The organism is Thalassobaculum sp. (genome assembly GCF_040219215.1).
Lineage (GTDB): Bacteria > Pseudomonadota > Alphaproteobacteria > Thalassobaculales > Thalassobaculaceae > Thalassobaculum_A.
Genome location: NZ_JAVJSX010000015.1, coordinates 1 through 56540, shown reverse-complemented (window position 1 = coordinate 56540; position 56540 = coordinate 1). Strand labels below are relative to the sequence as shown.

53 protein-coding genes and 1 pseudogene (1 of these 54 running past the window's edge) are annotated in these 56540 nt (G+C 67.4%); 31 read left to right on the top strand and 23 right to left on the bottom strand.

What is annotated here, in order from left to right; genetic code table 11:
* Positions 1-1520 carry the 3' portion of a glycosyltransferase gene (locus tag RIC54_RS12815; protein ID WP_350092236.1) on the top strand. 412 nt of this gene lie to the left of the window's left edge, so the window shows 1520 of its 1932 coding nt (coding positions 413-1932); its start codon lies beyond the left edge, outside the window; the stop codon is at positions 1518-1520.
* A gap of 24 nt (positions 1521-1544) precedes the next feature.
* Here the strand turns inward: RIC54_RS12815 and RIC54_RS12810 are convergent, their stop codons facing one another.
* A complete protein-coding gene (locus tag RIC54_RS12810) occupies positions 1545-2429 on the bottom strand; it encodes a glycosyltransferase family 2 protein (RefSeq protein WP_502989681.1) in 885 nt (294 codons plus the stop codon).
* Between the two features lie 374 nt (positions 2430-2803).
* Between RIC54_RS12810 and rfbC the strand changes: the two genes are divergently transcribed.
* The 8 genes from rfbC (at position 2804) to RIC54_RS12770 (ending at position 10633) form a co-directional block, all read left to right on the top strand.
* The gene (gene rfbC / locus RIC54_RS12805) at positions 2804-3361 is read left to right on the top strand and encodes a dTDP-4-dehydrorhamnose 3,5-epimerase (RefSeq protein ID WP_350092234.1); all 558 of its coding nucleotides are present in this window, start codon (positions 2804-2806) and stop codon (positions 3359-3361) included.
* Positions 3362-3372: 11 nt separating this feature from the next.
* Positions 3373-4452 (top strand): dTDP-glucose 4,6-dehydratase, encoded by a 1080-nt coding sequence (gene rfbB, locus RIC54_RS12800; RefSeq protein ID WP_350092231.1) that lies wholly within the window; start codon positions 3373-3375, stop codon positions 4450-4452.
* 3 nt (positions 4453-4455) lie between these two features.
* Positions 4456-5364 (top strand): dTDP-4-dehydrorhamnose reductase, encoded by a 909-nt coding sequence (gene rfbD / locus RIC54_RS12795; protein ID WP_350092228.1) that lies wholly within the window; start codon positions 4456-4458, stop codon positions 5362-5364.
* Positions 5361-6224, top strand: coding sequence for a glucose-1-phosphate thymidylyltransferase RfbA (gene rfbA / locus RIC54_RS12790; protein WP_350092225.1), 864 nt, complete (start codon positions 5361-5363; stop codon positions 6222-6224). The genes rfbD and rfbA overlap by 4 nt, the downstream gene beginning before the upstream one ends.
* A gap of 4 nt (positions 6225-6228) precedes the next feature.
* Complete coding sequence (locus RIC54_RS12785; RefSeq protein WP_350092222.1) at positions 6229-7494, top strand: M23 family metallopeptidase; 1266 nt, start codon at positions 6229-6231, stop codon at positions 7492-7494.
* 138 nt (positions 7495-7632) lie between these two features.
* Positions 7633-9405 (top strand): aspartate--tRNA ligase, encoded by a 1773-nt coding sequence (gene aspS / locus RIC54_RS12780; RefSeq protein WP_350092348.1) that lies wholly within the window; start codon positions 7633-7635, stop codon positions 9403-9405.
* Positions 9406-9425: 20 nt separating this feature from the next.
* Complete coding sequence (locus RIC54_RS12775) at positions 9426-9848, top strand: MarR family winged helix-turn-helix transcriptional regulator (RefSeq protein ID WP_350092219.1); 423 nt, start codon at positions 9426-9428, stop codon at positions 9846-9848.
* 53 nt (positions 9849-9901) lie between these two features.
* Complete coding sequence (locus tag RIC54_RS12770; protein WP_350092216.1) at positions 9902-10633, top strand: hypothetical protein; 732 nt, start codon at positions 9902-9904, stop codon at positions 10631-10633.
* A gap of 64 nt (positions 10634-10697) precedes the next feature.
* Here the strand turns inward: RIC54_RS12770 and RIC54_RS12765 are convergent, their stop codons facing one another.
* Both RIC54_RS12765 and RIC54_RS12760 read right to left on the bottom strand, forming a co-directional pair.
* Positions 10698-12401, bottom strand: a complete 1704-nt coding sequence (locus RIC54_RS12765) for a S8/S53 family peptidase (RefSeq protein ID WP_350092213.1) — start codon at positions 12399-12401, stop codon at positions 10698-10700.
* A 203-nt stretch (positions 12402-12604) separates the two neighbouring features.
* A complete protein-coding gene (locus tag RIC54_RS12760; protein ID WP_350092210.1) occupies positions 12605-12928 on the bottom strand; it encodes an NIPSNAP family protein in 324 nt (107 codons plus the stop codon).
* A gap of 97 nt (positions 12929-13025) precedes the next feature.
* On the opposite strand from RIC54_RS12760, the gene RIC54_RS12755 reads away from it, so the two are divergent.
* Entirely contained in the window at positions 13026-13919 is an 894-nt protein-coding gene (locus tag RIC54_RS12755) for a LysR substrate-binding domain-containing protein (protein WP_350092207.1), read from the top strand.
* An 80-nt stretch (positions 13920-13999) separates the two neighbouring features.
* On the opposite strand, the gene RIC54_RS12750 is transcribed toward RIC54_RS12755, so the two are convergent.
* The 9 genes from RIC54_RS12750 to rplU form a co-directional block, all read right to left on the bottom strand.
* The gene (locus RIC54_RS12750; RefSeq protein WP_350092204.1) at positions 14000-14752 is read right to left on the bottom strand and encodes an SDR family oxidoreductase; all 753 of its coding nucleotides are present in this window, start codon (positions 14750-14752) and stop codon (positions 14000-14002) included.
* A 130-nt stretch (positions 14753-14882) separates the two neighbouring features.
* Entirely contained in the window at positions 14883-15341 is a 459-nt protein-coding gene (gene rlmH / locus RIC54_RS12745; RefSeq protein ID WP_350092201.1) for a 23S rRNA (pseudouridine(1915)-N(3))-methyltransferase RlmH, read from the bottom strand.
* Between the two features lie 6 nt (positions 15342-15347).
* Positions 15348-15758 carry a ribosome silencing factor gene (gene rsfS / locus RIC54_RS12740; protein WP_502989683.1) on the bottom strand — a complete coding sequence of 137 codons (411 nt, stop codon included), beginning with the start codon at positions 15756-15758 and terminating at the stop codon, positions 15348-15350.
* Between the two features lie 72 nt (positions 15759-15830).
* Positions 15831-16556, bottom strand: coding sequence for a nicotinate-nucleotide adenylyltransferase (locus RIC54_RS12735; protein WP_350092198.1), 726 nt, complete (start codon positions 16554-16556; stop codon positions 15831-15833).
* Complete coding sequence (locus RIC54_RS12730) at positions 16553-17836, bottom strand: glutamate-5-semialdehyde dehydrogenase (RefSeq protein WP_502989682.1); 1284 nt, start codon at positions 17834-17836, stop codon at positions 16553-16555. The genes RIC54_RS12735 and RIC54_RS12730 overlap by 4 nt, the downstream gene beginning before the upstream one ends.
* A gap of 14 nt (positions 17837-17850) precedes the next feature.
* Entirely contained in the window at positions 17851-19035 is a 1185-nt protein-coding gene (gene proB, locus RIC54_RS12725; RefSeq protein ID WP_350092192.1) for a glutamate 5-kinase, read from the bottom strand.
* Positions 19023-20078 carry a GTPase ObgE gene (obgE, locus tag RIC54_RS12720; RefSeq protein ID WP_350092189.1) on the bottom strand — a complete coding sequence of 352 codons (1056 nt, stop codon included), beginning with the start codon at positions 20076-20078 and terminating at the stop codon, positions 19023-19025. The genes proB and obgE overlap by 13 nt, the downstream gene beginning before the upstream one ends.
* A gap of 115 nt (positions 20079-20193) precedes the next feature.
* A complete protein-coding gene (gene rpmA, locus RIC54_RS12715) occupies positions 20194-20466 on the bottom strand; it encodes a 50S ribosomal protein L27 (RefSeq protein ID WP_007671481.1) in 273 nt (90 codons plus the stop codon).
* Positions 20467-20493: 27 nt separating this feature from the next.
* Entirely contained in the window at positions 20494-20811 is a 318-nt protein-coding gene (gene rplU / locus RIC54_RS12710; RefSeq protein WP_350092185.1) for a 50S ribosomal protein L21, read from the bottom strand.
* A 414-nt stretch (positions 20812-21225) separates the two neighbouring features.
* On the opposite strand from rplU, the gene RIC54_RS12705 reads away from it, so the two are divergent.
* The 5 genes from RIC54_RS12705 (at position 21226) to RIC54_RS12685 (ending at position 25555) form a co-directional block, all read left to right on the top strand.
* Complete coding sequence (locus RIC54_RS12705; RefSeq protein ID WP_350092182.1) at positions 21226-21738, top strand: PAS domain-containing protein; 513 nt, start codon at positions 21226-21228, stop codon at positions 21736-21738.
* A 127-nt stretch (positions 21739-21865) separates the two neighbouring features.
* On the top strand, positions 21866-22717 hold the full coding sequence (locus RIC54_RS12700; protein WP_350092179.1) for a chromate resistance protein ChrB domain-containing protein: 852 nt from the start codon (positions 21866-21868) through the stop codon (positions 22715-22717).
* The gene (gene chrA / locus RIC54_RS12695) at positions 22714-24060 is read left to right on the top strand and encodes a chromate efflux transporter (RefSeq protein ID WP_350092176.1); all 1347 of its coding nucleotides are present in this window, start codon (positions 22714-22716) and stop codon (positions 24058-24060) included. Before RIC54_RS12700 ends, chrA begins: the two co-directional genes overlap by 4 nt.
* A 161-nt stretch (positions 24061-24221) precedes the next feature.
* Positions 24222-25250 (top strand): NAD(P)/FAD-dependent oxidoreductase, encoded by a 1029-nt coding sequence (locus RIC54_RS12690; RefSeq protein WP_350092173.1) that lies wholly within the window; start codon positions 24222-24224, stop codon positions 25248-25250.
* Positions 25247-25555: a 2Fe-2S iron-sulfur cluster-binding protein gene (locus RIC54_RS12685; RefSeq protein ID WP_350092170.1), complete on the top strand. Its 309-nt coding sequence runs from the start codon at positions 25247-25249 to the stop codon at positions 25553-25555. The genes RIC54_RS12690 and RIC54_RS12685 overlap by 4 nt, the downstream gene beginning before the upstream one ends.
* A 135-nt stretch (positions 25556-25690) precedes the next feature.
* On the opposite strand, the gene RIC54_RS12680 is transcribed toward RIC54_RS12685, so the two are convergent.
* Positions 25691-25954 carry a Usg family protein gene (locus RIC54_RS12680; RefSeq protein ID WP_350092167.1) on the bottom strand — a complete coding sequence of 88 codons (264 nt, stop codon included), beginning with the start codon at positions 25952-25954 and terminating at the stop codon, positions 25691-25693.
* Positions 25955-26306: 352 nt separating this feature from the next.
* Here RIC54_RS12680 and RIC54_RS12675 point away from each other — a divergent pair, with 352 nt between their 5' ends.
* The 5 genes from RIC54_RS12675 (at position 26307) to RIC54_RS12655 (ending at position 30207) form a co-directional block, all read left to right on the top strand.
* The gene (locus tag RIC54_RS12675) at positions 26307-26624 is read left to right on the top strand and encodes a co-chaperone GroES (protein ID WP_350092164.1); all 318 of its coding nucleotides are present in this window, start codon (positions 26307-26309) and stop codon (positions 26622-26624) included.
* Between the two features lie 62 nt (positions 26625-26686).
* A complete protein-coding gene (groL, locus tag RIC54_RS12670; protein ID WP_350092161.1) occupies positions 26687-28333 on the top strand; it encodes a chaperonin GroEL in 1647 nt (548 codons plus the stop codon).
* 181 nt (positions 28334-28514) lie between these two features.
* Complete coding sequence (locus RIC54_RS12665) at positions 28515-29087, top strand: PAS domain-containing protein (RefSeq protein WP_350092158.1); 573 nt, start codon at positions 28515-28517, stop codon at positions 29085-29087.
* 51 nt (positions 29088-29138) lie between these two features.
* Entirely contained in the window at positions 29139-29606 is a 468-nt protein-coding gene (locus tag RIC54_RS12660) for a bleomycin resistance protein (RefSeq protein ID WP_350092155.1), read from the top strand.
* A gap of 85 nt (positions 29607-29691) precedes the next feature.
* The gene (locus RIC54_RS12655; protein WP_350092152.1) at positions 29692-30207 is read left to right on the top strand and encodes a DUF2867 domain-containing protein; all 516 of its coding nucleotides are present in this window, start codon (positions 29692-29694) and stop codon (positions 30205-30207) included.
* A gap of 19 nt (positions 30208-30226) precedes the next feature.
* On the opposite strand, the gene RIC54_RS12650 is transcribed toward RIC54_RS12655, so the two are convergent.
* From RIC54_RS12650 to RIC54_RS12640, 3 genes are read right to left on the bottom strand one after another with little or no spacing between them, the layout of a single operon-like run.
* Complete coding sequence (locus tag RIC54_RS12650; RefSeq protein ID WP_350092149.1) at positions 30227-30865, bottom strand: HAD family hydrolase; 639 nt, start codon at positions 30863-30865, stop codon at positions 30227-30229.
* Complete coding sequence (locus RIC54_RS12645; protein WP_350092146.1) at positions 30858-31799, bottom strand: NAD(P)-dependent oxidoreductase; 942 nt, start codon at positions 31797-31799, stop codon at positions 30858-30860. Before RIC54_RS12645 ends, RIC54_RS12650 begins: the two co-directional genes overlap by 8 nt.
* 7 nt (positions 31800-31806) lie before the next feature.
* Complete coding sequence (locus RIC54_RS12640; RefSeq protein WP_350092143.1) at positions 31807-32211, bottom strand: tellurite resistance TerB family protein; 405 nt, start codon at positions 32209-32211, stop codon at positions 31807-31809.
* 113 nt (positions 32212-32324) lie between these two features.
* On the opposite strand from RIC54_RS12640, the gene RIC54_RS12635 reads away from it, so the two are divergent.
* From RIC54_RS12635 to RIC54_RS12605, 7 genes are all read left to right on the top strand, one after another.
* On the top strand, positions 32325-33263 hold the full coding sequence (locus tag RIC54_RS12635) for an AEC family transporter (RefSeq protein WP_350092140.1): 939 nt from the start codon (positions 32325-32327) through the stop codon (positions 33261-33263).
* 28 nt (positions 33264-33291) lie between these two features.
* Complete coding sequence (locus RIC54_RS12630) at positions 33292-34173, top strand: NAD(P)-dependent oxidoreductase (protein ID WP_350092137.1); 882 nt, start codon at positions 33292-33294, stop codon at positions 34171-34173.
* A 186-nt stretch (positions 34174-34359) separates the two neighbouring features.
* On the top strand, positions 34360-35745 hold the full coding sequence (locus tag RIC54_RS12625; protein ID WP_350151070.1) for an amidase: 1386 nt from the start codon (positions 34360-34362) through the stop codon (positions 35743-35745).
* Positions 35746-35829: 84 nt separating this feature from the next.
* Positions 35830-36861: a histone deacetylase family protein gene (locus tag RIC54_RS12620; protein ID WP_350092131.1), complete on the top strand. Its 1032-nt coding sequence runs from the start codon at positions 35830-35832 to the stop codon at positions 36859-36861.
* Positions 36862-36925: 64 nt separating this feature from the next.
* Positions 36926-37927, top strand: coding sequence for a DUF2157 domain-containing protein (locus tag RIC54_RS12615; protein ID WP_350092128.1), 1002 nt, complete (start codon positions 36926-36928; stop codon positions 37925-37927).
* Complete coding sequence (locus tag RIC54_RS12610) at positions 37920-38942, top strand: DUF4401 domain-containing protein (RefSeq protein ID WP_350092125.1); 1023 nt, start codon at positions 37920-37922, stop codon at positions 38940-38942. Before RIC54_RS12615 ends, RIC54_RS12610 begins: the two co-directional genes overlap by 8 nt.
* Entirely contained in the window at positions 38935-39456 is a 522-nt protein-coding gene (locus RIC54_RS12605) for a GDYXXLXY domain-containing protein (RefSeq protein ID WP_350092122.1), read from the top strand. The genes RIC54_RS12610 and RIC54_RS12605 overlap by 8 nt, the downstream gene beginning before the upstream one ends.
* A 3-nt stretch (positions 39457-39459) precedes the next feature.
* Here RIC54_RS12605 and acs read toward each other — a convergent pair whose 3' ends face one another.
* Positions 39460-41397, bottom strand: a complete 1938-nt coding sequence (acs, locus tag RIC54_RS12600) for an acetate--CoA ligase (RefSeq protein WP_350151068.1) — start codon at positions 41395-41397, stop codon at positions 39460-39462.
* Between the two features lie 146 nt (positions 41398-41543).
* A complete protein-coding gene (locus tag RIC54_RS12595) occupies positions 41544-42488 on the bottom strand; it encodes an NmrA family NAD(P)-binding protein (RefSeq protein WP_350066364.1) in 945 nt (314 codons plus the stop codon).
* Between the two features lie 98 nt (positions 42489-42586).
* Between RIC54_RS12595 and RIC54_RS12590 the strand changes: the two are divergent.
* Positions 42587-43399: pseudogene (locus tag RIC54_RS12590) on the top strand (LysR family transcriptional regulator); the annotation flags it as partial.
* A 35-nt stretch (positions 43400-43434) separates the two neighbouring features.
* On the opposite strand, the gene RIC54_RS12585 reads toward RIC54_RS12590, so the two are convergent.
* Together RIC54_RS12585 and RIC54_RS12580 are read right to left on the bottom strand one after the other, a co-directional pair.
* Positions 43435-44667, bottom strand: coding sequence for an MFS transporter (locus RIC54_RS12585; RefSeq protein ID WP_350066366.1), 1233 nt, complete (start codon positions 44665-44667; stop codon positions 43435-43437).
* An 89-nt stretch (positions 44668-44756) separates the two neighbouring features.
* Positions 44757-45641: an amidohydrolase family protein gene (locus RIC54_RS12580; protein WP_350066368.1), complete on the bottom strand. Its 885-nt coding sequence runs from the start codon at positions 45639-45641 to the stop codon at positions 44757-44759.
* A gap of 112 nt (positions 45642-45753) precedes the next feature.
* Here RIC54_RS12580 and pyc point away from each other — a divergent pair, with 112 nt between their 5' ends.
* Complete coding sequence (gene pyc / locus RIC54_RS12575) at positions 45754-49218, top strand: pyruvate carboxylase (protein WP_350066370.1); 3465 nt, start codon at positions 45754-45756, stop codon at positions 49216-49218.
* Between the two features lie 48 nt (positions 49219-49266).
* A complete protein-coding gene (locus tag RIC54_RS12570; RefSeq protein WP_502990178.1) occupies positions 49267-49560 on the top strand; it encodes a FitA-like ribbon-helix-helix domain-containing protein in 294 nt (97 codons plus the stop codon).
* Positions 49561-50065: 505 nt separating this feature from the next.
* On the opposite strand, the gene RIC54_RS12565 is transcribed toward RIC54_RS12570, so the two are convergent.
* The 3 genes from RIC54_RS12565 to RIC54_RS12555 are packed head-to-tail and all read right to left on the bottom strand — an operon-like array spanning position 50066 to position 55652.
* The gene (locus RIC54_RS12565; protein WP_350084507.1) at positions 50066-53374 is read right to left on the bottom strand and encodes an error-prone DNA polymerase; all 3309 of its coding nucleotides are present in this window, start codon (positions 53372-53374) and stop codon (positions 50066-50068) included.
* A 3-nt stretch (positions 53375-53377) separates the two neighbouring features.
* On the bottom strand, positions 53378-54931 hold the full coding sequence (locus tag RIC54_RS12560) for a Y-family DNA polymerase (RefSeq protein ID WP_350071678.1): 1554 nt from the start codon (positions 54929-54931) through the stop codon (positions 53378-53380).
* Positions 54840-55652: an ImuA family protein gene (locus RIC54_RS12555; RefSeq protein ID WP_350151064.1), complete on the bottom strand. Its 813-nt coding sequence runs from the start codon at positions 55650-55652 to the stop codon at positions 54840-54842. The genes RIC54_RS12560 and RIC54_RS12555 overlap by 92 nt, the downstream gene beginning before the upstream one ends.
* A gap of 87 nt (positions 55653-55739) precedes the next feature.
* Here RIC54_RS12555 and RIC54_RS12550 point away from each other — a divergent pair, with 87 nt between their 5' ends.
* Entirely contained in the window at positions 55740-55952 is a 213-nt protein-coding gene (locus RIC54_RS12550; protein ID WP_350071672.1) for a DUF3622 domain-containing protein, read from the top strand.
* The last annotated feature ends 588 nt before the right edge of the window (positions 55953-56540 follow it).

Genomic DNA, 56540 nt, shown 5'->3' with positions numbered 1-56540 from the left:
TGGGCGATCCGCTGAACGCCGTCGGCGCCGCGTGGCGTGGCGGTCGCCTGCGCCCCGCACACCCGATCAGCGAAAGCGCGGTATTCGGTGTCTGCGCCGCCGCGGCGCTGTACCGGCGCGAAGCGTTCGAGGCGGCAGGCGGGTTCTGCGAGCGGTTCTTCTGCTTCTACGAGGATGTCGACCTTGGGATGCGGCTGCGACTGGCCGGTTGGACTGCCGTCGTTACCCCGGGTGCGGTGGTTCGGCATGTCGGTTCCGCCTCGGCTCCGTCCGCCTTCGTTCTGCGCTACGCCACCCGCAACCGGGTTTGGGCCTTTCTGCGTGGTATGCCGGGGCCGGTTCTGGCGGCGGGCGCGGTTCCCGCGGCGCTGATCCTGGCGGCGGGCGCGCTGGCCGATACCTTGACCGGCCGGGGAACTGCCCGCTGGTCCGCGCTGCGCGAGGCGCTCGCCGGGCTTCCCCAGACCCTGGCCGAGCGGCAGATGATCCAGGACAAACGGCGCGTGACCACTTGTGAGTTCGCCCGCGCCCTGACCTGGTCGCCCTTCGCGTATTTTCGGCGTGGGATCGACCTGCGACCGTTGCCCGATCTGCCGGCGCGTGTTGCGGCACCGCCGGAATCCGCCCCTCGGATCGTCGCCGTTGTCGTCAGCTACCAGCCTGACGAAGCGCTCGACCGTGTGCTCGACGCCGCGTTGGCGCAGGCCGACCGGGTGGTGCTGGTCGAGAACGGCTCCGCTCCGGACATCCAGGAACGGCTGGCGAAGCGCGCGGCCGGCAGCGGCGGTCGGCTGACGCTGATCGCCAACCCGACTAACGTCGGGCTGGCGACCGCGCAGAATCAGGGACTGGCGGCGGCAACAGCCGATGGCGCTGACTGGATCCTGTTGCAGGACGACGACAGCGTGCCGGGCGACGGCATGGTGGCGACCATGATCGACACCTGGCAAGGGCTGGCGGACCGCGGGCGCGTCGGGCTCCTCACACCGCGTCTCACCGATCCGGAAGGCACGCTGCGGCCCCGGCTGCTGACCGCCCGTGGGCGTTTCGACCTGGCCCGCACGCCCCTGCAGCCCGGAACCATCGCCCGCAACGGCCTGTTCGCGATCGCCTCCGGCAGCCTGATCCGAGCGCCGGTGCTGGAGGTCGTCGGTCGGATGGATGACCGATTCTTCATCGACTACATCGATGTCGAGTTCAGCCTGCGCCTGCGCCGGGCCGGATTCGAGATCGTCGGAGTCGGGGACGCGACGCTTCACCACCGCCTCGGCGAGGTGAAGACCGCGCGCCTTCTCGGTCGGACCAAGACCATGAGCACCCATGAGGCGTGGCGGCGTCGGACCATCCACCGCAACCGGGTCAGGGTCTGGCGACGTCACGGAACGGTCAGCTTCGGCTGGTTGGCGTTTGACGTGCTGGCTGCGCTGTACGACGTGTGGAAAGCAATCGCCTACGAGGACGACAAGATCGCGAAGCTCAAGGCCATCGGATCGGGCTTTCTGGAAGGCTGGCGCGATTGACGCTGCCGGGTCGGCAGCGGCCGATCAGCGCTTCGTCGGTGCCGGTGCCGCGCCGAAGCGTTCGGCAAGCCAGGAGAACGTGAGGGGCACAGCCCGCACCGCCAGCCGCAGGAAGATCGCGAGACTGATCAGCCGCAGTGCCAGATCCGGGTATTGCGGCCGGAAGTGCTTGTTGAAGTACTTCGAGACGCTGACCGACTTGTGCCACTCCACCACCAGCGGGAACACCCGGCTGGTACCCTTCACATGAGTGACCGACACGTCGGGAACGAACAGGATCGACCCGCCGGTCTCCTGGATCCGGAAGCACAGATCCACATCCTCGACATGGAGGAAGTAGTCCTCGTCCATGCCACCAACCCGGTCGTAGACGGCGCGCGGCATCAGCATGAACGCCCCGGAGATGCACTCGACCGGCGTGATTTCGGTCAGCGGCTCGGTCTCGTTCAGGTTCAGCCGCTGAAAATGCGGATGGTTGGGCATCAGGCGATCAAGCCGGAACTGCTCGACCAGGCATGTCCAGGGCGTCATCAGGTTCCGCCGTCCGCCACGCTGCTCGGTGCCGTCGGTGTTCTCGATCCGAACCGTCAGCGCCGACGCTTCCGCGTTGCCTGCCAGGACCTGCAAGCCACGAGTGACCACACCCGGCCGCAACACGCAGTCCGGATTGAGCAACAGGATGTGGCTGCCGGTGCCGGCCTTGACCCCGATGTTGCAACCGCGCGCGAAGCCGACATTGCCATGCCCGCGGATGACCTTCAGACGGCCGTCCGCAGCGGCGAGCGTATCGATGGCCCGTCGCGTTTCGGCGGCATTGCCGTTGTCGACCAATACGACCGTATCGACGGCTTCCTGATCCAGCGCCGCGCGCAGGCTGTCAATCAGCACCGGACCCGTCCGGTACGACACGATGACAACCGAACACGTACCAATCGGTCCAGGCCGATCGGCGGACTGTGACGTCCGAGTCGATACCGCAGCCTTCGTCCGATAGGGGACGAGCTGTGCGTGTTCAGAGTTGGGCAGTGGTTGAATATTCAAAGCCATGCCAATCGTTTCGCGAGGCACTCCACGTTGACCAGTGACCAAGACACCCGCCAACCTATTCCGGCACGCGTCTCGAACCGGGAAAGACTCTAGCACATGCCCGTCAAGGCAGGAAACGCGCAACCGGTCCTGTTCTATCCCTTCCGGCAGCTGTTTGCATGGCGGCACTGCTTGTGGCGGCTTCGAGCCGCGTGCTATAGCCCGCCGCATTTCATGCTCATTCCGGAGGCTGAAGCGTGCAGGTCGATTCGCTCGCGATTCCCGAAGTAAAGATCGTCAAGCCCAGGAAGTTCGGGGACAATCGCGGCTTCTTCTCCGAAACCTACAGCAAGCCCGCGTTCGAAGCTGCCGGTCTAGCCCTGGATTTTGTCCAGGACAATCACTCGCTGTCGGCAGCCCCGGGTGTGCTGCGCGGCCTGCATTTCCAGCTTCCGCCTTTCGCTCAGGACAAGCTGCTCCGGGTTGTGCGCGGCCGGATCTTCGACGTCGCCGTCGACATCCGCCACGGCTCGCCGACATTCGGTCAGTGGGTGAGCGCCGAAATATCGGCGGCTGACTGGAACCAGATCCTGGTGCCGATCGGATTCGCGCACGGTTTCGTCACCCTCGAACCGGACACCGAGGTCATCTATAAGGTGACCGCACCCTACGCTCCCGAGCACGACCGCGGCATCGCTTGGGACGATCCCGATATCGGCATTGCATGGCCGCTCGACGGGATCGAGCCGACGCTGTCGGAGAAGGACACCCGACATCCCCGATTGGCCGACCTGCCGGTTCATTTCTCCATCTGAGGATTTCGTCCATGCCGCAGCCGAAGACCATCCTGGTGACCGGTGGAGCCGGATTCATCGGTTCCGCCGTTGTCCGGCTGCTGATTGCCGAAACCGACGTCTCGGTCGTGAACCTGGACGCCATGACCTATGCCGCCAGTGGTACCGCGCTGGCATCGGTCGAGGGCAGCCCGAGGTACGTGTTCGAACAGGCCGACATCCGCGATGCCGATGCGCTGGCCGACGTGTTCGCCCGGCGTCGGCCGGATGCCGTGATGCATCTGGCCGCGGAGTCGCATGTCGACCGGTCGATCGACGGCCCTGAAGACTTCATCATGACCAACGTGGTCGGCACCTTCAGGCTGCTGCAGGCGGCGCGAGCCCACTGGGAGACACTCGGCGGTGCGGCCAAGGCCGACTTCCGGTTCCATCACATCTCGACCGACGAGGTGTTCGGCTCGCTCGGCGACGACGGTTATTTCACCGAGGAGACGGCCTACGATCCCCGCTCGCCCTACTCGGCTTCCAAGGCGTCGTCGGATCATCTGGTGCGTGCCTGGGGCGAGACCTATGGCCTGCCGATCCTGCTGTCGAACTGTTCCAACAACTACGGCCCCTACCATTTTCCCGAGAAGCTGATCCCGCTGATGATCCTGAAGGGTCTGCGCGGCGACCCGCTGCCGGTCTATGGCGACGGTTCCAACGTCCGCGACTGGCTGTATGTCGAGGATCACGCCCGCGCGCTGTGGACGGTCCTGAGCAAGGGTGTCCCCGGCGAAAGCTACAACGTCGGCGGGCACAACGAGAAGACCAACCTGGATGTCGTCCACACCATCTGCGACCTGCTGGACACGCATTCCCCGCGCGGCGACGGGGTTTCGCGGCGCAGTCAGATCAGTTTCGTGACCGACCGGCCGGGTCACGACTTCCGCTACGCCATCGATCCCGGGAAGATCGACCGCGAACTTGGGTGGACCCCCCGCGAGACGTTCGAGAGTGGCATCGAGAAGACCGTGCGCTGGTACCTCGACAATGCCGCCTGGTGGCAGCCGATCGTCCAACGCCAGGATGCCCTGTCGCGAGTCGGAACCACAAAGCGCAAGGCGGGCTGAGGCATGCGGGTCCTTGTTACCGGCATCACCGGCCAGGTCGGCGGCGCGCTGGTCGCGCGACCGGCGCCTGACGGGATGAATTGGATCCCCGCCGGTCGCGACCGCGTGGACCTGTCGGCACCGGCTTCGATCGCCGCCGCGATCGAGGCGCTCGCCCCGGATGCCGTCGTCAATCCGGCCGCCTATACCGCGGTCGACGCCGCCGAGACCGACCGGGAGACCGCGTTCCGGGTCAACCGGGACGGTCCGGCCGCGCTGGCTGCCGCCTGCGCCACGCGCGGCATCCCGTTGCTCCAGGTGTCCACGGACTACGTGTTCGACGGCACCGGCTCACGTCCCTATCGACCCAGCGACCCGGTTGCACCTCTCGGGGTCTATGGGGCCTCCAAGCAGGAGGGCGAAGAGGCGGTCCGCTCGACTCTCGCCCACCATGTCATCCTGCGCACCGCCTGGGTGTACGCCGCCGCCGGCAAGAACTTCGTGAACACCATGCTGCGAGTCGGCGCCGAGCGCGACGAGCTTCGGGTGGTCGCAGACCAGCGCGGCACCCCGACACCGGCCGACGACATCGCAGGCGTCCTGCTGACCGTGCTGAGGGCGTGGCAGGCCGGAGTGGCCGTTCGCGGCACGCACCACTTCACCTGCAGCGGCGACACGACCTGGCACGGCCTAGCGGATGCGGTGTTCCGCCGCGCCGAACGGCACTGGGGACGTCGGCCTGTTGTGCATCCGATCGGCACCGCCGACTATCCTACCCCGGCGGCCCGTCCGGCCTATTCGGTACTCGACAACGCAACGCTTGATGCGGCACTCACCGGGTTCTCGGCCGTGCCGCGGCAATCCTGGGAGGCGGCGCTCGGCGCCGTGCTCGACACGCGGCTTGGTCCGCTGACGGAGAATACCGCACGATGAAGGGCATAATCCTGGCCGGCGGTTCCGGTACGCGGCTGTATCCGCTGACGCTGGTGGCGAGCAAGCAGCTGCTGCCGGTGTACGACAAGCCGATGATCTACTACCCGCTGACCACGCTGATGCTCGCCGGCATCCGCGAGATCCTGGTGATCACCACGCCGCAGGACCAGCCGGCGTTCCGCCACCTGCTGGGCGACGGCAGCCAGTGGGGGCTGGAGCTCAGCTACGCCGTCCAGGACGCGCCGAACGGGCTGGCCGAGGCCTTCATCATCGGCCGCGAGTTCATCGGTTCCGACCCGGCCGCCCTGGTACTGGGCGACAACATCTTCTACGGCCACGGCCTGACCGAGGTGCTGCAGAACGCCGCCGCGCGCACCGGCGGCGCCACGGTGTTCGGCTATTACGTCAGCGACCCGGAACGCTATGGCGTGGTCAGCTTCGGACCCGACGGCCGGGCGACCGAGATCGTCGAGAAGCCCGCCAGCCCCAAGTCCAACTGGGCGGTGACGGGCCTGTACTTCTACGACAACGACGTGGTCGACGTCGCGCGCGAGATCAAGCCGTCGCCGCGCGGCGAACTGGAGATCACCGACGTCAACCGGGTCTACCTGGAGCGCGGCAGCCTGTCGGTCGAGAAGCTCGGCCGCGGCTATGCCTGGCTCGACACCGGGACCCACGACTCGCTGCTGCAGGCGTCGGAGTTCGTGCGCACCGTCGAGGCGCGCCAGGGCCTGAAGGTCGCCTGCGTCGAAGAGATCGCCTACTTCATGCACTACATCGACGCCGAGCAGGTCTTGCGCCTCGCAGACCCGCTCGCCAAGTCGGGATATGGTGAGTACCTGCGACGTCTCGTGAGATAGCCGCATGCGGATTGTCATCGCTGCTCTGATACTGATGGCGGGCCTGTCGTTTGGCGGCGCGTTCTGGATGGTTTTCAAGGGCAGGGATGCCGACGACCGACGGCCAAGCGCGGCCGAGCAGCAGGCGGCGGCACGCGACAAGGCGAAGACCAAGCCGCCCTCCGAGCAAGGTCCGCCGGCAGATCCGAAGCCCGTTGCGTCGGCCAAGAGTCCGGCCGCCGCGCCGCCGGCAGCCACACTGCCGTCCGACAAGCCGGCACCCGTGCAGACAGTGCCGTCCAGGCCCACGCCCTCGCCTGCTGCGCAGATCACCGCAACGCCGGAACCGGCCGCGCAGCCGTCGCCGTTCCCCCTGGCTCTGCCGATTGACTGCTCGCCCGGCGAGACCTGTTGGGTGATCAACCACGTCGACCTGGACCCCGGGCCGGGTCGCCGCGACTACCGCTGCGGCCAGATGAGCTATGACGGCCACAAGGGCACCGACATCGCGCTGCGGAACCTTGCCCACCTCAACGACAACGTGCCGGTCCTCGCGGCAGCGCCGGGCAAGGTGGTCGGCGTGCGCGACGGCATGGCCGACGTCAGCATCGCGGTCGCCGGCCGCGAATCCGTCAGGGACAAGGAATGCGGCAACGGCGTGCGCGTCCAGCACGAGGGTGGCTGGATTACCCAGTACTGCCACATGAAGCGCGGCAGCATGGCCGTACAGACTGGGCAGACGGTTGCGACCGGCCAACGTCTGGGCGCCGTCGGGCTGTCCGGCATGACCGAGTTCCCCCACGTCCACATGACCGTCGAGAAGGACGGCAAGGTGATCGACCCGTTCCGTGGAACCGACGGCGGGCCGGAGTGCGGGCGGGGAACCGCCCCGCTGTGGAACGCGGAAGCGCTGTCCAGGCTGGTCGACCACGCGCCGATCCTGCTGGACGCCGGATTCGGCACCGGTCCGGTTGAGAAAGCCGACGCCGAGGCCGGGACCGCCGGACGCGACACCGCGCCCGGCAACGCCGACGCCCTGGTGATCTGGACCCGGGCTGCCGGCCTGGAGCCGGGAGACACCCTCACGACCACCATCACCAGCCCGGACGGCTCCAGGCTGTTCTCCGAGCGCTGGCGCTCGGACCAGACGCGGATCGTGCAGTTCCGGTTCGTCGGCAAGAAGCGGCCCCCGGGCGGATGGCAGACCGGCACCTACACCGGGCGCGTCGTCCTGGAGCGCGACGGGCGTCCGCCGAAAGAGCAGACACTGTTCATCCGGGTCGGTGGTTAGCCCCGGTTCAGTCCCGATTCACCGACGCATGCCTTGACGCGGGTTCGCCCGCGTGTCACTTGGCACCGCCCCGTGCCGACGCCGCGTTTTCCGGTGCAGCACGCCCGATTCGCCCGATTGACCGAACGAAACGACGCCATGCACCGCTACCGCTCCCACACCTGCTCCGCCCTGCGCGACACCCATGTCGGCGAGACTGTCCGGATATCCGGATGGATCCACCGCCGCCGCGATCACGGCCAATTGGTCTTCATCGACCTGCGCGACCACTACGGCATCACGCAGTGCGTGACCGACGTGGAGGATCCGGCGTTCAAGGAGGTCGAGAAGGTTCGCCTGGAGTCGGTGGTGTGCGTGACGGGCCGGGTGGTCAAGCGGTCCGACGAGACGGTCAACGCGAAGCTGCCGACCGGACAGGTCGAGGTGCGCATCGATTCGTTCGAAGTGCTGTCCGCCGCCGACCAGGTGCCGTTGCAGGTCAACTCCGAGGAGGACGCCGGCGAGGACATCCGCCTGCGCTACCGCTATCTCGACCTGCGCCGGGAGAAGGTGCACAAGAACATCATGCTGCGCTCGGCGATCATCGCCTCGATCCGCCGCCGCATGGTCGAGCAGGGCTTCACCGAGTTCCAGACCCCGATCCTGACGGCGTCGTCGCCGGAAGGAGCGCGCGACTTCCTGGTGCCGTCCCGCCTGCATCCAGGCAAGTTCTACGCGCTGCCGCAGGCGCCGCAGCAGTTCAAGCAGCTGCTGATGGTGTCCGGCTTCGACCGCTATTTCCAGATCGCCCCCTGCTTCCGCGACGAGGACAGCCGCGCCGACCGCAGCCCCGGCGAGTTCTACCAGCTCGACCTGGAGATGAGCTTCGTCGAGCAGGAAGACGTGTTTGCCGCGGTCGAGCCGGTGCTGGCCGGGGTGTTCAACGAGTTCTCCCAATGGCAGGTGCCTGGGCCGTTCCCGCGCATCCCGTACCGGGAGTCGATACTGAAGTACGGTTCCGACAAGCCGGACCTGCGCATCCCGATCGAGATCGCCGACGTCTCCGAGCTGTTCCGCGAGTCCGACTTCGCGATCTTCGCCAAGATCGTCGGCGGCGGTGGCGTGGTCCGCGCCGTTCCAGGCCCGAAGTGCGGCAGCAGGGCGATCTGCGACCGCATGAACTCGTGGGCCCAGGACCAGGGTGCACCGGGCCTCGGCTACATGATCTTCGCCGAAGGCGAGGCGCGCGGCCCGATCGCCAGCCGTCTGCCGGCCGAGAAGATTGCCGCGATCAAGGCGGCGACCGGCATGGGCGACGGGGACGCCGTGTTCTTCTCCGCCGGCAAGGAAGGCGACGCCGCCAAGCTGGCCGGGCAGGCCCGCGTCAAGCTTGGCAACGACCTCGGCCTGATCGAGAAGGACGTCTACCGGCTGTGCTGGATCGTCGACTTCCCCATGTACGAACTGGATGAGAAGACCGGCAAGATCGAGTTCAGCCACAACCCGTTCTCGATGCCGCAGGGCGGCATGGAGGCGCTGGAGAGCCAGGATCCGCTGGACATCCTGGCCTACCAGTACGACGTGGTGTGCAACGGCATCGAGCTGTCGTCGGGAGCGATCCGGAACCACCGCCCCGAGATCATGTACAAGGCCTTCGAGATCGCCGGCTACGGGCCGGAAGTGGTCGATGACAAGTTCGCCGGCATGATCAACGCATTCAAGTTCGGGGCCCCGCCGCACGGCGGCATCGCACCCGGCATCGACCGCATCGTGATGCTGCTGGCCGATGTGCAGAATCTGCGCGAGGTCATCCTGTTCCCGATGAACCAGCGCGCCGAAGACCTGATGATGAACGCCCCGAACGAGGTCCGCCCCGAACAGCTGCGCGAGCTGTCGATCAAGCTGGCCCTGCCGCCCAAAGCGGCGGGCTGAGCGGTCCGGGCCGGAGAACCATGGCCGGACGGCGCTACCAGCTCGAAGAGCAGGTCGGGCACCTTCTGCGCCGCGCGCACCAGCGGGCGACGCAGATCTTCATCGAGACCTTCGCGAACGCCGGGCTGACCCCGACCCAGTGGGCGGCGTTGGCCCGCCTCGCCGAGGAGGGTGGCGCCAGCCAGAACCATCTCGGCCGACTGACCGCGATGGACCCGGCCACCGTGCAGGGTGTGATCCAGCGTCTGGAGAAGCGCGGCCTGATCGACCGCGAGCCGGACCCCGACGACCGCCGCCGAACCCGCCTCAAGCTGACACCGGAAGGCCTGGATCTGGTGGCCCGGCACTCGGCGACCGGCGCCCAGGTCTCGGCGGCAACCCTGGCACCGCTGTCCGACACGGAGGCTGCGACGTTCCTGGAGCTGCTCAGGAAGCTGGCGTAGCCGATCCGTCAAAGTGCTTGTCATACCCGCTCAATGGCTTGAAAATTTCGCCGGTGGGGAAAACAACCAGAAAGTGCTGGCCGGACCTGGGCCGACGCAGTGTGCTTGGCGGGCTGGCGGCCACGGTCCTGACAGGCTGCGCGTCCGGCGGCGATGATCCCGGTCTCGCAACCGTCGTGATCGGGCTGCGGATCGAGGACACGCCCGCCCTGCACTCGGCGCGCGACGGTCACCGCTGGTTCGCGCCGGCGATCTCCTTCCTTCCCAACGATCCGATCGCCAGCCTGACCTTCGGGCTGGTCGACCCCGTCTCCGGGGCGATCGACCTGCCGATGTTCGCCGGATGGCAGGGCGTCAAGGCGAAGGCCGAGACGAGCGGCTATCGGACATCGTTCGAAGCCGTGCGCCTGGTCCCCGGCCGCTACGCGACGATGCAGGCCCATTTCAATGAACGACCGGACAGCAACCGGCAGATCATCCGCGTGCTGCAATTCAGCGGTGGCGGCTCGCGTTCAGCCGACGCCGACGAGGTCAACGGGTACGGATTCACCCTGGCTGCGGGCGAAACCGTCTACGTCGGGACCATGGTGCTGTCGCTGACCCGACGGCCGACCGGCAAGATCAGCTACGCGCCTCCTCGCATCGAGGACGAGTTCTCGGCGGCGTCGGCCGTTCACCCGGCGCTTGCCGGGCTGGGGGCGGCACGCGGCACCCGGCTGATGGCGCCGCTTTTCCCCTCGCCGTTCGCTCCGGCCCGGCCAATGTTCGTCCCAAGGGTGGGATGACCGGTCCTCGATCGCACCGGCCAACGGCCCATCGGGGCCGGTCTTTTTCTGGACCCCCGCAACGCTACATGAGGCCGTCCACCGAACTCGAATAGGGTTTGCTCCAATCGGGCTCCGGCGCCGGCGCGCTGAGGTCTGCAAATCTCTCCTGACCGGCGTCCCCGTAGCTCGCAAGCGCCGATACCGCTGCTCCGTTCTGCGATGCAACGGAGAGCGTGTATGTCCCTCGGTAGCTGCTGTATCCATCAACCTCCAGGTAGTAGGTGCCGGATGTCGACGGCGTATAGCGCAAATAGGCATCGTAGCCCGCGCCGCTATCCAAGTTGTAGGCCACGAAGCGGCCGCTCGAATTGTAAACCAGAAGCTCCGGATCATAGAGCGTTCCGCCGCCGCTGGCCGAACCCCGGGCCTCGATGATGACCGTCTGGCCGGCGGTAAGCTCAGTGCGGAACCAGTCGCGGTCATAGAGACTGATCGTGCCGGTCACGCTCTGTCCGACCCCGACATAACCCGAGGTCGAAGAGTTCGCCGGCAGATCGGTCGCCCCTTCCGAGACGGCGGGCGTGCCGGTGTCCGTGCCACCACCACTACCGCCTCCACCACCACCTCCGGTCGGCGAACGTCCTTCGGCATAACCGCTGGAGATGTAGTGCCGGGTGGCCGCCGCGACATTGTTGCCGAACACCCCCCGAAGATCCGCATACGCCGCCAAATAGCTTTCGCCGTCAAAGGTCGTGCTCCGGCCTTCGTATCGTCCGCTGTTCATATAGTGCGTCGCTGCGGCGGCCCGGTCGGTTCCCAGGGCCGTCATCAAGTCGCTGTGCGAGGCGACGTATTCCAGCCCGTCGAAAGTAACCTCCCGGCCCTCATACGCTCCGGAGTTGATCAGGTGCGACCGTGCCCCCGCTGGATTTCCGGCAAAGGCACTCTCGATGTCGCCGTATGACGCCATGTACTCATAGCCGCTGAACTCCGGGTCGAGATACCTCCCGAGAAAGTAGTTGAGGGACCCTTCCTGGTTGAAGAGATAGTAACGGCTGGTGCCGTTCGCGGGATCCGGGTTGGAGAGGGTCGCGCCGCCGCCCTGTTGCAGAACGTCAACCGTCTCGCCGAACGACAGGCGCCGCTCCAGCGCGGAATCGGCAAGGGCCTGAACGGTCGCCACACCGGCCGCGACCTGTGGAGCAGCAAAGCTGGTTCCATTGTGCCCTGTCGGATAGTTCTCGCCGTCGGCCAGCACGTGGACGTAGCTCGGGTGATTCTGCGAGAACCTCGTCGGGTTGCCGGCGCCGTCATGGCTGCCGACCGAGATCACGTTGCTCAACGCCGCCGGGTAGGTCGGATACTCCAAGCCGGAGTGGCTGCCGCCGTTGCCGCTGGCCGCCACGGCAAATACCCCGCGCGCCGCCAGGGCGTTGATTTCGGGCACGTAGGTGGAGTTGTAGTACAGACTGCCCCAGCTCAGATTGATGGACCCGATGTGCCAACCCTGATCGTGAAGACTGATCAGCTGGTTGAACGCCGCGTCAGCAGCCGACGAACTGACACTCGAACCGCTGTTCGACGATATCTGGAGGTCGATCCGCTCCAGGCTGCTGTTGGTCTGTTCAATGGCCAGCGCAACCGTTGAGCCGTGGCTGGTCGTCCGGCCACCGTCGGTGTCCGCGTTGTTGTAGTAGAAATCCCATTGGTAGAGGCTCGCCCCATAGGTCGCCTCAAACTCGTCCACCACCCCGCTGTCGACGATCGCCACTGTCCAGACGCCCATTTATGCGGTCTTTCTTATAATAAATACTCGCTTTCATGGTAGGTGAATCCAGGAACCCTACCAAGGGTATATTGGATGAAGTCTTCAGAATCAGGACTTCCTGTACTTCCTTAAGGATACCATGGAGGCGGAGCGAAGGCGCCCGCGATGCACACTGGCGTCTCCGGTCGGCAATCGTCGCGCTGATTGCGTCACGAACGCCGTCAGATCGTCGGTGAATAATCGACGAGCCACAGCACCCGGTCCTCGATCGCACCGACCAACGGCCGATCGGCGCCGGTCTCCTCCTTGATCCGGTTCCACTCCTCGTCGGCCATGAAGTCGGCCCAGCGCGCCGTCATGGCCGCCTCGTCCGGCCACTCCAGCAGGTAGACGAACTCGGTGCGACCCTCCGTCGCGGTCTCCCACATGGCCCTGATGGAGAAGCCATGCTGGCGCATCAACCGCGCGGCATGGTCGCGGAACCGGACATGGAACGCCGCCTTGCTGCTCTCGAAAATCTCATAGATCCGAAGCTGGTGGATCATCGCTTGCTCCCGTGTTGGTGACGCTCGGGAACATGGTGCGACCGCCGGAGTTCGTCCAATATCAATGATATCGGCAATTGATACTCTAGGAATATCGATGATCGACCTGCGGCAGCTCCGGCAATTCGTGGCGGTGGCGGAGGAATTGCATTTTCGCCGCGCCGCCGAGCGCCTGCACATGGCGCAGCCGCCGTTGAGCACGGCGATCCGTCGGCTGGAGGAGGAGATCGGCGCCCCACTGCTGGTCCGCAGCAGCCGCCAGGTCGCGCTGACCGCGGCCGGAACGGTGTTCCTGGACGAGGCGCGACGGGTGCTGGCCACCCTGGACACCGGCATCAGCCGCACCCGCCTCGCGGCTTCCGGTCGGGTCGGCACCCTGGATCTCACCTTCCTGTCGAACTGCGCGATCCTGCCGGCGGCGCTGCGCGGTTTTCGCGCTGCGTGCCCGGAAGTCGACATCCGGTTGCACGAAGCGTCAACCGCCGACCAGATCGACCGGCTGGTCGACGGCACCGCCGATGTCGGGCTGCTGCGTCCGCCTGGCACACCGGCGCCGGAACTGACCTACGAGCGCGTGCTGCGCCAGCCGCTTCGCATGGCATTGCCGGTAGACCACCCGCTAGCCGCGCGGCAGACGATCGAACTGGAGGCGATGGCCGGAGCGGACTTCGTCGCCACGCCGCGCGACAAGGGCGTGGGCTTCCATGACGGCGTGCTGGACCTGTGCCGGCTCGCGGGCTTCACCCCGCGGATCGTCCAGCGCGCCCGCCAGATGCATACGGTCAAGGCGCTGGTTGCCAGCGGCATTGGAGTTGCGTTCGTGCCGGAGAATCCGTTGGAGCAGGCACCGGCGGGCGTGGTGCAGAAACCGTTCACGATCGCCGGCGGCACCGACGGGATCTTCGTCGACCTGCTGATGGCCTGGAACCCGCACCGGGACTCACCGACGCGGGACCGGTTTCTTGAAGTGGTCCGAGGGATAGCATGGTGATCAGGCCGCGACGCGACGGCCGAGGGATGGCTCCCGGGTCGCCGCAAGCGGCGCCCGGTATCTCCATCTGATGGACCGGGTCAGCCCCGGCCGACGAACGGCATCTTGGTGGCCATTACGGTCATGAACTGGACGTTGGCCTCGATCGGCAGGCTGGCCATGTGGACGATGGCGTTGGCGACGTGCTGGACGTCCATCAGCGGCTCGACCGCGATCTCGCCGTTGGCCTGCATCACGCCCTTGGCCATGCGGGCCGCCATCTCGGTCTCGGCGTTGCCGATGTCGAGCTGGCAGACCGCGATGTCGTACTTGCGGCCGTCGAGGGAGCCCGACTTGGTCAGGCCAGTGATGGCGTGCTTGGTGGCGGTGTAGGGCGAGGAGTTCGGCCGCGGCGCGTGCGCCGAAATCGAGCCGTTGTTGATGATCCGGCCGCCGCGCGGGCTCTGGTCCTTCATCACCCGGAACGCCTCGGCGAGGCACAGGAACGAGCCGGTCAGGTTGACGTCGACCACCGCCTTCCACTGCTCGACCGTCAGTTCCTCCAGCGGGATGCCCGGTGCGTTCATGCCGGCGTTGTTGAACACCATGTCGACCCGGCCGAACTTGGCTTTGGTCGCGTCGAACAGCGCCTTGACCGAGGCCGCGTCGGCAACGTCGGTCGGGACCGCCAGGCCGTTCTTCCCCGAGTCGCCGGCCTTGGCGATGGTCTCCTTCAGCGCATCCTCGCGGCGGCCGGCGAGACCGACCGACCAACCGGCCTTCAGCAGCGCAATGGCGGATGCCCGGCCGATGCCCGAACCCGCTCCGGTAACGATGGCGACCTTTCCGGTCATCGCGATTCCTCCCTGAGATGCCGACAACTCTCCCCGACCGGATGGCCGGACGGCGGGAGTTTAGCGGCGTTCGCCGGGTGGTGCGACGGTCGGTTGCGGTCCGGTTCGCGACGGGTGTCGCGCCGACCCGTCACTCCCGATGGTATGGATGCCCGGCCAGGATGCGCTCGGCGCGATAGACCTGCTCCAGCAGCATCACCCGGACCATCATGTGCGGCCAGGTCTGCGGCCCGAACGCCAGCACCAGATCGGCCCTGTCGCGCAGACCCGCAGCCAGCCCGTCGGCACCGCCGATCAGAAAGCAGACGGAATCGCGTCCGGTGTCCTGCCAGTTTCGGAAGATTTCGGCGAAGGTCAGGCTGGACTGCGCCTTGCCGCGCTCGTCCAGCGCCACCACGACCGCTCCGTCCGGAATCCGGGCGGAGAGCAGATCCGCTTCGTGTGCCTTCAGCGCCTCGCCCTGCAACCGCTTCTTCGGCTCGACCTCGACGATCTCAACCGTCCACGGCAGCCGGCCGGCGTAGTCCCGGCACAACTCCTCGACCGGGCCGCGCCGCGCGCGGCCGACCGCGACCAAGGTGATCTTCACGCCCGATCAGGCGTGCGCGAAGGCGCGCTCGGTAACCATGTCCTCGCCGAGCGTGACCGTCTGCGTCGGCGGCGGTTGCGCGCCCCACATCTTCTCCAGGCCGTAGAAGTCACGGACCTCAGGACGGAACAGATGCACGATCACGTCGCCGGCATCGATCAAGGCCCAGTCGCCCTGCCGCAGCCCTTCGACCGAGACGTGCTTCACGCCCTTGTCCTTCAGCTTGGATACGAGGTGGTCGGCCATCGCCGCGACCTGCCGGGCCGAACGGCCCGTGGCGATCACCATGTGGTCGCCGATGGAGGACTTGTTCGCCAAGTCAATGGCGACGATGTCCTCGGCCTTGTCATCATCCAGCGACTTGGTCACCAGATCGAGAAGGCTCTCTCCCTCGGAGGGAGTTTCAAGGTGAGATATGATGCGCTCCTTTCGCGTCAGTCCTATCGGCTGCGACCTCGCCGCAACCGTCGTCTCCGTTCGTTGGGCTCTTCACAATCCGGCCCCGGCAGCCTCCCTGATCTGGGTGGCGGAAGCCGGATGCCGGCGGGTGTGAAGAAACACCCAAGCCGGGAGACGCCTATAGGCCAGGGTCCGGGCCGCCTTCGACGGGATCCGGAACCGACCGAATCGGTGTGCTGCCCGACTCGCCAACGCCCTTAAAGAATAGGAAGGACGGTCGAAAACCGCAACGGCGACGCTGTGAAAGATCAGTGACCATCGCTCCCACCGGTGAAAGCCGATCAGGTTGTCGGCTCCCATAATCCACACGAAGCGGATGCGCGGACAGCGGCGGCGCAGCTCCACCAGGGTGTCAGCGGTGAAATGGGTGCCGAGCCGCATCTCGACGTCGCGCACCCGGATGCGCGGGTGCCGCGCCATCCGGCGTGCCGATTCCATCCGCACCGGGAACGGCGCCATGCCGTCCCGCGACTTCAGCGGATTCTGCGGGCTGACCAGCCACCAGACCTCGTCGACACCCAGGGTGCGGAACGCCATCTCCGCGACGTGAAGGTGCCCGGCATGGGCCGGGTTGAACGATCCGCCCATCAGGCCGACGGTGACCTGGCGCCGGTCGGCGCCGTTGGCCGGAACCGCCGGCGCGTCGCTGGCCGGCATGCGCAGGGCGTGCGGGCGCACTTTGGCGAACAGCGGAGACCGACTGTCGGCGGGAAGCGGGGTACCGGAAGCCGGGCGAAGGGGCACGAACAGGGTCACGGGCGGATCTGGCCGTCCCCGCGCACCACGTACTTGAAGCTGGTGAGCTGCTCGGCCCCGACCGGGCCGCGGGCGTGCATGCGGCCGGTAGAGATGCCGATCTCCGCCCCCATCCCGAACTCGCCGCCATCGGCAAACTGGGTCGAGGCGTTGTGCAGCACGATGGCGCTGTCGACCTCGTTCAGGAAGCGTTCGGCCGCACCGGTGTCCTCGGTCACAATCGAATCGGTATGGTGCGAGCCCCAGCGGTTGATATGGGCCACCGCACCGCCGACCCCGTCGACAACCGCGACCGACAGCACCGCGTCCAGGTACTCGGTCGACCAGTCGGCCTCGGTTGCGGGTTCCATCGACGCGACCAACTCGCGGGCCACGGCGTCGCCACGCAGCGCGCAGCCGGCATCCTGCAGGGCTGCCGCCAGACGCGGTAACAGGTCAGGTGCCACCACCCGGTCGACCAGCAGGGTCTCGGCCGCCCCGCACACGCTGGTGCGGCGCATCTTGGCGTTGACGGCGATCGCGACCGCCTTCTCGGGGTCTGCGGCGCCGTCGACATAGACATGACACAGCCCTTCCAGGTGGGCGAACACCGGAACCCGGCTCTCGGCCTGCACCCGCTCGATCAGCGACCGGCCGCCGCGCGGCACGATCACGTCGACATGCTCCGCCATCCGCAGCAGGTGCCCGACGGCCGCTCGGTCGCGGGTCGGCACCAGTTGGATCGCATCGACGCTCAAGCCGGCGTCCTGCAACCCGGCATGCATCGCCGCGACCAGCGCGCCCGACGAATGGAAGCTCTCCGACCCGCCGCGCAGGATCGCCGCGTTGCCCGATTTCAGGCACAGCCCGCCGGCATCCGCGGTTACGTTCGGCCGCGATTCGTAGATGATGCCGATCACTCCCAGCGGGACCCGGCGCCGCTCGAACCGCAGGCCGTTCGGCCGGGTCCATTCCGCCATGACCGCCCCGACCGGATCCGGCAACTCGGCGATCGCTTCCAGACCGGTTGCGATGCCGTCGATCCGCTTGGGGTCGAGCACCAGCCGGTCGATCATCGACTCGCGCTGGCCCTTGGCGCGCGCCGCCGCCACATCCTCGGCATTGGCCGCCAGAATGCGGTCGACGTCCCGGCGCATCGCCGCCGCGGCACTGCGCAGGGCAGCGTTCTTCGCGGCGGTCGGCGCCAGGGCCAGTCCGGCCGATGCCGCTCGCGCCTGCTTGCCGATGGCCAGCATGGCCGCCGCCACGTCGTCGGGTTCGGTCGTTGCCGTCGTGCTGATGGCCTCGGCGAGCGTCATGGCTCGTCTCCCGCCGCTCCGGTGAGAACCAGATCGTCGCGGTGGACGATCTCGTCGCGACCACGGTAGCCGAGGACCGACTCGATTTCACGGGATTTCCGGCCGACGATCCGGCCGGCGTCGTCGGCTCCGTAGGCCACAAGGCCGCGTCCCAGTTCGATCCCGTCGGGACCGTGCAAAGTGACCAGGTCGCCGCGTTCGAACCCGCCGTCGACCGCCGTTACGCCGGCCGGCAGCAGGCTCTTGGAGGCCAGCAACGCGCGGGCGGCGCCGGCGTCCAGGGTCAACCGGCCCTTCGGCGCCAGGCTGCCGGCGATCCAGCGCTTGCGCGCGGTCAGCGGGCTGGCCGGCGCGGCAAACCAGGTGCAGCGGGCGCCGGCTTCCAAACGCGCGATCGGGTTGGTCTCGCGGCCGCTGGCGATCGCCATGCGGCACCCGGCGGATGCGGCGATCTTGGCGGCGGCCAGCTTGGTGACCATGCCGCCGGATGCGTAGCCGGTACCGGCGGCACCGGCCATCGCCTCGACCTCCGGCGTCACCCCTTCCACCAGCGGCAGATGGGTCGCGGCCGGATCGCGGCGCGGGTCGGCGGTGTACAGCCCGTCGATGTCGGACAGCAGGATCAGGGTGTCGGCGCTGGCCATCTGGGCAACCCGGGCGCCCAGCCGATCGTTGTCGCCGAACCGGATCTCGGCGGTCGCCACCGTATCGTTCTCGTTGATCACCGGGACGGCGCCGAGTGCCAGCAGGGTGGCGATCGTCGCCCGCGCGTTCAGGTGGCGGCGACGCTGCTCGGTGTCGTCCGGCGACAGCAGGATCTGGGCAACCGTCAGGCCATGCCGGGCGAGGGATTCCTGATAGGCGTGGGCCAGGATGATCTGCCCGACCGCGGCGGCGGCCTGCTTCTCCTCCAGCTTCGGGCGGGACTGCCCGATGCCGAGATGGCGGCGCCCCAGTGCAATGGCCCCCGAGGAGACGATCAGCACCTCGATCCCGCGCTGGCGCAGGCCGGCGACGTCGTCCATCAGCGCGTCCAGCCACTCCCGTCGGATGCTGCCGCTTCGATCGTCGACCAGCAGGGCCGAGCCGATCTTCACGACCAGGCGGCGGGCATCGGTCAGGGGGGAGACGGCCGCCGGCGACCCGATGGTCGCCGACCGCGCGTCGGTCAGGGCGTCCATTCCGGCGCTCCGGCCGCGATGACCGGCTCCTCGCCGGGTGCCGGCTGGCCGGTGCGGGCCGCCTGCACATGGGTCATGATCCGCCGCAGCACCGCGCGGGTGCCAGCACCCGAGGCACCGGAGACCGCCATCGGCTCAATTCCGATCTCCTCGACGAACAGGTCCTTCAGCGCCTGCACGTCCTCGTCGCGCATGGCGTCGGTCTTGCTGATCGCCAGGATCTCGGTTTTCTCGGCCAACCCGCCCTCATAGGCTTCCAGCTCGGCTCGCACCGTGCGCCAGGCCCCGATCGGATCCTCGCCGGTGCCGTCGACCAGATGCAGGATGGCGGCGCAGCGCTCGACATGCCCCAGGAACCGGTCGCCCAGGCCGGCACCCTCGTGTGCCCCCTCGATCAGGCCCGGAATGTCGGCCAGAACCAGTTCATCATTGTCGATCCGCACGACCCCGAGGCCGGGATGTAGGGTGGTGAACGGATAGTCGGCGATCTTCGGCTTGGCGGCGGTCACCGCAGCCAGGAACGTCGACTTGCCGGCATTCGGCAGCCCGACAAGTCCGGAATCGGCGATCAGCTTGAGCCGCAGCCAGATCCAGAACTCGGTACCGGGCCAGCCCGGCAAGGTCTTGCGCGGCGCCTGGTTGGTCGAGGACTTGAAGCGGGCGTTGCCGTAGCCGCCGTCGCCACCCTTGGCCAGCACCACGCGCTGGCCGGGCACGGTCATGTCGAGCAGCAGGGTCTCGTAGTTCTCGTCCCAGATCTGGGTGCCGATCGGCACGCGCACCACAATGTCCTGGCCGCCGGCGCCGCTCATGTTGCGGCCCATGCCGGGACGGCCACTCTGGGCCTTGAAGTGCTGCTGGTAGCGGAAATCGATGAGGGTGTTGAGCGCGGCGACGCACTCGACGATGACGTCACCGCCGCGACCGCCGTCACCGCCGTCCGGCCCGCCGAACTCGACGAACGCCTCGCGGCGAAAACTCAGGCAGCCGCGACCGCCGTCACCGCTTTTAATGAACACCTTGGCTTGGTCGAGAAACTTCATCGGGGGACCTCCTTCCCCGCGGGCGTCACCCTATCGGTGATACCCGGTCCGCAGGCACGAAAAAAGGGAACGGAAGTCCGTTCCCTTTCCGTGCCGTCCCGCACTCGGGGACGGCTTACTCGGCCGGCGCCTCGGCAGCAGCCGCAACCACCCCGACATAGGTGCGGTCGCGGGTCTTGCGGAACTCCACCCGGCCCTCGGCGGTGGCGAAGATCGTGTGATCCCGGCCGATCCCGACGTTGACGCCCGGATGCACCTTGGTGCCGCGCTGGCGAATGATGATGTTGCCCGGAATGACGGACTCGCCACCGAACTTCTTCACGCCGAGGCGGCGGCCCTCGGAATCGCGCCCGTTGCGGGAGCTACCACCGGCTTTCTTATGCGCCATCGATCGATCTCCTTAAACCGCGGCCGCTCAGGCGCCCGCAGTGATTCCAGTCACGCGCAGCACGGTAAGCTGCTGGCGGTGGCCACGGGTGCGCCGCGAGTTCTTGCGGCGACGCTTCTTGAAGGTGATGACCTTCGGGCCCTTGGCCTGCTCGAGAACCTCGGCAGCCACCTTGGCGCCGGCAACGATCGGCACGCCGACCGTCACCTTGGTCTCGTCGCCAACCATCAGCACCTGGTCGAGCTCGATGGTAGCGCCGGCGTCGGCTTCAAGCTTTTCGACCTTGATCACGTCGCCCGAGGCGACCTTGTATTGCTTGCCGCCGGTTTTCACGACTGCGTACATCGGCTCAGTCCTGGCAAATAAGGATCGCACGCGCCGCCCACCGGCCCGCTGCGGAGGCGGCACTATACGCAGGCGCGATTGCGTGTCAACCGACGTGAGTCGGGGCCGCACGCCCAATGCCGACCCCAAGGCCGGTCGCACGGGGCACCATCAATCCAGCGGACTATATGGAGTGCCGACCGCGTCTCACCATAGGATATCTGGGGCTAGTGCGGGAATGCCGGTGGGCACGCAGTTCACACATTCAACACAAACACCGGGACTGCGTGGTCCGGGATGAACTGACGTCCAACCGATACCCCGACAATCCAGTTTGCGGTACGTGGATTCCGACGGTTGTCCGGTGACGCATCGGGGCGCCTTATCGGTCATTGCGGCAAAGTCCGCCGTTCCGACACTCGGAAAGCAGCCTGCATGTACCTTCTGCGGGAGAGCGAGAACGCTCGATCCTTCATGGACACCATCGCCCTGACGGTCGATCCGGACCTGCGCGTCGAAAGCCCGATCGTGGGATTGGCGATGGATGCCTGGGACCGCCTCCGCGGCACCCGCGCCATGCCGGCTCCGGCGGATATCGATGCCGTCAAGCTGCCGGTTCGGCTGTTGCCGCACCTGCTGTTGATGGATCTGGAGTACCAGCCGGCCTTCCGGCTGCGCTGGCGGCTGATCGGAACCCACATCACCAGCGTCGTCGATCGGGACATGACCGGCCGCTACTGGGATGAGATCTACGACGCCCGCGCCTTCGAGGCGCTGACCGTCGGCCCGCTGTGGGTGATCGAACACCGGCGGCCGGTGCGGATCCTGGGCACCGCGCACTACGCATCCAAGGACTACATCCGATCCGAAAGCGTCGACATGCCGCTGTCGAGCGATGGCCTGACCATCGACCGGATCATGACCGTCACGGTCTACGACGCACCCTGATTCGATCCACTTGCAAAGCCGGTCGCCGGGACGTATCTGTATCGGCGTCGGGGTGATGCGGTCTCCCGGCTGATCCCAAGGCGTATGCCCAAGAACCGCTCGACACTTCCGGAAGGGAGGTTGAGCAATGGGCTCGTCCGGACTGTCCATCACATCTGATGATCTTCTCCCCCTGATCGGCGGCGCGCACGCTCCGGTGATCGTAGACGTGCGCCGTCGACCGGTATTCGACGCCGACGACCGCGTGTTGCCGACCGCGATCTGGCGCGACCATCTGGCGGTCGATGCCTGGATCGGCGACCTGCCGGCGGGCGTTCCGGTGGTGGCGTATTGCGTCCACGGCCACCAGGTTGGCCAGAGTGCCGCCAGCCGGCTGCGCCTGGCCGGTGTCGATGCCCGCTATCTGGCGGGCGGCATCGAGAGCTGGAAGGCTGCCGGCGGGCCGGTGGTCGCAAAGCGGCCGGACTGGTGCGATCCGGCCGCCAGCGGTCCCAGCCGATGGGTCACCCGAGAGCGGCCGAAGATCGACCGGATCGCCTGCCCCTGGTTCGTCAGGCGGTTCGTCGACCGCCGCGCCGAGATCCACTATGTCGAGGCCGAGTGGGTGCGCGACGCCGCCGTGGAACTGGGGGCGGTGCCGTTCGACATTCCCGATGTCGAACTCACTCACATCGGCGCCACCTGCAGCTTCGACACCCTGATCGCCGCCTACGGCGTGACCGATCCGGCGCTGCTGCGGCTGGCCACCATCATCCGCGGCGCCGACACCGCCCGGCCCGACCTGGCGCCGGAAGCGGCCGGGCTGCTCGCCCTGTCGCTCGGCATCTCGGCATCGACCGTCGATGACCAGGAGGCACTGCGTCTCGGGTCCGTGCTGTACGACGCCCTGTACGCCTGGGCGCGGTTCGCCGCGGCCGAGATCCACAACTGGCCGGCGGCAGCCGGCGCGCCGAGCGTTGTCGCGGGGGCGGCACGATGACCGCTCTCGACACCACGGCACCGACGGTCGGGTTCAGCGAGGCAACCCGGACCTGGCTGCGGATCGGCCTGCTGAGCTTCGGCGGGCCGGCCGGCCAGATCGCCCTGATGCACCGCACCCTGGTCGAGGAGAAGCGGTGGATCGACGAGAGCCGGTTCCTGCACGCCCTGAACTACTGCATGCTCCTGCCGGGACCCGAGGCCCAGCAACTCGCCACCTATGTCGGGTGGCTGCTGCACGGGGTGCGCGGCGGGGTGGTCGCCGGGGTGCTGTTCATCCTGCCCGGCGCGCTGGTCATGCTGGCGCTGGCCACACTGTACGCCGGGTACGCCGATCTGGCCCTGGTCGGGGCGGCGTTCTTCGGCATCAAGGCGGCCGTTCTGGTGGTGGTGGTCGAGGCGGTGCTGCGGATCGGCAGGCGGGCGCTCAAGTCGCAGGCGGCGGTGGCGATCGCCATCCTGGCGTTCGTTGCGATCTTCTTTCTGGCGGTGCCGTTCCCGATCATCGTGCTGAGCGCGGCGGCGATCGGGACGCTGGTCCACCGGCTGCAGCCCGGCCTGCTGGCCGGCGGCTCCAGCCACGGCCCGGCCGGGACGGCGGTGACGAACACCCTGCCGCCGACCAGCGCATCCGGCGCTTTCACGGCGGCCGGGGTCTGCCTCGTGCTGTGGGTGGCACCGCTGGTCCTGCTGTTCGCCGTCCTCGGTCCCGACGACGTGTTCGTCCGGATCGGGCTGTTCTTCAGCAAGATGGCGGTGGTTACCTTCGGCGGCGCCTATGCGGTGCTGGGCTACATCGCCCAGGAGGCGGTCGAGGGCTACGGCTGGCTGGCGCCGGGCGAGATGCTGGACGGCCTGGGCCTGGCCGAGACCACGCCCGGGCCGCTGATCCTTGTCGGCCAGTTCGTCGGCTTCCTGGCGGCGTGGCGCGGGGCGTCCGGGCTCGATCCGTGGGTCGCCGGCGCGACGGGTGCGGCACTCACCGTGTGGGTCACCTTCGTGCCGTGCTTCCTGTGGATCTTCCTCGGGGCGCCGTTCATCGAACGGCTGCGCGGCAACAAGGCGCTCGACGCGGCACTGTCGGCGATCACCGCCGCGGTGGTCGGCGTGGTGCTGAACCTCGGCGTGTGGTTTGCGCTGCATGTGTTCTTCGCCGATGTCGCCGAGACGTGGCTGGGGCCGGTGCGGCTGTTCGTCCCAGTTTGGGGAAGCGTCGACCTGGCGGCGATCGGACTCAGCACCCTCGCCGCTCTGGCCTTGCTGCGGCTGAAGGTACCGATGCTGCTGGTGCTGGCCGGGGCCGCCGGCCTGGGCGTGATCCGCACGCTGATCGTCGGCAGCTGACGCGTCCGCTACAAGGCGCGGCGACCGCAGACTTGCGGCATCCGCATCCTTCGCATACCTACACTGGCTCACGGTGACGCGGGCTCCCGGCCGGGGCACTTCCTGGCCGGTGGCCCGCGCCGCCATTCTCGACGCCGCCTTGCCCGAGCCAGGGAGTTGTGATGACCGGCGAGCCGATCCGGACCGATGTGACCATCGTGGGCGCCGGCCCGTGCGGGCTGTTCGCGGTGTTCGAACTCGGTTTGCTCGACCTGAAATGCCATCTGGTCGACATCCTCGACCGGCCCGGCGGCCAATGCGCCGAGCTGTATCCCGAAAAGCCGATCTACGACATTCCGGCGGTGCCGGTCTGCACCGGCCAGGAGTTGACCGAGCGGCTGATGGAACAGATCCGTCCGTTCGACCCGGTGTTCCACTTCAGCCAGATGGCCGAGAAGCTGGAACGCACCGGCGACGGCTACTGGCGGATGACCACCGACATCGGCACGGTCATCGAGTCCAAGGTGATCGTGGTTGCCGCCGGCGGCGGCAGCTTCGTGCCGAAGAAGCCGCCGATCAAAGGCATCGACGCCTACGAGGGCACCAGCGTGTTCTACGCGGTGCGGCGCATGGAACAGTTCCGCGGCAAACGGCTGGTGATCGCCGGTGGCGGCGATTCCGCGCTGGACTGGACCGTCAACCTGCAGCCGATCGCCCAGTCGCTGACCCTGGTTCATCGCCGCGACGAGTTCCGCGCGGCACCGGACACCGTCAACAAGATGCGCGCGCTGGTCGCGTCCGGTGAGATGTCCCTGGAGATCGCCCAGATCGGCGGCGTCGAGGGTGCCGACGGCCGGCTCGAAGCGGTGATCCTCAAGGACAAGGACGGCGAGCGGCGGGTCGAGTGCGACACCCTGCTGGCGTTCTATGGCCTGACCATGAAGCTCGGCCCGGTTGCCGAGTTCGGGCTGAACCTGCATGAGAACCTGATCTCGGTCGACACCGAGCGGTTCGAAACCTCGACGCCCGGCATCTTCGCCATTGGCGACATCAACAGCTATCCGGGCAAGCTGAAGCTGATCCTGTCCGGGTTCCACGAGGCGGCACTGATGGCCCAGGCCGCGGTGCGCATCGTTCACCCGGACCGCAAGATCCGATTCCAGTACACGACGTCCAGCTCCGAGCTGCAGCACAAACTGGGGGTTGCATGAAGATCCACGTGACCGACCGCGAGGGCGGCGAACACGAACTAGAGGCCACCAACGGCTGGCGCGTGATGGAGGTGATCCGCGATGCCGGGTTGCCGATCACCGCAGAGTGTGGCGGTGCCTGCGCCTGCGCCACCTGCCACGTCTATGTCGATCCGGCCTGGGTCGACCGGCTGGAGCCGCGCGGCGAGGAAGAGAACGACATGCTCGATCTCGCCTTCGAGGTTCAGGACAACTCCCGCCTGTCCTGCCAGGTGACCGTCACGCCCGAACTCGACGGGCTGAAGGTGACGCTGGCGCCGGAGTGACCCTGCTTCGAACCGGCAACCGCCACCGCTGCGGGCGTCCGGCCTGCGTCATCCCAGACGAGCGCTGCGCGACCCCGCCCGGGACGACGTGAGACCTGGGATGACGTGAGAGACGAAGCGGTATTGCCGCACCCGTCAGTGCAGCGGCAGGTCGTGGGTCGCGTAGCCAAGTTCCTGCGGACGGACCAGTTCGGCGTTGGCGATCCGCACCGTGTGCAGTTTGCCCTCCAGGTTGCGTTCCCAGTAGTGCAGGAACCTGGTCAGCCTCGGAAAATCCGGTGCGATGTCCATGTCCTGCCACAGGTAGCTCTGCAACAGGCCGGGGAAGTCAGGGAAGCGATAGAGAATCTCGGCGGTGGTGAGGCGATACCGGTACAGGTCACGGGCGTTGATCTGCATGGACGACCCTCGTGGGCGTGAGACACTTGACCGTCTCAAGGATGTTGGTAGAAAGGCGCCTTGCGCAAGATTTTTTGTTAAATATATCAACACATTAGCAGCACACGCCCGAGTCTGCTGCCAGCGCGGCGCCCCTGCTGCCCGATGATTCTCGGGTGGACTGCTCCGCCCGCCGCAAACCAAAGCCCGGTTCTCTGCGATTTGCACCGATGAACCAGCGAGTCTCCTTGACTTGGAGCCGCGAGGTCCTTACATCGCTGGCACTCACTGGGGGTGAGTGCTAACACGTGTGGCTCCTCCCCGGGCGACGTCATCCAACACGTCTCAACCTGAGTGTTACGGAGGAATGGTCATGAAGTTTCGGCCCCTGCACGACCGGGTCGTTGTCCGCCGCATCGAGGCTGACAAGAAAACCGCTGGCGGGATCATCATCCCGGACACCGTCAAGGAGAAGCCGCAGGAAGGCGAGATTCTCGCCGTCGGTCCGGGCGCCCGCGACGAGTCCGGCAAGATCCAGCCGCTCGACGTGAAGGCCGGTGACCGGGTGCTGTTCGGCAAGTGGTCGGGCACCGAAGTCAAGATCGACGGCGAAGACCTGTTGATCATGAAAGAGTCGGACATCATGGGTGTGCTCGAGAGCACCGCGAAGTCCGGCAAGAAGGCCGCCTGAAGAAGGGGCCTCGATAGCCGCTTCCCCGAAGGGCAAATCACATTCTCAAGGAGTAATCGCACATGGCTGCCAAGGACGTTAAGTTCGGCATCGATGCACGCAACAAGATGCTGCGTGGCGTGGACGTTCTCGCCGACGCGGTGAAGGTCACGCTGGGCCCGAAGGGCCGCAACGTGGTTCTGGAAAAGTCGTTCGGCGCACCGCGGATCACCAAGGACGGCGTCACCGTCGCCAAGGAGATCGAGCTCTCGGACAAGTTCGAGAACATGGGCGCGCAGATGGTGAAGGAAGTCGCATCCAAGGCGAATGACGCCGCGGGCGACGGCACCACCACCGCGACCGTGCTGGCTCAGGCGATCGTCCGCGAAGGCGGCAAGGCCGTCGCCGCCGGCATCAACCCGATGGACCTGAAGCGCGGCATCGACGCCGCCGTCGAGGCGGTCGTCGCCGACCTCGAGAAGCGGTCCAAGAAGATCTCCACCTCGGATCAGGTCGCCCAGGTCGGCACCATCTCCGCCAACGGCGAGCGCGAAATTGGCGCGATGATCGCCAAGGCGATGGAGAAGGTCGGCAACGAGGGTGTCATCACCGTCGAGGAAGCCAAGTCCCTGCACACCGAGCTCGACGTCGTCGAGGGCATGCAGTTCGACCGCGGCTACCTGTCGCCGTACTTCGTGACCAACGCCGACAAGATGGTGTGCGAGCTCGAGAGCCCGTACATCCTCCTGCACGAGAAGAAGGTCTCGAACCTGCAGGCCATGCTGCCGGTGCTCGAGCAGATCGTGCAGTCGGGCAAGCCGCTGCTGATCATCGCCGAGGACGTCGAGGGCGAGGCCCTGGCCACTCTGGTCGTGAACAAGCTGCGCGGCGGCCTGAAGGTCGCGGCCGTGAAGGCCCCGGGCTTCGGCGATCGCCGCAAGGCGATGCTCGAGGACATCGCGATCCTGACCGGCGGTACCGTCGTGTCCGAGGATCTCGGCATCCAGCTCGAGAACGTCACCCTCGACATGCTCGGCACCACCAAGCGGATCTCGATCACCAAGGACGAGACCACGATCGTCGATGGCGCCGGCAAGAAGAAGGACATCGAGGCGCGCTGTGCGCAGATCCGGGCGCAGGTCGAGGACACCACCTCGGACTACGACCGTGAGAAGCTGCAGGAGCGGCTGGCCAAGCTGGCCGGCGGCGTCGCGGTGATCCGCGTCGGTGGTGCGACCGAGATCGAGGTGAAGGAGCGCAAGGATCGCGTCGACGACGCGATGCACGCCACCCGCGCCGCGGTCGAGGAAGGCATCCTGCCGGGCGGCGGTGCCGCTCTGGTCTATGCCATCCGCTCGCTCGAGAAGCTGAAGGCGGTCAACGACGACCAGCGCATGGGCATGAACATCGTGCGCCGCGCGCTGGAGGCTCCGGCCCGCCAGATCGCCACGAACGCCGGCCACGACGGCTCGGTGATCGTCGGCAAGCTGCTGGAGTCGAAGGACGCCAACTGGGGCTTCGACGCCCAGAACGGTGAGTTCGTCGACCTGATCAAGGCCGGCATCATCGATCCGACCAAGGTCGTGCGCAGCGCTCTGCAGAACGCCGCCTCGATCGCCGGCCTGCTGGTGACCACCGAAGCCATGGTCGCCGACAAGCCGGAGCCGAAGGGCGCCCCGGCGATGCCGGGCGGCGGCGGCATGGGCGGCATGGGCGGCATGGACTTCTGATCCAGCCAAACCACTGACCACGTCACGGCGAGGGCCGGGGAGAAATCCCCGGCCCTTTTCTGTTTGGCGCGAAAGCGCGACAATGCCGATTGACGCGGGTATAATTTTCGCGCGCATTGCCTGAGCCGACGACAACCATCGATGATGGACGAATGACACCAACGACCGGACGCAGTGTCCAGTGACCGATCACGACCAGGAGCCGACCGGCATCTCGGGCCTGGCGTCCGACGAGCCGGTTCTGCGACCGCTCTGGCAGTACTGGATAAAGCGGTGCCGAGATCGGCTGTGTCCGGCCCGCTCCGACATCGATCCTGTCGACATTCCCCGGCTGCTCCCGCACATCGGGCTGATCGACGTCGAGACGGACGCATCGCGTTTCAGATACCGGTTGATCGGCACCCGATTGAACGAGGTCTTTGGCAAAAACTTCACCGGCTCGTACCTCGACGAATCTAAGAACGGCCAGTACGCGATCTTTCTGCACAACCTGTACGCAGAGGCCGCGCGCGATCGCCGAGGGGTGTTCTCGGAGACGGCGTTCGGATACCGGGACACCCGTCACCTGACGGTGCTCCGGCTGATCCTCCCGCTCGCCGAGAATGACGAATCGCCTGTCACGATGCTGCTGTTCGCGAACACCTTCCGGCTGCGCGAACCCGGCGACCCCGAAGTCCCGGACTTCGACCGGGCGATGCCCTATCTTGCCGACGACATCGTCGACATTCGCTCGGTGGCCCACCACCGGCTGTGATGCCCCAACGGCATCGGCGACCCGTCAGACGCTCCGATCCACGAGAACCGCATGCCTCAACGAAATGGTCCCGCCCCCGGGCTTGTCCCTGAACTGATCTGCCGGAATCTTGAGATCAGCCGGCGCTTCTATGTGGACGTCATCGGATTCCGAGTGCTGTACGAGCGTCCGGAAGACCGCTTCGTGTATCTGGAGCGCGAAGGGGTCGAACTCATGCTCGACCAGTTGAGTCCCGCCTCCTGGTTGACCGCCGAGACATCGGTGCCGTTCGGCCGCGGCCTGAACCTGCAGATCACGGTGTCCGACGTCGACGCGTTGCATGCGCGGGTCGAGGCGGCCGGTATAGCGCTGTTCCGGCCAATGGAAGAAGCCTGGTACCGGGCCGACAGCTACCACCTCGGCAACCGCCAGTTCCTGGTGCAGGACCCTGACGGATACCTGCTCAGGTTCTTCCAGGATCTCGGCCGTCGCGATGGTCTGCCACGAGACTACAAGCGCGGGCCAATGCCCGTCGCCTGAGGCGATCCGGCGCATCGTGATCACTCCCGGCGCCCTCTATGGTCACACGGCCTGCCCAGCGACCCGATCGATCGGAGCCCCTTGGATGATTGCCGTCGAAACAGCTGAACTGGCGCCCGATAGCGCGCTTCATCGTTTCGTCGGGCCCGACGATTTCCTGGACTGCTATTCGGTCACCCTCGACCGATCCGACCTGCCGATCGAAGAGATCGCCCGGCACCTGTTTGTCGGCTTCCCGGCCTGGGTCCGAGCGGCCCTCATGGTCAGGGACCTCGCGGTCGCACCGTTCGGGCTCAAGACCGCCTTCAGTCTGCGCTACGCGCCCGCGGGCCGGCCACAAGCCGGCGTCGGCAGCTTCATCAACTTCTTTCGCGTTCAGTCGGTCGCGGGCGATGAAATCCTGCTCGGCGAGGACGACCGTCACCTGGACTTCAGGATTTCAATCCGGCGCAGCGGCCGGTCGCCCGAACGGCTGTCGCTGGCCACCTGGGTGCGAACCCACAACACCCTTGGCCGCCTCTATCTGCGGCTGATCACGCCGGGGCATGTCCTGATCGTGACCTCGCGCCTGCGCTATCTGGCAAGGCAGCTCGCCAGGTAGCGCAGCTCAGGTCGATGCTTCAGAGCGGCGCGCCGAGGCCCTTCAGCCAGTTCCTGAAACCGTCCGCGCCCTTGAACAGATGGGCCTGGAAGCCGAGACCCTGCGCCGCGTCGACGTTGCGGGGCGAGTCGTCGACAAAGGCGGTCCGCGACGGGTTCAACCCGGCGCGCTCGATCAGGATCTCATAGATCTTCGGGTCCGGCTTGATCACTCCCTCCTCGCCCGACACCACCACCGTGTCGAAGAGATTCAGGAAGTCGAAGCGGCGGCGGGTCTGCGAGAAGGTCTCCGCGCCGAAGTTGGTCAGACCGTGGACCGGTACCCCGGCGGTCTTCAAGCTCCTCAGAACCTGGACGGTGCCGTCGATGGCGCCGGGGATCATGGTCTGGAAACGGCCATAGTACGAACGGATCGCCGGGCCCATGTCCGGGTGCCGCGCCAGCGCCTCGGCCTCGGCCTCGGCGATCGACCGGCCACGGTCCTGCTCGACGTTCCAGGCGGGCGGGCAGACCTCGGTCAGGAACCAGGTCATGCGCGCCTCGTCGGTCGTCATGTCGGGATTGGTGAACACCCGGCGGTACAGGTGGCGCGGGTCCCACTCGATCAGCACATGGCCGACGTCAAACACCACGGCGTCGATTGCGCGCGCCTCAGCCATTGTCCCATTCCTCCGGATCGATCGCGAGCACCAGCGCCGAGTGATCGAGTTCGCCGCGCCCCGCCTCGACCAGCGCTTCCCAGAGCGCCAGATTGGCGCTCAGGGCGGGCAGCGCCAAGCCGACCTGATCGGCCAGCGCCTGGGCGGCGCGCATGTCCTTGCGCTGGATCGTCGCTTTGGCCCGGGCCTTGAAGTCGCCGGTCACCATGCGCTCGCCGTGCAGTTCCAGGATCCGGCTGTGGGCGAACCCGCCGAAGATCGCCTCGCGCACCCGCGCCGGCTCGACTCCAGCCCGCCTGGCCAGCGCCAGCGCCTCGGCGACCGCACCGATGGTCAGGCCGACGATCATCTGGTTGGCGGTCTTGGCGATCTGGCCGGCGCCGACCGGGCCGACATGGGTGATCCGCGCGCCCAACACCCGGAACAGCGGCTCGGCCCGGGCGAAATCGGCGTCGCTGCCGCCGGCCATGATGGTCAGGGTCCCGGCCTCGGCCGCGACCGTCCCGCCGGACACCGGAGCGTCCATCCAGCTGCCGCCGACCATGCGGATTCGTCCGGCAAAGTCGCGGGTGCGATCGACCGCGGTGGTGCCCATGTCGATCACCAGGGCGTCCTCGAGCAGGCCGTGGGCGATGCCCCACTCGTCCTCGTACGGATCGAAGGCGATCGCCTCGACCGCGTCGGCGTCGGTGACCATCACGATGACGGTGTCGACGGCCTCGGCGACGTGGCGGGGCGACGGCTGCACGCTCGCCGACGGCAATTCCGCCGCCAATGCTTCGGCCTTCTCAATAGTTCGGGTCCACAGCACGAGTTGGGCACCGGCCGCCGCCAGGCGATGCGCCATCGGCACCCCCATCAGGCCAAGCCCGATCAGCCCGATCCGTCGCCCGGGCAGACTCGCTGGAACGTCCGTTGCCGCCCCGGTCGCCATGGCAGCCTCAGAGGCGGGCGTAGCGGGCGCCGGCGCCGCGTTCAATAGCGGCGGCGGTCAACCGGTCGACGTTGATCTCGTGACGCAGCATCTCCAGATAGCGCAGCTCCTCCTGGGTCGCCTCGCCGTCGGCCGCGACCACGTCGCAGGCCAGCGCGTAGGCGGTCGCCCGCAGGCGGTCCGGCAGGTTCTCCTTGATCTGCGACATGACGACGTCGAGCCCGTCGGCCTCGGTCAGCAGGTCGGTCGCAGCCGAAGCGACCTGCGCCAGATTGCCCTGTTCGAAGTCGGCGAAGATCGGCAGGTGCTTGACGATGTCGCGGATGGTTTCCAGCTCGGAATCCGCAAGCGATCCGTCGGCGGCGGCGCCGACGACCATGGCATAGAGAAGGGCGACGTGATGGTTGATCATGAGATCGATCGTCCCGTGTCTGAATGAAGCCGTGCGAGGTATAGCGATCCTGCCGTGAACCGACAACCGGCGGTCTCGACACTGGCCCCGGTCGCGACCTAGGCTGCCGACCCATGCAGCCCGTGCTCGACGTCGTCCTCCCGGTGTTCGCAATCCTGGCGGCCGGGTGGGCCGCCGGTCGATTCGGACCCTTCAAGCAGTCCGCCGCCGGCGTGCTGAACGACTTCGTGTACTGGATCGCGTTCCCGGCGCTGATCTTCCGGGCGATGGCGACGGCGCCGCTTTCGACCACCTTCGACCTGCCATTCCTGGCTGCCTATTCAGCCGGCGTGTTCGGCGCCTTCGCCATCAGCTACATCGTCGGCCTGCTGGTGTTTCGGGCCCGACCCGCCGCCCTGGCGTTCCAGGCGATGTGCGTGGTGTTCGCCAACACCGGCTACATGGGCGTGCCGCTGCTGCCGGTCGCCTTCGGCGACGAGGCCCTGCTGCCGGCGCTGATCCTGACGGTCTACAACGCCGCCTTCCTGGTGGCACTGTTCGTGGTGCTGGTCGAACTCGACCTGCGCGCCGCCGATCCGCCGCTCAAGGTGCTGGGCGGCGTGCTGCGCGCGACCTTCCTCAATCCGCTGGTGCTCGCCGCCCTGGCGGGCGCGGCATGGTCGGCGTCGGGCTGGGGTCTGCCGTCGCCGATCCGGACGTTCTGCGAGATCCTGGGCGCCGCCGCCGCCCCGGCCGCCCTGGTAGCCATGGGCCTGTTCATGGTCGGCAAGCCGATCCGCGCCGGGCTGGGCGAGGTCGGCTGGCTGGTGTTCCTGAAACTGCTTATCCAGCCGGCGCTGGTCGCCTGGATCGCGCTCGGGCCGCTGGCACTGGGCTCGCTGCAGGCGCGTTCGGTAATCCTCAGCGCCGCCCTGCCGACCGGCTCGCTGGTGTTCGTCCTGGCCTACCGCTACGGTTTGTACGTCGAGCGGTCGACCTCGGTGATCCTGATCTCGACCGTCCTGTCCGGCTTCACGCTGTCGGCCCTGCTGCTGTTGCTCGGCACCGGCTGACGCCACATTCCGCGATGAGAGAGATCCCATGACCGAACCACAGCCCCGCCTCGGATACGTCGGACTCGGCCTGATGGGAGGGCCGATGGCGAAACGGCTGCTCGACGCCGGCTACCCACTGACCGTGTGGAACCGAGCCGCCGCCAAGGCAAAGCCGCTGTCCGACGCCGGCGCCGTCGTGGTGGAATCGCCAGCGGCCGTCGCCAGGGCAAGCGACATCGTGTTCACCTGCCTGACCGACACGTCAGCGGTCGAGGCCGTGGTGTTCGGCCCGGACGGCATCGCCTCGGGCGCGGCCAGCGGCACAGTCCTGGTCGATTTCTCGTCGATCCAGCCGGCGCGCACCGTGGCGTTGGCGCAACGCCTGCGCGACGAGGCCGGCATGGGCTGGATCGACGCGCCGGTGTCGGGCGGGGTGCCCGGCGCTACGAATGGCACGCTGGCGGTGATGGCCGGCGGCGAGCAGACGGATTTCGACCGGGTGGCACCGGTCGTCGCCCACCTGTCCGGCCGGTTCACCCTGATGGGGCCGAACGGCGCGGGGCAGACCACCAAGCTGATCAACCAGCTGATCGTCGGATGCGGCTTTGCGATCGTGGCGGAGGCCTGCCAGCTCGCCGAGGACGCCGGCATCGACCCCGCACGCATTCCGCTGGCGCTGGCCGGTGGGCGTGCCGACTCGCCGATCCTGCAGCAGTACATGCCGCGCATGGCGGCGCGCGACCGGGAGGTCCAGGCCCGGATCGCCATCATCGTGAAGGACCTGACGACGGTGATGGACGAGGCGAAACGGCTCGGCTCCGCCCTGCCGATGACCGGGCTCGCGACCGAATTGCACAAGCTGCTGGCACGCCGCGGACTGGCCGACGCCGACAACGCCGAGATCATCCAGCTGTACACGCCGGACTGACAGAAGCCGGACGGAGCGGGCCCGCAATCCGTCGGTTGGCGGGCCCTCGTTGTGGGCGGCAGACCCGCTGCACGTCCGCTTGCCCTGGCCGGTCCGGCCGTGCGACCGTCACACCCTGCTACCCTCCGAAGTCGACCGCCTCACACGCCTTCCGCCCAGCGCGACCAGATAGTCAGGGAGAAAGTCATGGCTGCTTTGCCACCGGATCCGTTCGAAAGCGGGATCATCGCATTCGCCGCCGACCTGCGCGGCGGCCGGATCACCGCGGTCGAAGCCACCGACGCCTGCCTGGCCCGGATCGCCGCGTTGAACCCCAGGCTCGATGCGTTTCAGCTGGTCGACGCGGAACGCGCCCAGAAGGCCGCCCGCGCCGTCGACGAGATGCTCGCGGCCGGCACCGACCTGGGCCCGCTGATGGGCGTTCCGATCGCGGTCAAGGACATCGTCGCGGTCGACGGCCTGCCGACCACCAATGGCTCGCTGCATCCAAGCGCTGATCTGACCGGGCCGGAAGGACCGCTGATCGGGCACCTGAAGGCTTCCGGCTGCATCATCCTCGGCAAGACCAAGACCGTGGAGTTCGCGCTCGGCGCCACCGGTGTCAACGAGGCGCGCGGAACTCCCTGGAACCCATGGGATTCCGGCATTCACCGGATTCCCGGCGGCTCGTCCAGCGGGTCGGCGGTGGCGGTGGCGAGCGGGATGTGCGGCTTCGCGCTCGCCACCGACTCCGGCGCCTCGATGCGGATTCCGGCCAGCTTTACCGGATTGTTCGGTCACAAGACGACGGTCGGGCTGTGGCCGACCGAAGGGGTGTTCCCGCTGTCTCCGACACTGGATTCGATCGGCCCGCTGTGCCGCAGCGCCGGGGATGCGGCACTGATCCACGCCATCGTCACCGGCGAGGCCCTGCCGATGCCGACGCGGCTGGCCGGGCTGAAGCTGGGTCGGCCGACCAACTTCTTCTTCGACGACCTGGACGACACGACCCGCTCCACCGTCGAGGCGGCAATGCTGGCGCTGTCGGCGGCCGGGGTCGAGATCGTCGACATCGAGATCCCCGAGGTCGAGGAACGGGCCCGGATCTTCTCCGCCATCGTCCCGGCCGAGCTGGTCGCCCGCCTGACCCCCGAGGGTTTCGCCAAGGCCAAGCCGAAGATGGACCCTGTCACCGCCATGCGGGCCGCCCACGGGCTGGAAGTGTCAGCCATTGAGTACGCGTCGGCCCAGTTCCGGCTGCGCGAGTTGGAAGAGATCGCCGACGAGCATTTCGACGGCCTGGACGGCTGGATCGCCCCCAGCACCCCGTTCGTTGCCATGCCGATCGACACGCTCAAGCATGCCGACGTCGCGCAGCGTGCCATGCTGTCGTCGCGCAACACGCAACCGGCCAACATCTTCGGGATCTGCGCCGCCAGCCTGCCGATCCAGCAGTTCGGCGCAGCGCTGCCGGTCGGCCTGCAACTGATGGCCCCGCGCGGCGAGGATGCCCGGCTGTTGTCGATGGCCCTGGCGTTCGAACCGGTCCTCGGCGTCGGCACGCCGCCGGACCTGAGTGGCTTCCTGGAGTAAGGCGGGGACCCCGAAGGCCGCAGATCTCCGCTTCCTGGTCGTCACCCCGGTTGCCGCGTCGCGGCGAACCAACAGGAGACCCCGATGCGTGTCGTCGCCACCGACCGTCACGAAGCCCACGCGCCCAAGGCGTTCATCATGCGCGGCAACCGGATCGCCAGCCCGGAAACCCCGGAGCGCGCGGCGATCTTCCATCGGGCCGTCGTCGCCGGCGGCCACGCGCTGCTGGAGGCTAAGGAGCATGGGCTGGCCCCGGTGGCGGCCATCCATGCCGCCGACTACCTGGGGTTCCTGGAACACGCCTGGTCGGAATGGTCGGCCCTTCCAGACCATGCACCCGAGATCCTGCCGAACATCCACCCGGGCCGGAACATGGCGATCCACCCGACCCACATCGTCGGCAAGGCCGGCCACTACCAGGCCGACACCGCCTGCCCGATCGGTCCCGGCACCTGGCTCGGCGCCCGTGCATCGGCCGACGTGGCGATCACCGCCGCCGACCTGGTGGCAGCGGACGGCCTGCCGGCCTACGCGCTGTGCCGCCCGCCGGGCCACCATGCCTATGCCGACCAGGCCGGCGGCTTCTGCTTCCTGAACAACTCGGCGATCGCGGCCCAGCGGTTGCGCGACGGCGGGGCCAAGCGGGTGACCGTGCTGGATGTGGACGTCCATCACGGCAACGGCACCCAGGGCATCTTCTACCGGCGCGCCGACGTTCAGACCGTGTCGATTCACGGTGACCCGCACGCCTACTACCCGTTCTACACCGGCTATTTCGACGAGATCGGCGCCGGCCCGGGGCGCGGCGCCAACCTGAACCTGCCGCTGCCGCGCGGCACCGGCGACGTCGGTTATCTGGAGACCCTGGAGACCGCGATAGCGGCGATCGACGCGTTCAAGCCGGACGCCGTGGTGGTCGCCCTCGGCCTCGACCCGTCGGAGAACGACCCGCTGGCCTTCCTGTCGGTAACCACTGCCGGCTTCCGGCGGATCGGGGAGCGGCTCGGCAAGGCACCGTACCCGACGCTGATCGTCCAGGAGGGCGGCTACATCTGCGACGCGCTGGGCGACAATCTGGCGGCGGTGCTGGCCGGGTTCGAGACCGGGCGCGCTTAACGAGCTTGCCCCACGGTTCGCGGCGGCGGAACATGCCGCCACCGGTATCGAGTGACGCAGGCGCATGCCCGATCCTGTTCCCCCGTCGTTCGCCCTGCGAGGCCCTGCACTCGTGCACGCGCTGCTGCGCACCGGACTGATCGCGCCCGCGCGCTACCTCGAGGCGCTCCGCATCGTGCGCGACGACGCGTTCTGGCAACGCTGGGGCCGGCGGACATTGCTGGCGCTGGCGGTCGGGCAGATCCTGGTCGGAATCGTGTTCTTCTTCGCCTTCAACTGGGCCGACCTGCCGCCGTTCGCGAAGCTCGGGGTGATCCAGGCCGGTATCGCTCTCTGCACCCTGGGCGCATGGCTGGGGCGAAACCAACCGATCGCCTGGGAGGCGCTGCTGACCGCCGCCGTCGTGCTGGTCGGCGTGCTGCTGGCGGTGTTCGGCCAGATTTACCAGACCGGCGCCGACGCCTACACGCTGTTCGTCGGCTGGGCAGCACTGATCCTGCCGTGGGTGCTGGCGTCGCGGGCGCTGGTGCCCTGGGTGGTGTGGCTGGCGGTCGCCGGCGCCGGTGCGGTGACCTACGCGATGCAGATCGCAATCCCGATGGGCTGGATCAGCGTGGAGGGCGCTGTCCTGCTGCTGGCGGTGTTCTACGCAGGCGTTCTCTTGGGTCGTGAGGCGGCCACACGGTTCGGCGTCCGGTGGCTGCAGCCGCTGTGGCCGCGCCGACTGCTGGTCGCCGCCATCCTCGCGCTGACCTTTACGACGGCCGTCTCCGGGCTGACCGAGTCGGTGATCACCCCCGCCGGCTGGCTGGCGATGGCGGGATACTCGGCCGCAGCCGTCGGTCTCGGCATCGCGTGCGTTGTCCTGCTCGATCTTCCGGCGGTCGTGATGGCCGTGCTCTCAGGGTGCCTGTTCCTGACGGTCGCAGGCGGTCGGATCGTGTTCGAATGGCTCGACCCGGAAGTGGGCGGGTTCGGTGCCGTGGTGATGCTGGTGCTGGCGGTGTTCGGCGCGGCCTTCGCCCTGCTGCGCCGCCTGCGCGTCTGGATGGCCGCCCATGTCTGACGCCCGCACCGCCGATCTCTGTCGCCGATTGGACCTGGACAGCGAGACAGTCCATGCCATCGCAACCGCGACCGCACACAGCGACCTGCCCTGGTACATGCATGTCCTGACCGGCATCGGCGCCTGGTTCGCGGCGACCGCGATGATCCTGACCGTCGGTGCCGCGATCTTCCCCGCACTCGATGAAAGCAGCCTTCCTCTGACCGCCGCCACCTTCGGTGCGGTCGTCGCCACGGTTTCCGCAATAACTCACCGAAGCCACAAGCAAGCCTTCGCCGTCCAACTGGCGGTTGCCGGGGCCCTGGCCGGGCAGGGGCTGCTGGCCGGCGGGATGGGATGGCAGTTTGAATCCGTGACGGTCGCCGCGGTCTTGGCCGGGTCTACGACGACGCTGTTCATCGTCCTGATCAAGGACCAGCTGCTCCAGTTCCTGGCATCGACCGCGACCCTGTGCCTGATCCAAGCGGCCTTGATCGGCCACGACATGCCGCAGGCGGGGGGCCTGCTGGCAGCCCCGGCGCTGGCCGGCGCGCTCACTTTGCTGATCCGGCCGTTGGGCCCCCAGGATCTGCGCGGCCTCGCCTATGCTCTGCTGCTGATACCGGTCGCCGCGCAGTCGGTCCTCGGTGTCGGCGGGCTGAGTGCCGACTGGCTGGCACGCGCCACCTACGCCATCGGTTTGATCGCCATGCTGTGGCTGCTGTGGCATGACGCGACGCCGGGCCGCCGAGCGTTGGTGGCCGTCGCAGGCGCCGCGGCACTGCTGCTGGGTGCCGTGATCGCCGCCGGGATGCTGGCGTCCCTGTTGCTGCTCACCCTCGCCTACACTCTGGGCAACCGCATGCTGGCCAGCTTGGGCGTGGCGGCGACCGTGTGGTTCCTCGGCCAATTCTACTACGACCTGGAACTCGACCTCCTGCAGAAGTCGGGGATGCTGGTCGGGGCGGGCCTGCTGCTTCTGGCGTTGTGGTGGCACTGGCACCGCCAGTCCGCCACGGAGCCCGGGCATGCGTAAATGGCTCGGCATGGTCGGCGTGTGGGGCGGATTGGCGGTCGTGCTGATCGCCGTCAACCTGCAGATTTTGGAAAAGCAGCGGATCCTCGACGACGGACGCACCGTGCTGCTGGCATTGCGTCCGGTCGACCCCCGCTCGCTGATGCAGGGCGACTACATGATCCTGCGCTACGACCAGACCGTGGTCGCGGCCCACCACGATGCGCCGGCGCTGGACGGCCGGATCGTGGTCGCCCTGGACGCCGATGGCGTGGCCACGTTCCGCCGGTTCGACGACGGCACGCCGCCCGCCGGCGACGAGCAGAACCTGCGCTACAAGGTACGCGCTCCGTCCGGCTTCGGCGTCGCCACCGACCAGGTTGAGCTGACCATCGGCGCCGAGTCGTTCTTCTTCCAGGAAGGTCACGGCGACCTCTATGCCGAGGCGCGCTACGGCATTCTCAAGGTCGCCCCCGACGGCAGCAGCGTGCTGGCCGGATTGGCCGACGCCGGGCGCCGGCCGATCCGGCCGTAGAACCTACCCCCGGTTCATCCGCTGCTGCACCAGATCCTCGACGACCGCCGGGTCGGCCAAGGTCGAGATGTCGCCGAGCTGGTCGTGCTCGTTGGCGGCGATCTTGCGCAGGATGCGGCGCATGATCTTGCCCGAGCGGGTCTTCGGCAGGCCGGGGGCCCACTGGATCAGGTCCGGCGAGGCGATCGGGCCGATGTCCTTGCGGACCCACTGCACCAGTTCCTTGCGCAGCTCCTCGGTCGGGGTCTCGCCGGCGTTGAGCGTCACATAGGCGTAGATGCCCTGGCCCTTGATGTCGTGGGGATAGCCCACGACAGCCGCTTCGGCGACCTTGGCGTGGGCAACCAGCGAGCTCTCGACCTCGGCGGTGCCCATGCGGTGGCCGGACACGTTGATCACGTCGTCGACCCGGCCGGTGATCCAGTAGTAGCCGTCCGCGTCGCGCCGGCAGCCGTCGCCGGTGAAGTACTGCCCCGGGAACGTCGCGAAATAGGTCTGGAAGAACCGTTCATGGTCGCCATAGACCGTGCGCATCTGGCCCGGCCAGCTGTCGGAGATGCACAGATTGCCGTCGGCGGCACCGTCCAGCGGCTTGCCGTCGTTGTCGACCAGCAGCGGCTTGACCCCGAAGAACGGCAGGGTCGCCGAGCCCGGCTTCAACGGAATCGCCCCCGGCAGCGGCGTGATCAGGATGCCGCCGGTCTCGGTCTGCCACCAGGTATCGACGATCGGGCAACGCTCGTCGCCGACCACCCGGTGGTACCACTGCCAGGCTTCCGGGTTGATCGGCTCGCCGACCGAGCCCAACAGCCGCAGCGACTTGCGCGACGTCTTCTTCACCAGCGCCTCGCCCTCGCGCATCAGGGCGCGGATCGCGGTCGGCGCGGTGTAGAAGGTGTTGACCTGATGCTTGTCGACGACCTGCCAGAACCGGCTGGCGTCCGGGTAATTCGGCACGCCCTCGAACATCAGGGTGATGGCGCCGTTCGCCAGCGGGCCGTAGACGATGTAGCTGTGGCCGGTCACCCAGCCGACATCGGCGGTGCACCAGTAGATGTCGCCCGGCTTGTAGTCGAACACGTACTCGTGGGTCATCGAGGCGTAGACCATGTAGCCGCCGGTGGTGTGCAGCACCCCCTTCGGCTTGCCGGTCGAGCCCGAGGTGTAGAGGATGAACAGTGGATCCTCCGCGCCCATCTCGGCCGGCGGGCAGTCGGCCGACGCCGTCGCCAGCAGGTCGTGATACCAGTGGTCGCGCCCGGCGGTCATGTCGACGGTCCCGCCGGTGCGGCGGACCACGACACAGGTCTTGCAGGACGGGCAACTCGCCAGCGCGGCGTCGGCGTTCTTCTTCAGCGGCACCTTGCGGCCACCGCGCAACCCTTCGTCGGCGGTGATCACGATGTTGCTGTCGCAGTCCTGGATGCGGTTGGCCAGGCTGTCGGGCGAGAATCCGCCGAACACCACCGAGTGTATGGCGCCGATCCGGGTGCAGGCCAGCATGGCCACCGCCGCCTCGGGGATCATCGGCATGTAGATCGTCACCCGGTCGCCCTTCTTGACGCCGCGTCGCTTGAGCACGTTGGCGAGCCGGCACACATGCTCGTAGAGCTCGCGATAGGTAATCTTCTTGTCGTCGTAGGGATTGTCGCCTTCCCAGATGATGGCGACCTGGTCGCCCCGCCGTTCCAGATGCCTGTCGACGCAATTGTAGGCGACGTTGGTGACGCCGTCCTCGTACCACTTGATCGAGACCTTGCCGGTGAACGAGGTGTTCTTGACCTTGGTGTAGGGCTTGAACCAGTCGATCCGCTGGCCGTGCTTCATCCAGAACCCTTCGGGATCGTCGATCGACTGCTTGTACCAGGTCTTGTAGGTGGCCTCGTCGATCAACGCCTTCTTCTTGACCGCCGCCGGTACCGGATACACATCAGCTGACATCGGATTCCTCCACTGGGTTCGGGCGCGCGGCCCATCATGCTCGGTCCGCCCGGCCTCTCCCGTGACCCGGCGCGTGGGCCCCGTCTAACGCGAAGCCTCTCCGCGCGTAAATTAGACCATGGACAACCAGCGCGACCGGATCGATCCTAGCGGCGCCCTCCGTCCAGCTTCAAGTCGGCGACCGCCTGCCGCAGCGCCCCGTCGAGCGGCGTGTGCGGCTCGGCGCCGATCAGCGCGGCGAGCTTCGATCCGTCCAGCGAGTGCGGCACGTCCCACAGGTAGCGCATCTTGATCACCTCGCGCAGGATCGGGTTGAACAGGCCCGCGATCCGCAGCAGCGGCCACGGCACCGACCCGGGCTTGAGCGAACGGCCCACCGCCGCCTCCATGGCGGCATGGAACTGCGCGCCGGTCACCGTGTGCCCGGTGAAGTGGAACCGCTCGAACCGGCCCAGTTCCCCGCGCTTTTCGGCGACCGCCACGAAGGCCGCGCCGAAATCGGGCAGGTAGGCGAACGCGTGCGGCACGTCCCGGCGCCCCGGCCAGACGAGCCGGTTCCTGCGAAGATCCTTGGCGATGACCAGATCGAGCCAGCTTCCGTCGACCGGCCCGCCGAAGAAGTCGCCCGCGCGCAGCACGATGGTCTGCACGCCCTCGGCCGCAGCGGCGCGGAACCTCTCCTCGATGTCGACGCGCAGACGCCCCTTTTCCGTATCCGCCGGCATGGATGCGTCCTCGGACATGTCCATCCCGATGCCGGTGCCGAAATTGTAGACGTTGCCCGGCAGCATCAGCGTCGCGTCGGCCGCCTTCGCCGCCGCAAGCATGTTCTCGGCCATCGGCACGACGTGCGTGGCCCATTTGTCGTAGGTCGGGTTGAGCGCGTGCAGGATCACGTCCGCCCCGGCGCAGGCGTCTGTCACGGCCTGACGGTCGAACGCGTCGGCCTCGACGGGCTCGACGCCCTGCGGCAGACGCTTAAGCTTCTCGCCGCGCGCGATGCCGCGCACGGTCCATCCGGCGGCGACGAAGGCGCGTGCTGCGTTGAAGCCGATGCGGCCGGCCGCGCCGGCGATGACGATGGTGCTCATACTGGTTCTCCTTGTCCGATCGTGTCGTCGGAGCCGGTATGAGCCCTTCCCTTACGTATCGATAGACCGAATTGCGGATGTTTGGTATTCATTGATGAATGGAACAGCTCCGCTTCGACTGGAACCTCGTCCGCAGCTTCCTCGCCGTGATCGAGGCGGGCACGCTGAGCGGCGCGGCGCGCGCGACCGGCGTGTCGCAACCCACGCTCGGCCGCCACGTCGCCGAACTCGAGGCGCAGACGGGCCTGGTCCTGTTCGGACGGGGCCGGGCCGGCATGATCCCGACCCAGGCCGCGCTGCGGCTGGTCGAGGAGGCGACCGCGATGCGCGACAGCGCCGCCGCCTTCGCCATGGCCGCCGCCGACCAGGAGACCCGGGTCGAGGGCGTCATCCGGATCACCGCCAGCCGCGTGATGTCGACCTACGTTCTGCCGCCGTTGCTGACCGATCTGCACCGCGCCGAGCCGGCGCTCGAGATCGAACTGGCGCCGAGCGACGCGATCGCCAACCTGCTCGCGCGCGATGCCGACATCGCCGTCCGCATGGCCCGCCCGACCCAGAACGATTTGATCGCGCGCAAGGTGGGCGACTTCGCCATGGGCGCGTGGGCGCATCCGGACTATCTGGCGCGCGCGAGCACCCCCGCCGATCTGGACGCCCTGTTCCGGCACACGCTGATCGGCTACGACCGGTCGGACCTGATCGAGCGGGGCATGCGGCGCCTGATCGGCTACTATGACCGGTCGGCGTTCCGCATCCGCACCGACGACCAGATCGCCTACTGGGAGCTGGTCAGGGCGGGGGCCGGCATCGGCTTCGGTCCGATCCACGTGGCGCGGCGCTCGGGCGAACTGGTTCGCGTCCTGCCCGAACTGGCGATCGACCCGCTGCCGGTCTGGCTTGCCTCGCACCGCGAACTGCGCCACAGCGCAAAGGTGCGGCGGGTCTACGACTTTCTCGCCGAGGCGCTGTCGGCCCTGCCGCTCGATCGCGACGGCAGTCCGGGAACGACCAGTCCGGCGAGCGCGACCGCGACGACGACCACGCCCCACGCCACGAACACGACCGCGAGCGAGAACGCGTCGGCGACCGCACCGACGAAGGCGGGCACGAACAGAAGGCCGGCATAGCCGAAGGTGGTGATCACGCCGATCGACACGGCCGGCGGCAGGTCGCGATAGGCGCCCGCGGCCGAGAACATGATCGGCGCCAGATTGGCCATGCCGATCCCCGCGACAAGGAAGGCGAGGCAGGCGAAGACGAAGCCCGGTGCCATACCGGCGGCGACGAGCCCGGTCGCGGCCAGCAGCGCGCTCGCCACGAACATCGGCCGGTCGCCGAACCGGCCACGCAGCCTGTCCCCGGTCAGCCGCATCGTCGCCATGGTGGCCGAGAAGGCGGCATAGGCATAGCCGCTGACCACCAGCGGCGCGCCCAGTTCCTCGCGCAGGTATAGCGCGCTCCAGTCGATGACCGTGCCCTCGGGCGCATAGGCGAGCAGGGTGACCAGGCCGAGCACGTAGATGCCCGGCGACCGGGGCAAGCCCCGCCATCCGCCCGATCCGGTACCCTCGCGCATCGCCGCGTCGTCGGGCCGGTAGTGACCGAAGGCCCAGACCGCCAGCACCAGCACGATCGCGCCGACGATCAGCGCATGGCCCATCTCGCCGAAGGCGGCGATCATCGCGCCGCCGGTGAGGCCGCCGGCCACCCCGCCCAGCGACCAGAAGCCATGGAACGAGGACATCACCGGCCGGCCGAGCGCGCGTTCGACGCCGATGCCGTTGGCGTTCATCGCATTGTCCATCGCGCCCAGGAACACGCCGAGCCAGAGCAGCGCCAGCGCCGCGGCGGGCAGCGACGGCGCCAGTGTCAGCAGCACCAGCGAGGGCGCCAGCAGGACCGAGGTCCAGCGCACCACCGCCACCGAGCCGATGCGCGTGACCATCCACGCACCGCCGACCAGCGCGAGCACAGCACCGATGCCGAACAGGACGATCAGCCGCCCCAGCACGGCCTCGGAGATGCCGAGCCGATCGACCAGCACAGGGATCTTCGTCGCCCAATGGCCGACCATGAAGCCGTTGAGGAAGAACGCAGCGTACACCGCCAGCCGCGCCAGGTGCAGGCGCCGCGCATCGGGCGGCGCGCCGCCGGCGGTGTGTTGAACGGTCGACATGGCGGGCTCCGGGCAAACGGCTCTTGGTAGTCCAGATCGCTGGCCGTTCAAAGCGCTTTGACGCGGAGGCGGCGAACAATTTTCGCGGCTCAGAAGCCGTATAGCCGAGCCGGGTTGTCGACCAGGATGCGGCGGCGCGTTTCGTCGTCCGTGACGACACGCAGAAACGCATTCAGCAGCGCGCCCGCATCGGGCATCTTCGCATCGGCCAGCATCAGATGCGGCCAGTCGCTGCCCCAAAGGCACCGTTCCGGATTGGCCCTGACCAGCGCGGCGACGAGCGCATCGATCGCCTCGTAGGGCGCATCGGCGAGCCGGTAGAGCCCCGACAGCTTCACGAAGGCCTTGCCGTCGGCAAGAAGCGCACAAAGGCGCCGGAAACCGGGCTCGTCGGGACCCGCCGCGACATCGGGCCAGCCGATATGGTCGAAGACGACCGGCACCGGCATGGCGCGCACGCCGCCGTCGAGTTCGGCCATGTGCCGGTGCGCGTTCATCAGCATCTGCACATGCATGCCGCGCGCCTTCAGCCGGTCGGCCATCGCGGTCACCCCGCCCCAGCTCAGCACACCGCCATGAACGTAGTTGAGCCGCACGCCGCAAAGGCCGGCCTCGGCGAGCGCGTCGAGGTCAGCCTCGCTCGCCCGGTCGTCGACCAGCCCGATGCCGCGCGCCCGGTCGCGGCCGAGCCGTGCGACGGCGGCCATGGTCACCGCATTGTCGGCCCCGTAGAGGATCGAGTGGACCACGACCACGCGGTCGACGCCGAGCGCTGCCATGTGCCGCTCGTAAAGGCCGATCCAGTCCTCGAACCGCGGGCCGGGAGCGGGGTCCTCCACGCGGCCGTCCCAGAGCGGAAACTCATCCGGTCCCGCCACCATATGGATGTGCGCGTCGCACGCACCGGCCGGCAGCGCCCGGTGCGGCGCGGCCGGTTCCGCGACCGGCATCTGCGCCTTCGGCTTGTCGGTCATCGCCCCTCCGTGCGTCCTCGCGGGCGCAACCCATCCGTGTTTGCGCCGCACAATGCGAACCGCTAAACAGGCCCGGTTGCTTTTCTGCATTTCATAATCGGGGACATCGATCGTGGCCATCAAGAAACTGCTCGTCGCCAACCGGTCCGAGATCGCAATCCGCGTTTTGCGCGCCGCCAACGAGCTGGGCATGACGACGGTCGCCATCTGGGCCGAGGAAGACAAGCTGTCCCTGCACCGGTTCAAGGCCGACGAGAGCTATCAGGTCGGCCGGGGCGGGCACCTCGACAAGGACCTCGGCCCGATCGAGAGCTACCTGTCCATCGACGAGGTGATCCGCGTCGCCAAGCAGTCCGGCGCCGACGCGATCCATCCCGGCTACGGGCTTCTTTCGGAGAGCCCAGAATTCGTCGACGCCTGCGACGAGGCCGGCATCATCTTCATCGGCCCCACCGCCGGGACGATGCGAGCGCTCGGCAACAAGGTCTCGGCCCGCAACATCGCCGTCGATGCCAGCGTGCCGGTCGTGCCGGCGACCGGACCGCTTCCCGACGACATGGACGAGGTCAGAAAGCTCGCCGCCGAGATCGGCTTTCCGGTGATGCTGAAGGCCTCCTGGGGCGGCGGCGGGCGCGGAATGCGCGCCATCCGCGCCGCAGAGGATGTCGAGCGCGAGGTGACCGAGGCCAAGCGCGAGGCCAAGGCAGCCTTCGGCAAGGACGAGGTCTATTTCGAAAAGCTGATCGAGCGCGCCCGCCACGTCGAGGTGCAGGTGCTGGGCGACACGCACGGCAACATCGTCCACCTTTTCGAGCGGGACTGCTCGATCCAGCGGCGCAACCAGAAGGTGGTCGAGCGCGCGCCCGCCCCTTATCTCGACGACGCCCAGCGCAACGAGCTGGCCGAATACGCCATGAAGATCGCCCGGGCGACCGATTATCGCGGCGCCGGCACGGTCGAATTCCTGATGGATGCCGACAGCGGCAATTTCTACTTCATCGAGGTCAATCCGCGCATCCAGGTCGAACACACCGTGACCGAGGAGGTCACCGGCATCGACATCGTCAAGGCGCAGATCAGGATCCTGGAAGGCGAGACGATCGGCCAGCCCGGCTCCGGCGTTCCGGCGCAGCACGACATCACGCTGCACGGCCACGCCCTGCAGTGCCGGATCACCACCGAGGACCCCGAGCAGAACTTCATTCCCGACTATGGCCGGATCACCGCCTACCGGGGCGCGACCGGCTTCGGCATCAGGCTCGATGGCGGCACCGCCTATTCGGGCGCTGTGATCACCCGCTTCTACGATCCGCTCCTGGAAAAGGTCACCGCCTGGGCGCCGACGCCCCAGGAGGCCATCGACCGGATGGACCGGGCCCTGCGCGAGTTCCGCATCCGGGGCGTGGCCACCAATCTGACCTTCCTCGAGGCGATCATCGGCCATCCCGATTTCCGGTCCAACAGCTATACGACCCGCTTCATCGACACGACGCCGGAACTGTTCACCGCGGTCAAGCGGCAGGACCGGGCGACCAAGCTTCTGACCTATCTGGCCGACGTCACCGTCAACGGCCATCCCGAAACCAAGGGCCGGCCGAAGCCGCCCGCGCACGCCGCCCCGCCCGAACCGCCCTTCCATGGCGGCCCGGTGCCCGAGCGCGGCACCAAGCAGATGCTCGACGAGATGGGCCCGGCGAAGTTCGGCCAGTGGCTGCGCGAGCACGATCCGGTGATGATCACCGACACCACCATGCGCGACGGCCATCAGAGCCTGCTCGCAACGCGCATGCGCACCTACGACATGGCGCAGATCGCCGGCACCTATGCGCGTGCGCTGCCGAACCTACTGTCGCTGGAATGCTGGGGCGGAGCGACCTTCGACGTCTCCATGCGGTTCCTGACCGAAGACCCGTGGGAGCGGCTGGCGCTGATCCGCGAGGCGGCACCCAACATCCTGCTGCAGATGCTGCTGCGCGGCGCCAACGGCGTCGGCTACACCAACTATCCCGACAATGTCGTCAGGCATTTCGTGCGCCAGGCGGCCGCCGGCGGCATCGACCTGTTTCGCGTGTTCGACTGCCTGAACTGGGTGCCGAACATGCGCGTCGCCATGGACGCGGTCGCCGAAGAGGACAGGATCTGCGAGGCGGCCATCTGCTACACCGGCGACATCCTCAATTCGGCGCGGCCCAAATACGACCTGAAATACTATGTCGCCATGCTCAAGGAGCTGGAGGCGGCCGGCGCGCACATGATCGCCATCAAGGACATGGCCGGCCTGCTCAAGCCGGCCGCCGCCTCGGTCCTGTTCAGGGCGCTGCGCGAGGAAACCGACCTGGCGCTGCATTTCCACACGCACGACACGTCGGGCATCGCCGCCGCCACCATCCTTGCCGCGATCGATGCGGGCGTCGATGCGGTCGATGCGTCGATGGACGCGCTGTCGGGCCTGACGGCGCAGCCCTGCCTTGGCTCGATCGCCGAAGCGCTGACCGGCACAAGGCGCGATCCGGGTCTCGATCCCGAATGGATCCGGCGTATCTCGTTCTACTGGGAGGCGGTGCGCCACCAGTACGCGGCGTTCGAGAGCGACCTGAAGGGCCCGGCCTCGGAGGTCTACCTGCACGAGATGCCGGGCGGCCAGTTCACCAACCTTAAGGAACAGGCGCGCTCGCTGGGCCTGGACACGCGCTGGCACGAGGTGGCGCGCGCCTATCACGATGTCAACATGATGTTCGGCGACATCGTCAAGGTGACGCCGTCCTCCAAGGTGGTCGGCGACATGGCTCTGATGATGGTCAGCCAGGACCTGACTGTCGCGGACGTCAAGAACCCGCAAAAGGACATCGCCTTTCCCGATTCGGTCGTCTCGATGATGCGCGGCGATCTCGGCCAGCCGCCGGGCGGATGGCCGAAGGACATCCAGCAGAAGGTGCTCAAGGGCGAACAACCCTATACCGACGTGCCCGGCTCGCTGCTGGCGCCCGAGGACATGGACGCGCGCCGCGCCGAAATCGAGGAGAAGATCGGCCGGCAGGTGAACGAGTACGAGTTCGCCGCCTATCTGATGTATCCCAAGGTGTTCACCGATTTCGCGCTCGCCCAGGACAAGTACGGCCCGGTCAGCAATCTGCCGACGCCGAACTATTTCTACGGCCTGCCGGCCGGCGAGGAGATCCTTGTCGACATCGAACGGGGCAAGACGCTGGTGATCCGCTGTCTTGCGATCGGCGAGCCGGACGACAAGGGCATGGTGACCGTCTTCTTCGAACTCAACGGCCAGCCGCGCCGCGTCAAGGTGCCCGACCGGGTGCATGGCGCCGAAAGCTCGGTTGCCCGCCGCAAGGCCGAGGACGGCAACGCCGCCCATGTCGGCGCGCCGATGCCCGGCGTGATCTCGACGGTCTCGGTCGCCTCGGGCCAGGAGGTCAGGAAGGGCGACGTGCTGGTCTCGATCGAGGCGATGAAGATGGAGACCGCGCTGCACGCCGAACGCGACGGCACCGTCTCCGACGTGCTGGTCAAGGCCGGCGACCAGATCGACGCCAAGGATCTGCTGGTGATCTACGCGGGGTAGCTTGTTGCCCAACGGGTCGCCCCTATGATGGGGTGAGAGCCGTTGGCGATGGAGATGCCCATGGCAGATATCGTGATCCGCAACGTTCCGGAGCATGTGCGTGCCGCACTCGAGGCGCGCGCCCGCCAGAGTGGGCGGTGTCTGTCCGACGAGGCCAAGGCTCTGCTGGACGATGTCATCGAGGCGGGCCGCGCTCGGCAGGCCGGGGAGCTCAACGCATTCGACGCGCTACGTGAAGCCTTTGAAGGTGCATTCATGACCGACGAGGAACATGCCGACTTCATGCAGGCAATCGAGGAGATGCGCCGCGAGGGCGGACGTCCGGTTCCGGACTTTGAATGATCGTTCTGGGCGGAACTGCGCCTGCCGTTGATACTACAGTAAGAAGCAATCAAAGAAATTAGATGATATGGTGCGCGTAGATTTAACTACTCACTATAGATCGAGCGTCAATTGCGTTTGAATTTTCCCCCTCTTCAAACATCAATACCGTTACAGATGTGGACCGCGTTCTTTGTATTATGGCGGTATTGGCGTTCGTAAGCCCTGCAAAGCGGCGATCTGTAGACGTAGCCGGGTTCACGAGCTCAAAGTGGGTGTACCCCCTTTGAATGGTACCCTGCGCAGCCCTCTGAAGCACCTGCTCAGGAACTGCTGCAGAAGCGATCAGTCCAGAACCGCTCACCTCCAATTGAAAACTATTCTGCGACAATGATATTTCTTGAGTCGATACACAAGACGCCATTATCAATATAGGCATCAAGAGAAACAGAAATCTGGCACTCATGGATCGGTAACTCCGCTTGAGATCGGTTTATCGGAGTGCATTTGTTTGCTGTCAATTGTGTCAATGAAAATCCCGGCTTTTCGGGATCACGCGCACATTGCGCGGATGCCGGCCGGCATGGCCCATGATCGGCCGCTTGACCTCGTCGGCGCGCGAGATTTCCGGCTCCAGCAGGTCTTCGGACAGCGCGGTCAGCCGGCCGGTCTCGTCCTCAAGATGCGTGGCGACGACATGGATGACGCCCTCGCTCGCCTGCACCGTGCCGTGCACCGCCATCAGCCGGGCGCCCATCACCACCTTGCGATATTTCTTCAGCACCTTCGGCCAGACCACCAGATTGGCCGATCCGGTCTCGTCCTCGATGGTGACGAACACCACGCCCTTGGCGCTGCCCGGCCGCTGGCGGATCAGCACGATGCCGGCGACGCACACGCGCGCGCCGAAGCGCTTGTCCCTGAGGTCGGCCGTGCGGATGAAGCCGCGCGCGGCAAGCGTTGCGCGCAGGAAGGACAGCGGATGCGCTTTCAGCGACAGCCGCACGGTCTGATAGTCGGCGACCACATGTTCACTCAGCGGCATCGCCGGCAGCAGCGCCGGCGTGTCGGCGCCCTCGTCGGCCGCCTCGGCATGGGTGAAAAGCGGCAGGTCGGGCGCCGGCTTGATCGCGCGCGCGTCCCACAGCGCCGCGCGCCGGTCGCGGCCGACAGAGCCGAACGCGTCGGCTGCGGCGAGCAACTGGATGCCCCGCGCCGACACCTTGCCGCGTGACCTCAGTTCCTCGACGCTCTCATAAGGCCGGTCGCGATGGTCGATCAGCTTCGCCGCGTCTTCGGTGGCGAACCCGTCGATCTGCCGGAAGCCGAGCTGCACCGCGCAGACCCCGGGCGCGAGCGGTTCGAGCAGATTGTCCCACTCGGAGAAATTGACGTCCGGCGGCAGCACGGTGACGCCATGCTCGCGCGCATCGCGCACGATCTGCGCGGGCGCGTAGAACCCCATCGGCTGCGAGTTCAGCAGCGCCGCGCAGAAGGCCGCCGGATAGTGGCACTTCATCCAGCTCGACACATAAACCAGATGCGCGAAACTGGCCGCGTGGCTCTCGGGAAAGCCATATTCGCCGAACCCCTCGATCTGCGAGAAGCAGCGCGCGGCGAATTCGGGATCGTAGCCGCGCTCGACCATGCGGCCGACCATCTTCTCCTTGTGCGCGGTCACCTGCCCGCGCGAGCGGAACGTCGCCATCGCCTTTCTGAGCTGATTGGCCTCGACCGGCGAGAAGCGCGCCGCGACCATGGCGATCTTCATCGCCTGTTCCTGGAAGATCGGCACGCCGAGCGTGCGGCCCAGAATGTTCCTCAGTTCGTCCGGATCGTGTTCCGGGCCGGGCGAGGGATAGATCACCGGTTCCTTCTTCGACCGGCGGCGCAGATAGGGATGGACCATGTCGCCCTGGATCGGGCCGGGCCGGACGATCGCCACCTCGATGACAAGGTCATAGAAGGTGCGCGGCTTCAGGCGCGGCAGCATGTTCATCTGCGCCCGGCTTTCCACCTGGAACACGCCCACCGAATCGGCCCGGCACAGCATGTCGTAGACGACCGGATCTTCCTTCGGCACCGAGGCCAGCGTCAGCGGCCGGTCGTAATGCACCGCGATCAGCTCGAAACATTTGCGGATGCAGGTCAGCATGCCCAGCGCCAGCACGTCGACCTTGAAGATGCCGAGCGCGTCGATGTCGTCCTTGTCCCACTCGATGAAGCTGCGGTCGGCCATCGCGCCATTGCCGATCGGCACCGTCTCCACGAGCGGCTTTTCGGTCAGGATGAACCCGCCCACATGCTGGCTGAGATGGCGCGGCATGCCGATCAGTTCGTCGGCCAGCGCGATGGTGCGCTTCAGGTGCGGATCATCGAGGTCGAGCCCGGCCTCGTTGACATTGTCGCCATCGACCGTCGAGCCCCACGAACCCCAGACCGTGCGGGCCAGCGCCGAGGTCACGTCCTCGGACAGGCCCATCACTTTGCCCACCTCGCGCACCGCCATGCGCGGCCGGTAGTGGATCACCGTGGCGCACAGGCCGGCGCGGTCGCGGCCATATTTGTCGTAGATGTGCTGGATCACCTCCTCGCGCCGCTCGTGCTCGAAATCGACGTCGATGTCGGGCGGCTCCTTGCGCTCCTCGGAGATGAAGCGCTCGAACAAGACATCGTGCTGGGCCGGGTCGACCGCGGTGATCTCGAGGCAGTAGCAGACCGCCGAATTGGCCGCCGAGCCGCGCCCCTGGCACAGGATGTCACGGCTGCGCGCAAAGCGGATGATCTCGTGGATGGTCAGGAAATAGCGGGCGATGTCGAGCTTGCCGATCAGCGCCAGCTCCCTTTCGACCGTCGCGCGCACATGGGCCGGCACCCCGTCCGGGTAACGCCGCGCCGCACCCTGCCAGGTCAGTTCGGCCAGATAGCCGTCGGCGGTCTTGCCCTCGGGCACGGTCTCGCGCGGATAGTCGTAGCGAAGTTCGTCGAGCGAGAACGTGCAGGCGTCCGCGATGACCCGGCTCTCGGCGATCGCCTCGGGCCAGTCGGCGAAAAGGCGGGCCATCTCGGCCGGGCTCTTCAGGTGCCGTTCGGCATTGGCGTCCAGAAGCCGGCCGGCGGTGAAGATCGTCACCTTCTCGCGAATGCAGGTCATCACGTCCTGCAGCGGCCGCCGTGCCGGCGTGTGATAATGCACGTCGTTGGTGGCGACGAGCTTCAGCCCGAGGGTCTTGGCCAGTTCGGACAGCCGGTTGATCCGCGCCCGGTCGTCGCCGCGATAAAGATGCGCGGCGGCGATGTGGCTGACCGGAAGCGCTTCGCGCAGGCGCGGCAGATCGGCGACGAACGGATCGAGCCGTTCGCCCGGCACGGCGATCAGCACCACATCGTCAACACCGCCCAGCGCCTCGGCGGCCATCGCCAGCGTGATGTCGCAGGCGCCCTTGTCCTGCCAGGCGCCGTCGACCGTGCGCATCTTGCCCGCCGACAACAGCCGGCACAGCCGCCCGTATCCGGCGCGCGTCTTCGGATAGGCGAGCAGCGAGGGCGCATCGACCAGATCGAGCCGGCAGCCGATGACCGGCCGCATCCGCGCGGTCCTCGCCTCGCCGTGCAGGCGCACCACGCCCGCCATCGTGTTGCGGTCGGCGATGCCGAGCGCGTCATAGCCGAGCGCGTGCGCGGTCAGCACCAGATCGACCGCGTCGGACGCCCCGCGCAGGAACGAGAAATTGCTGGTTACGCCCAGTTCGACGAACGGGGCGGGCGCGTTGGGCGCAAATGTCCCCTCTTCGCCCAGGGTACGCTTGGCTGGGGTGAGCGGGGCTTCGGGCATGGTTCACGCATCCAGCCCGTGCACGAACCAGCGCGGCGGACCGCCGCGCCCGTCGCCGGGCAGCCCCTCGCGGAAGATCCAGTAGCGCCGCCCTTCGGCATCCTCGACGCGGTAATAGTCGCGCAGCCGCGCGGTCGATTTCTCGCGCCACCATTCCGGCGCGATCCGCTCGGGCCCCTGGCTCCTGACGATGCGGTGGGTCTGCCGCCGCCAGACGAGCTGCGCAGGCGGGCCGTCGGGCACCGCGTACAGCACCTGCGCCTCCTCGGGCCGGACCAGGAGACGCAACGGGCGCGGCACCCCGTCCGCCGTCTCACCGGTGGGCACGATCACGCATTGCGTGCCCGCCGGCGCCAGCCCCTCGGCGCGCTCGGGCACATGGCTGTCGCGGGCGACGGGCCTGAGCACCGCGCCGGGACCGAGCCGGGCGACCAGCCGATCGATCAGCCGCGCCAGATCGATGCTCTCGTCGGCCGCGCCCACGAGCGCCTGCTGGGCCGCGCCGAGCGCTTCGTGCACGACCGCGTCGAGCGTCATCGCATCGAGCCCGAAGCCGGTGTCGATCCGTTCGAGCCGGTCGCGGAACAGACGGCGCAGATGGGCCGGGTCGCGGCTCGGACGGCTGGTCGCGGCCTCCACGGACGAAGACCCGCCATCGGCGCGGTAGCCGGTCAGAAGCAGCCGCCGCGCGCCGAGTTGGCGCGTGTCCATCTGGCCGGTCAGATCATCGAGAAGGCGATCCAGCACCGGGCCGATCGCCTCGGTCTCGGTGACCGGCTCGGCAAAGCGGGCAAGCGCGCGCACCGGCGCGGGCAAATCGTCGGGCATCAGCGGCTCGGCCAGCCGGCCGAACGCCTGATCGAGCCTGAGCGGCGGATTTGAGGGCAGTTCGTTCCTGTGCCGGAAGCGGCGGGCGAGCGCGGTGCGCGGCACGCCGGCGACCGCGCCGACCGTCTTCAGGCCGAGGCGTTTGAGGAGCAGCACCGTGTCCGCGTCCAGCCGCAGCGCGGCGACCGGCAGCGGGCCGAGCCTTTCGGCAAGATCGTCGGGCCCGCACAGTTCGCGCGGGCAAGCGCCGAAGCGCGCCAGCGCCCAGGCCGCGCCGAGCGTCGGCGCGACGGTGACGCGCGCGGTCAGGTCGAGCCCGGCAAAGGCGCGGCGCATCTGCGCGAGCATCGCCGCCTCGCCGCCCCACAGATGATCCGACCCGGTCGTCTCCAGCATCAGCCCGTCGGCGTCGTCCACCCGCGTCCACGGGCACCAGCGCTGCGCCCAGCGCGCGAGCGCGGAAAGCCGCGCCGCATCGGCGGCCATATCGGCGTCAACGACATGCAGGGACGGCACCAGCGCCTTCATGTCGGTCAGCCGCGCGCCGCGCGTGATCGCCGCGCGGGCGGCCGCGCCGTTGACGTCGTGGACGAGACGGCCATGGGCGCCCTCGCGCGCCAGCACGAGCGGGGTCTGTTCAACCGGCGCGCCGGGGCCGCGCGTCCGGCGGCGCCAACTCTGGATCGGAAAGTGCGGCAGATAGATCGAGACGATGCGTCTTTGCGTCATAGCCTGCTTCCCAGAGGCCCGGTTGAAGGTCGCGCGCGCGGAACAGTTCGGCCCGCCAGCGCGGCGGCCCGGGCGCGCGCGGATCGTAAGGATGGGCGAACGAAGGCCGGGCCGCGATGCGCCAGCGCCGCCGCGCCGCCGACAGGTTCGCCTGCGCCGCAAAGCGGATCAGCACCGCGGCGGTGCCGGATCGCGCCGCGCGCATGGCCAGCCGCCGCGTGGCGGTGAAATCGAGCGCGGCCGGATCGCCCCAGACCTCGCCGATCACCGCGCCCATGCTGGCGCAGCCAAGACCCTCCTCCATCGCCCAGAGCACGTCGCGCGCATCGCGGGCGCAGACCATGACGAGCCGGTCGGGGTCGACGCCGAAGCGGTGCAGCGCGCGGCCGTGCGGCCGGCCCGTCTCGAGCGCCGCCATGCGGTCCTGCACCCACAGGATCGGCCGGCCCGCCGGCAGGTGCGCCAGCGCGAAGCCGGTCGCCGCGCCATCGCGCGGGGCGGCGAAGATCTCATCGAGATGCGCGTCCGCCGGCAGGCCGTCCCGTTCCACCGCCCGTTCCGTACGGGCTGGCGAACCCGCCGGCTCCAGCGCCTGCCCTGTCTCAAGCGCGTGCCCTGCCTTCGGCGGCCGATGCGCGCGCTCCGCCGCGCCGCCGGAAACGGCGCGCAAACGCGTCAAAAGCGCCTTGGCCGGCGCGGATGTGCGGAACCGTCCGTTCATCGCCTGAAGGGTTCTTGTTCATGATATGTTCCATTGTGCGCAGCACGCGAAAAGAGTCAATCCCGGAATCGGAGCGTGTAGGAATTTATGCCGGCTACGATATGGGACCAAGTAGCCGGCATTCCCATAATGAACAAGTGCGACAGGTGGGAAGTCGAAATTACCGAAGAGATGCTCTCTCGGGGTACGAAAATCCCTGAGAGCCAAGTGGGTTTTCGTTGTGAAGCGTTAGTGGCGGAATCTCCTTCAAAGGAGGTTTTTGAGCCCACCTACAAATTGCGTCGGACTTGCGATATGTAGCCCACATTAAATCTGTAAAACGTTCTGCGTAAAAATCTATCTCATTGCTTGAGTATCTATACGATGGCTCGTTGTATATCACAGATCGGTGACGTGACGCATAGCCGGATGGAACCAAAAAACATCCATCATCTGAACCGTAACCTTTGAAATCTTGAACTTTACCATGTGCAATGTCATTTCTTCGTAGAGCAAATTCGTCTACGCTACTAAGGAATCTTCTAATGCGTTTGTTTATCTCAGGGTAGTAAAAAAAGAAAAGATCTGAAGAGGCTCGTATCAGGTCAGTTCGGCCTCGTTGAGACACGACAGTTCCATAGACACGCTCTGCCGAAAATAGGTTTACATGCATCAGGCGTGCAAATAGTTCGGCAAGTGCATCTTCAAGGGCTTCCCATGCAGACAAAGCCTCACCTACTGATCTGTAAACCGCGTCAGCAGTTTCATTTAGGCCGTGAACTCATAAACGGGATTCTCAATCCGGCATTGGCGTGATTCAACCTCCCTTCTGGAGGTGCCTGATGAGCCGCTACGATCTGACAGAGTTCGAATGGCGCGTGATCGCGCCGCTTCTTCCCAATAAGCCAC

What these genes read in the sequence shown, in the direction of transcription:
- rpmA (WP_007671481.1), bottom strand. Translation starts at nt 20,466, where the DNA reads ATGGCGCATAAGAAAGCCGGTGGTAGCTCCCGCAACGGGCGCGATTCC.
- rfbD (WP_350092228.1), top strand. Translation starts at nt 4,456, where the DNA reads ATGCGGGTCCTTGTTACCGGCATCACCGGCCAGGTCGGCGGCGCGCTG.
- rfbB (WP_350092231.1), top strand. Translation starts at nt 3,373, where the DNA reads ATGCCGCAGCCGAAGACCATCCTGGTGACCGGTGGAGCCGGATTCATC.
- RIC54_RS12700 (WP_350092179.1), top strand. Translation starts at nt 21,866, where the DNA reads ATGGGCTCGTCCGGACTGTCCATCACATCTGATGATCTTCTCCCCCTG.
- groL (WP_350092161.1), top strand. Translation starts at nt 26,687, where the DNA reads ATGGCTGCCAAGGACGTTAAGTTCGGCATCGATGCACGCAACAAGATG.
- RIC54_RS12580 (WP_350066368.1), bottom strand. Translation starts at nt 45,641, where the DNA reads ATGACCGACAAGCCGAAGGCGCAGATGCCGGTCGCGGAACCGGCCGCG.
- RIC54_RS12675 (WP_350092164.1), top strand. Translation starts at nt 26,307, where the DNA reads ATGAAGTTTCGGCCCCTGCACGACCGGGTCGTTGTCCGCCGCATCGAG.
- RIC54_RS12560 (WP_350071678.1), bottom strand. Translation starts at nt 54,931, where the DNA reads ATGACGCAAAGACGCATCGTCTCGATCTATCTGCCGCACTTTCCGATC.
- RIC54_RS12605 (WP_350092122.1), top strand. Translation starts at nt 38,935, where the DNA reads ATGCGTAAATGGCTCGGCATGGTCGGCGTGTGGGGCGGATTGGCGGTC.
- rfbA (WP_350092225.1), top strand. Translation starts at nt 5,361, where the DNA reads ATGAAGGGCATAATCCTGGCCGGCGGTTCCGGTACGCGGCTGTATCCG.
- RIC54_RS12625 (WP_350151070.1), top strand. Translation starts at nt 34,360, where the DNA reads ATGGCTGCTTTGCCACCGGATCCGTTCGAAAGCGGGATCATCGCATTC.
- RIC54_RS12615 (WP_350092128.1), top strand. Translation starts at nt 36,926, where the DNA reads ATGCCCGATCCTGTTCCCCCGTCGTTCGCCCTGCGAGGCCCTGCACTC.
- RIC54_RS12660 (WP_350092155.1), top strand. Translation starts at nt 29,139, where the DNA reads ATGCCTCAACGAAATGGTCCCGCCCCCGGGCTTGTCCCTGAACTGATC.
- RIC54_RS12635 (WP_350092140.1), top strand. Translation starts at nt 32,325, where the DNA reads ATGCAGCCCGTGCTCGACGTCGTCCTCCCGGTGTTCGCAATCCTGGCG.
- RIC54_RS12765 (WP_350092213.1), bottom strand. Translation starts at nt 12,401, where the DNA reads ATGGGCGTCTGGACAGTGGCGATCGTCGACAGCGGGGTGGTGGACGAG.
- rplU (WP_350092185.1), bottom strand. Translation starts at nt 20,811, where the DNA reads ATGTACGCAGTCGTGAAAACCGGCGGCAAGCAATACAAGGTCGCCTCG.
- RIC54_RS12785 (WP_350092222.1), top strand. Translation starts at nt 6,229, where the DNA reads ATGCGGATTGTCATCGCTGCTCTGATACTGATGGCGGGCCTGTCGTTT.
- chrA (WP_350092176.1), top strand. Translation starts at nt 22,714, where the DNA reads ATGACCGCTCTCGACACCACGGCACCGACGGTCGGGTTCAGCGAGGCA.
- RIC54_RS12550 (WP_350071672.1), top strand. Translation starts at nt 55,740, where the DNA reads ATGCCGGCTACGATATGGGACCAAGTAGCCGGCATTCCCATAATGAAC.
- obgE (WP_350092189.1), bottom strand. Translation starts at nt 20,078, where the DNA reads ATGAAGTTTCTCGACCAAGCCAAGGTGTTCATTAAAAGCGGTGACGGC.
- RIC54_RS12640 (WP_350092143.1), bottom strand. Translation starts at nt 32,211, where the DNA reads ATGATCAACCATCACGTCGCCCTTCTCTATGCCATGGTCGTCGGCGCC.
- RIC54_RS12705 (WP_350092182.1), top strand. Translation starts at nt 21,226, where the DNA reads ATGTACCTTCTGCGGGAGAGCGAGAACGCTCGATCCTTCATGGACACC.
- RIC54_RS12760 (WP_350092210.1), bottom strand. Translation starts at nt 12,928, where the DNA reads ATGATCCACCAGCTTCGGATCTATGAGATTTTCGAGAGCAGCAAGGCG.
- RIC54_RS12595 (WP_350066364.1), bottom strand. Translation starts at nt 42,488, where the DNA reads ATGAGCACCATCGTCATCGCCGGCGCGGCCGGCCGCATCGGCTTCAAC.
- RIC54_RS12750 (WP_350092204.1), bottom strand. Translation starts at nt 14,752, where the DNA reads ATGACCGGAAAGGTCGCCATCGTTACCGGAGCGGGTTCGGGCATCGGC.
- RIC54_RS12680 (WP_350092167.1), bottom strand. Translation starts at nt 25,954, where the DNA reads ATGCAGATCAACGCCCGTGACCTGTACCGGTATCGCCTCACCACCGCC.
- RIC54_RS12585 (WP_350066366.1), bottom strand. Translation starts at nt 44,667, where the DNA reads ATGTCGACCGTTCAACACACCGCCGGCGGCGCGCCGCCCGATGCGCGG.
- RIC54_RS12630 (WP_350092137.1), top strand. Translation starts at nt 33,292, where the DNA reads ATGACCGAACCACAGCCCCGCCTCGGATACGTCGGACTCGGCCTGATG.
- proB (WP_350092192.1), bottom strand. Translation starts at nt 19,035, where the DNA reads ATGGACGCCCTGACCGACGCGCGGTCGGCGACCATCGGGTCGCCGGCG.
- RIC54_RS12565 (WP_350084507.1), bottom strand. Translation starts at nt 53,374, where the DNA reads ATGCCCGAAGCCCCGCTCACCCCAGCCAAGCGTACCCTGGGCGAAGAG.
- RIC54_RS12655 (WP_350092152.1), top strand. Translation starts at nt 29,692, where the DNA reads ATGATTGCCGTCGAAACAGCTGAACTGGCGCCCGATAGCGCGCTTCAT.
- RIC54_RS12690 (WP_350092173.1), top strand. Translation starts at nt 24,222, where the DNA reads ATGACCGGCGAGCCGATCCGGACCGATGTGACCATCGTGGGCGCCGGC.
- RIC54_RS12685 (WP_350092170.1), top strand. Translation starts at nt 25,247, where the DNA reads ATGAAGATCCACGTGACCGACCGCGAGGGCGGCGAACACGAACTAGAG.
- RIC54_RS12610 (WP_350092125.1), top strand. Translation starts at nt 37,920, where the DNA reads ATGTCTGACGCCCGCACCGCCGATCTCTGTCGCCGATTGGACCTGGAC.
- acs (WP_350151068.1), bottom strand. Translation starts at nt 41,397, where the DNA reads ATGTCAGCTGATGTGTATCCGGTACCGGCGGCGGTCAAGAAGAAGGCG.
- RIC54_RS12645 (WP_350092146.1), bottom strand. Translation starts at nt 31,799, where the DNA reads ATGGCGACCGGGGCGGCAACGGACGTTCCAGCGAGTCTGCCCGGGCGA.
- aspS (WP_350092348.1), top strand. Translation starts at nt 7,633, where the DNA reads ATGCACCGCTACCGCTCCCACACCTGCTCCGCCCTGCGCGACACCCAT.
- RIC54_RS12555 (WP_350151064.1), bottom strand. Translation starts at nt 55,652, where the DNA reads ATGAACGGACGGTTCCGCACATCCGCGCCGGCCAAGGCGCTTTTGACG.
- RIC54_RS12570 (WP_502990178.1), top strand. Translation starts at nt 49,267, where the DNA reads ATGGAGATGCCCATGGCAGATATCGTGATCCGCAACGTTCCGGAGCAT.
- RIC54_RS12650 (WP_350092149.1), bottom strand. Translation starts at nt 30,865, where the DNA reads ATGGCTGAGGCGCGCGCAATCGACGCCGTGGTGTTTGACGTCGGCCAT.
- RIC54_RS12755 (WP_350092207.1), top strand. Translation starts at nt 13,026, where the DNA reads ATGATCGACCTGCGGCAGCTCCGGCAATTCGTGGCGGTGGCGGAGGAA.
- RIC54_RS12775 (WP_350092219.1), top strand. Translation starts at nt 9,426, where the DNA reads ATGGCCGGACGGCGCTACCAGCTCGAAGAGCAGGTCGGGCACCTTCTG.
- RIC54_RS12620 (WP_350092131.1), top strand. Translation starts at nt 35,830, where the DNA reads ATGCGTGTCGTCGCCACCGACCGTCACGAAGCCCACGCGCCCAAGGCG.